This window comes from Pseudoglutamicibacter cumminsii (genome assembly GCF_003143995.1).
Taxonomy (GTDB): domain Bacteria; phylum Actinomycetota; class Actinomycetes; order Actinomycetales; family Micrococcaceae; genus Pseudoglutamicibacter; species Pseudoglutamicibacter cumminsii_B.
On record NZ_QFWG01000001.1, the window covers coordinates 115,344 to 173,014 of the forward strand.

Sequence of the window (57,671 nt, forward strand, 5' to 3'; positions counted from 1 at the left end):
TAACGACGAGTGTTTCTAGCTGGCAAGCGGACTCTAAGACCTACCCAGGCATGGGTAACGGCGAGAAAGCTGCTCGTGCAGGTGTCAGGGCGACGACCTCCACTGTAGGTGGCTGGGCAGGCGCCAAGACGGGCGCGGCTACAGGTGCCGCGCTGGGTTCATTCGTCGGACCAGTTGGTACCGCCGTCGGCGCAGTGGCAGGTGGCCTCATCGGCGGTGTCGTAGGTGGCAAAGCCGGCGGATGGGTGGGTGACAAAATCATCCAGGGGGCTGAGTATGTGGCCCACTGAGCTAGTGAGGCTGAGCGCGGCTCGTTAGCCTAAACCAACAAAGCTCGCGACAATGCGACGCCGATGAGAAGGACAACGAAACTCATGAGCAACCCAGAGTCTGGGGTCACGATCTCTGAACATCCTGACGCACAATTCAGGCTGTCCATTCCCGACAGTTGGGACGTGGACACGTCTGGAAGTGATAAAGGAATGTTCATTTACCAGGACACGACAGCATGGGGCGGACGCTTCCATCCCAATGTTGTAGTGATCCAGAGGTCGTACGACAACCGGCACGAGACCGAGGAAGACTACTACAAGGAAATCCTCGCAACCGATGCCGGTTTGGCAGAACAGCTAACCGAATACCGGAACATCCATCTCGGGTGGGACACCTTGGGGGACGAAGACACGCCAGCACTCCTGCGGGTCGCTTCATACCGCAATGACGAAGGTACGCCACTCATGCTGTACCAATGGCACGCTGTGCGCAGCGGCATCGAGATCAGCTTTGCAGTGACGTTCCCAACCGCGTTCTACCAAGAGTGGGCGCAACCGGCATGGCTCTGGTCGAAGGATTTCGAATGGACAGTGTAGATACGAGTCAAGAAGAACAGCAGCTAGCGATCGTGTTGCCTCGCCACCAGTTCAGTGAACTGGTCAGCGGGACTTTCGAAGGCGAAGGCCCCACGATCCATGATGTCGCCGATGAGCGTGTACTTGACGACGGAAAAGCGCCATCACAGTACACACTGTTTTGGCACGTCTACACGACCTATCGGAGCTTCGCGCTCATCGAAAGGCTGCGTCCAGACGGTACCGAGAACAGGGTTTACCTCTGGATCGGCCCCGAAGGCATCGTCGTTGCAGGTGACAACCAGACGGAAAGCACCGTAACGATGGTCGCTGCCGAGCTCGATAGCCGTTTCACCTTCCTGATTGACGGCATGGTTTTGGGCCGGCGCGATTTCCCTCGCGAATATGAGCCGGGCTACGGAGTCATCCAGCAGAAGGACATCATGAATGTCATGTCGCCGGATCTCTCCGCAGCAGACAGAGGAGCATCCGCGAGGAGACTCGCTGAATCGGTGAGCCATGTTCAACCAGAGATGGCTCAAGACCTTGTGGATGGACAGTTTGAGGCGATTTCCATCGTTGTGGAATGGCCAGCGGGTTCCCGGAACGAGACCCATAGCCTCGTCTACCTGGACACTCCGCACGGCTACCTTCTGTACAACACGGAACGTCACATGATGCGCAAAGAACATCAGCTTGAGCCTGCGCCGGGCTGGTATGTTCTCGCGCAGGCCGTGAGCCTGCTTCCGCCTGAAGAGCTCATCGCTTCGTGGCAGGAGCAAGGCTAGAGATTCAAGACTAGGGATCCAAGATTAGGGGACGGCGGTAACGGACTATGGGAGATACGCTTCTCTTCTCCGCAATAGTCATTGCCACGATCGTGTACTGGATCATCTACGTCAAGGATGTGCGTAAGCCGCAATCTGACACGTGGTATCAAGACGTGTGGAGCATCTCGAGTCTCTACGTGTTTCCCTATGGTTCTCTGATCATAGGTTCGGCCTCAGCCCTCGGACTGTTCGCCCAGATTAACATTCCAGAGACCATCGCGTTCTGGCTCTACGAGCTTCCGTTGCTGTTGGTCTTCATCACCGGCGGCATCGGGTTTCTCGGCGCTATGGGTATTCCGCTTCCTTACCCCTTTACCCCGAAATGGGTCGTGAAGAAACGTAAACAAGAGCGAGCGAAGTCCCGGGCACGACGTGCAGAACGTAAACAGAAACGAGAGGCTGCGAAACGAGAGGCTGTGAAACGTGAGGAACGTCGGGAGATGACCTCAAACATGAGTTGATATCCGCTCAGTATCGTGGGCGCTCAGGTGAAAACCTGGGCGCCCACAACGTTTAACTCGAAATGTCGTTGGGAGCCGGCTCCTGAACTGGCCGGGGAACCCTAGACCCGGGTTTCCGTCACCGTGAACGTCGCATCACGGCCCAGCTGCCGAGTCTGCCCGATGTTCTCGCGCAGAAACGCCCGGTACCGCAAGTGAGAATTCCACACAGCGATGATGCGGCCGCCTCGGCCCGCGATCTCACGAGCCGCAAACAACAACTTCTCGCCAATAGCACGTTCCACCACAGCACCCTGGTGGAACGGTGGATTCACCAAAACAAGACGAGGCGAGTACGGCTTATCAGGACGCCCCGCATCGGGAGGCCTCTCATCGTCCGCCGGCAATAAGTGCTCACCCGCGTCAGACGCGACCGCCCGCACCTGGCCAGCGACACCAGAGGAGTCCGCGCTCCTGAGGGTCGCCGCAACGGCGGCAGCGGAATCGTCCGTGGCCTCAACGTGAGCATCCGGCCAGCGACGCGCAGCCCACACTGCAATGGTCCCGTTACCGCAACCGAGGTCCACAACCTCCTGGCCGGGCTCGGGATCGATGTCGTGATCCGAGATCGCTTCGAGCATGAACGCCGTGCCAGGATCGAGGCGGTTCTGCCCAAACAGCCTGGCATCCCCGTGGAGCGTAACCTTGCTACCCGCAACCAGGACACTGCGCGGCTGAGGGGACAAGACCTTCCGAGCCGCATCGGCATCCATCTGACGAGCCTCAACCGAAACCTTCAAGACACGCGACTTCTTGCGCCCACGCTGCGGCTGAACCGGACCTAACCAATGCTCAAGAGGCTTGTTCATCGCCGGGGTCATGTGCTTGTCGCGGCCACCGGCCCACACCGTCGCGCCATCCGCCAAGAGCTCGCGCAACGCAACAGCCCAGTACTCAACCTCGGCAACAGATCGCGGCAACTGCCATAAAACCAACCGGAACCCGCCATCGGGGGTCGCGGCCGCCTCGGCCACCTCATCTAGTGACGTGAAGGCAGAGAAGCCATCAATGTTGAGGTCCGTGGCGTTGGCCTTCAGCGCAGTAAGCAAAGCGACCGAATCCTGAACCGTGACAACCCCACGCACCCCGGCCTCGATAAGGCCCAGGGTCAGCGCGCCATAGCGATCGCCCAGGACCAAGATGCGGTCCCCAGTCAGACCTTCGGCCTCTACCTGGGCCAGGGCGTGTTCCAAGAGAAGCTGATCGGTCGCATCCCACGCACGTAATTCGGGGGACTCGATGTCCGGCCACCGCCGCAACGAACCCCAACTCGCAGGAACCTGCTGTGCGCCGCTACCGGCTGCTGAGCCCTGAACACCGGTCGCTGTGCCTCGATTCCGTGTCATTGCGCCCACACCGCCCGTCCTTCGGCGATTTCGGCCTCGCCGGCGAAGGCCGTCTGCAACGCGGCCCGCGCACCGCCGATGCCGTCCTCCGAATCCGTGACAGCGATCGTGATGCAACATCCGGTGGCCGAATATGTCGTGTCCAACAACGTGTACCCCAGGCCGCGCATCACATGCTCGGCGCGCCCGGCCTGTGCCATATCCACCGTGACCAAGAGTTCTCGCTGACGGTGCCACGTCTCGAAACGCGCGCCATCCAGCGCCTGCGAAACCGAGTCCGAATACGCGCGAACCAAGCCGCCAGCACCCAACAGGATCCCACCAAACCAGCGCGTGACCACCGCGACGATGTCCGTGAGGTCGCGGCGCTCATCGGAGGTTTCACGCTGAGCTAGCGCAGTCAACATGGGGATGCCCGCGGTTCCGGCCGGTTCACCGTCATCGGAAGAGCGCTGCGTGCCCTGATCAGGGCCCAGAACAAACGCCGAGCAGTGGTGGCGGGCATCGTGGAACGCGCGGCGCTGCTCCTCGATCACAGCGCGGGCGTCGTCTTCGGTGCGCACGGGAGCCAGGACGGTGCGGAACACGGAACGTTGAATCTCGATCTCGTGCACGTGTTCAGCCGCCAAACGCGTAAAGCAGGAGGCCCGCACGTGCGGGTCAGCAAGCTCAATCGGGGAGGAAGTCATCGTTTCCAGTCTAGATGCCAACTACAGTGGATGAAGGACCCAGCGAGCGGGACCCAGCCAGCAGGACTGAGCACTCATGGAGGCAACGTGACGGATCAGCCGAGTAACAACCCGCGCATCGGGCTCACAGGCGGGATCGCGGCAGGAAAGTCGACCGTTGCGCGGCGGCTCGCTGAGGAGCACGGCGCACTCATCATCGATGCGGACGCGATCGTGCGCAAGCTACAAGAGCCGGGAGGTCGTGGGCTGGCGGCGATCGTCGCGGAGTTCGGTAACGACATGCTGACCGCGGACGGCACCCTGGATAGGGCGCGGCTCGGTGCCTTGGTCTTCAACGACGAGGGTGCCCGGGCGCGCCTGAATGCGATCATCCACCCGATGGTGCGGGAAGAAGCGCAGCGGATCGCTGACTCTGCAACGCCGGGGCAGCTGATCATCGAGGACATCCCGCTGCTGGTTGAAAGCGGGCAGGCGGGCCGCTTCGATCACGTGATGGTGGTCGAGGCTCCGCTTATGGAACGGGTGCGCCGCATGGTCGAAGACCGCGGGATGCACGAGGACGATGCCCACGCCCGCATCAAGGCGCAGGCGACGGATGAACAGCGGCGTGAAGTTGCAACGCATGTGCTGGTCAATCACGGCTCGGTGGATGAACTGCATCAAGCGGTCGATGCGGCGGTCGCCACGATTCTCGCGGTGCCGCGTGACGCTGATAGCGGCAGGGGTACCGACTAGGCTTAACGCATGTCGTTGGCGCAGAAAATTGATCGTGTCGTCCACCCGTTCGAGGTGGTTTCCGAATTCGAGCCCGCAGGGGATCAGCCGCAAGCGATCGCGGAGCTCAAGCAGCGTATCGAAGGCGGGGAGAAGGACGTCGTCCTACTCGGTGCTACCGGTACCGGTAAGTCAGCGACCGCCGCATGGCTCATCGAAGCGGTGCAACGACCAACCCTTGTCTTGGTGCAGAACAAGACGCTTGCCGCGCAGCTCGCAAACGAGCTACGGCACCTGCTACCGAATAATGCGGTCGAATACTTCGTCTCGTACTACGACTACTACCAGCCTGAAGCGTACGTGCCGCAGACCGATACGTTCATCGAGAAGGACTCCTCGATCAACGAGGAAGTCGAACGGCTGCGTCACTCCGCAACCAACGCGCTGCTGACCCGCCGCGACTGCGTCGTCGTATCCACCGTCTCCTGTATCTACGGCCTCGGTACGCCTGAGGAATACATCAAGCAGATGGTGACCCTCAAGGTCGGCCAGGAGCTGGACCGCGACCAGATGTTGCGCCAGTTCGTGCAGATGCAGTACACCCGCAACGACGTGGACTTCCACCGCGGAACGTTCCGCGTACGCGGAGATACGGTTGAGATCATCCCGATGTACGAAGAGCTCGCGGTGCGCGTCGAATTCTTTGGGGATGAGATCGAATCGATCCAGACCCTGAACCCGATCACGGGCGATGTGGTGCGCGACGAAAACGAAATGTACATCTTCCCGGCCTCTCACTATGTGGCCGGCGATGACCGCATGCACCAGGCGATCGGAACCATCGAGGACGAGCTGCGTGAGCGTCTGCAAGAGCTAGAGAGCCAAAACAAGCTTGTTGAAGCTCAGCGTTTGCGGATGCGCACGACCTACGACCTCGAAATGATGCAGCAGATGGGCTTCTGCAACGGCATCGAGAACTATTCACGCCACATCGACGGCCGTGAAGCCGGTTCCGCGCCGCACTGCTTGCTGGATTACTTCCCGGACGACTTCCTGCTCATCATCGACGAGTCCCACGTGACTGTCCCGCAGATCGGCGGAATGTACGAAGGTGACATGTCCCGCAAGCGGACCCTCGTTGAGCACGGCTTCCGCCTGCCTTCAGCAATGGATAACCGCCCCCTCAAGTGGGACGAGTTCCTCGAACGCATCGGCCAGACCGTCTACTTGTCCGCAACGCCAGGTAAGTATGAGCTGTCCCAGGCTGACGGCTACGTCGAACAGATCATTCGCCCAACCGGCTTGGTTGACCCGAAGATCACGGTCAAACCAACCAAGGGCCAGATCGATGACCTCCTGGGTGAGATTAACGAACGCGTTGCCCGCAATGAACGCGTACTCGTGACGACGCTGACCAAGCGGATGGCCGAAGACCTCACCGACTACCTCGCCGAAAACGGGGTCAAAGTCGAATATCTCCACTCAGACGTCGACACCCTACGCCGCGTCGAGCTACTCACCGAGCTACGCATGGGTACCTTCGATGTGCTCGTCGGCATCAACCTGCTCCGTGAGGGCCTCGACCTCCCCGAGGTTTCGCTCGTCGCGATCCTGGACGCAGACAAGGAAGGCTTCCTGCGCTCCACAACCTCGCTCATCCAGACCATCGGCCGTGCCGCACGTAACGTCAACGGCGAAGTACACATGTACGCCGACACCATGACCGACTCGATGAAACAAGCAATCGAAGAGACCGAACGCCGCCGCGAAATCCAGATAGCGCACAATGAGAAACACGGGATCACCCCGGCACCGCTCAAGAAGAAGATCGCGGACATCACCGAACAGCTCGCTCGCGAAGACGCTGACACCAACGAACTACTCAGCAACTTCGATTACGGCGCCGGCCACCGCGGCTACAACGCACTACAAGACGACAAGAAGACGGATGCGCGCGGCACCATCGCCGCACCAAGCGAAGACCTCGCAACGCTCATCGCGCAACTCTCCGAGCAGATGCACGCGGCAGCCGCCGACCTCCAGTTCGAACTTGCAGCACGCCTACGCGATGAAGTCGCCGACCTGAAAAAGGAATTGCGCGCCATGAAGTCGGCCGAATAAGCCTCCCGTAAAATTAAACGGAATATAGGATTCACCGGACCAACCGGTGATGTGGGAAGGACCAAGTGGTCAATTTATCTGCTCTGACCGCGCTCGCCGTGAGCGTGCCGACAGCGGGCGCATCGACGGCGAGTGTTACAACACCGATCCCTGTGTGGTTCGAAATCGGTTCGATGATCGTGCTGGTTGCGATCCTGCTGATCGACCTCATCGTGATCGGACGTCGCCCGCACGTGCCGTCGATGAAGGAAGCCGGCATCTGGGTTGGCATCTACGTTGCGCTCGCGCTCGTGTTCTTCGGGTGCATGTGGGCGTTCGCGGGGCAGGTTGACGCGCTCCAGTTCCTCGCGGGCTGGATCACCGAATATTCGCTCAGCGTCGATAACTTGTTCGTGTTTATCATCATCATGACGAGCTTCGCGGTTCCACGTGAACTGCAGCAGAAGGCTCTCATGATCGGTATCGTGATCGCGCTGATTGCACGCGGCCTGTTCATCCTTGCTGGTGCTGTGCTGATCGAACGCTTCGTCTGGGTCTTCTACATCTTCGGTGCGTTCCTGCTGTGGACTGCGATCAAGCAGGTCATGGACCATTCGGACGACGAAGAAGACCAGCCGGGCCTGGTCAAGCGTTTGACCTCCAAACTCAACTTCGCCGACCACTACGACGGCTCCAAGCTGCGCACCACGGTCAACGGTAAGCGGATGTGGACGCCGATGGCGGCCGTCATTCTCGCGCTCGGCGTCACTGACGTGATGTTCGCGTTGGATTCGATCCCTGCGATCTACGGCATCACGCAGTCGCCGTTCATCGTGTTCACGGCGAATGTTTTCGCGCTCATGGGTTTGCGTCAGCTGTACTTCCTGCTGGGTGGCTTGCTGGACCGCGTCATCTATCTGACGCACGGTATCGCTGCGATCCTCGCGTTCATCGGCATCAAGCTGATCCTGCACGCACTGCACGAGAACGAGCTGCCGTTCATCAACGGCGGCAAGCCTGTTCCGGTTCCGGAGATCACGACGGAGTTCTCGCTGATCTTCATTGTGCTCGCGTTGCTGATCGCGGTTGTGTGGTCGTTCGTTTCGCCGAAGGGGCGCGAGGTCGCGCACTGGGCGGCGGCTCGAGCTGCCGCTGAGAAGCGCATCGAGGCTCGCCGGAAGGCTGCCGAAGCAGCCGCGAAAGAGGCTGGTACCGCAGCCCAAACCGAGAAGAAGAAACTCGGCAAGCGTAAGCCAGGCGCACAGTAGACAGTGCCCGCTTGGATAGAGGCTACAAGGCCATACATAGCGACGGGGTGGTCATTCCAACTGGAATGACCACCCCGTCGCTGTTAGTGCTGCTGTGGTGCGTCTGATGCCGACCTATTGGGGCCGTGCAGCGCTTAGGCCTGTGCGGCCGCCTTCGCGGCAGCTGGAAGGGCCTCGAGGATGCGGTTCACGATCGCGTCGTCATGCTGGGCGGAAACGAACCAGGCCTCGTACGCCGATGGCGGTAAGTAGATTCCGGAGTCCAGCATCGAGTGGAAGAAGCGGCCGAACGCCTCGACGTTCTGTTGCTTAGCCTGTTCGTGGTTGGTGACTTCACCGTCGCGGAAGAAGACCGAGAACAAGGTGCCAGCGTTGTTGATTGCGTGAGGAACTCCGGCGGCCGTGAGTGCTTCGCGCACACCCGCCTGGATGGCTTCCGATGCGCGTGCAACAGCGGCGTGAACATCGGCATCGAGGGCGCGCAACGTGGTGAGGCCCGCCGCGGTAGCGAGCGGGTTACCCGAGAGCGTACCGGCCTGATAGACCGGGCCGTTCGGAGCCAGAAGATCCATGATCTCCTTGCGTCCACCGAATGCACCTACTGGCATACCGCCGCCAATGACCTTGCCGAACGTCATGAGGTCTGGAGCCCAGCCTTCGCCGTCCACGCCGTAGTAGCCGGTTGCGGAGGCGCGGAAACCAGTCAGAACCTCATCGGAGATCAACAGCGCGCCGGCCGCGTGGGCGGTCTCTGCAAGGAAACGGTTGAAGCCGATGCCGTCTTCAGTGCCCGGGGTCAGAACGCCGGTGTTGCACGGTGCGGCTTCCGTGATGATCGCGGCGATCTCCGAACCGCGGGCTGCGAACAGCTCGCGTACGGCCTCACGGTCGTTATACGGCAGCACGACCGTGTCTTTCGCGGTCCCCTCGGTTACGCCAGCCGAACCTGGAAGTGCGAAGGTCGCAAGCCCCGAGCCGGCCTCAGCCAGCAGGGAATCGACGTGGCCGTGATAGCAGCCAGCGAACTTCACGATCACATCGCGACCAGTGAAGCCGCGAGCCAAGCGGATCGCAGACATCGTAGCCTCGGTGCCCGAGTTGACCATGCGCATCTGCTCAAGCGGAGCGATCATCGAGGTCACGAGCTCAGCGAGCTCAACCTCGCCTTCGTGCGAGGCACCGAAAGACAGTGAATGATCGGCGGCCGACTTCACAGCATCGATCACGTCAGGGTGGGCGTGGCCCAGAATCATGGGACCCCACGAGCCCACCAGGTCCACGTACTCGTTGCCGTCCGCATCGGTCACGTGCGCACCCTTACCCGCAACGAGGTACGGGGGAGTGCCACCAACCGAGCCGAATGCTCGCACCGGCGAGTTCACGCCACCCGGAATAACCTTCTGGGCGCGCTCGAAAACTTCAGCACTGTGGGTCAGATTACGGTGTTGAGTGGTCACAGGAACTCCTTCGGTGCTCGGCCGGAAGCCAAAAGTTCAGCGGCCTCCAGTGCGTAATAGGTCAGCAGGGTGTCGGCACCTGCACGTTTGAACGACAACAAAGATTCCAACATGGTGCGTTCGCGGTCCAACCAGCCTTGAGCGGCGGCGGCCTCGATCATCGAGTACTCACCAGAAACCTGGTAGGCGCCCACCGGGATAGGGGAGGCCTCAGCTACCGCACGCAAAACATCAAGATACGGCAGGCCAGGCTTGACCATGACCATGTCCGCGCCTTCAGCGATGTCCTGCTCGAGCTCCCACAGCGATTCACGCAAGTTAGCAGGGTCCTGCTGGTACGTGCGGCGGTCGCCTTCGAGGGAAGAGTTCACGGCTTCGCGGAACGGTCCGTAGAAAGCCGAAGCGTACTTAGCGGTGTACGCGAAGATGCTCGTGTCCTGGTAGCCCTTCTCATCGAGAGCCTCACGGATCACACCGATCTGGCCGTCCATCATTCCGGAAGGCCCCAGCATGTGCGCGCCAGCCTCGGCCTGCGCAACCGCCATGTCCGCGTAGATCGCAAGCGTCGCATCGTTATCAACCGTGGCAGGGGAGTCGCCGTCCGTGGTGAGCACGCCGCAGTGGCCGTGATCGGTGAACTCGTCAAGGCACAGGTCGCTCATGACAACCGTGTCATCTCCGACCTCCTTGCGGACCTCGCGCAAAGCCACGTTGAGGATCCCGTTCGGATCCACGCCCGCGCTGCCTACCGCGTCTTTGGTTTCTGGAACACCGAAGAGCATGATGCCGCCGAGGCCAGCCTTCACGACGTCGTGAGCCGTGCGTTTGAGGGAATCCATCGAATGCTGGACCACGCCAGGCATCGAGGTGATCGGGCGCGGCTCAGTCGCGCCTTCACGGATGAAAACCGGGAGAACAAAATCGGCGGGACGAAGCGTGTTCTCGCGCACGAGAGCACGCACCGCCGCTGTTGTACGCAGACGGCGAGGGCGATGATGTGGGAACGCCATGAACAGATGCTCCTTCGATGATGGTTAAGACTAATTAGTGGTCAGGCTTGAGTGGTGTGTGTTGGTGAGACCGTGCGCAGTGCTGTGACGAGGTCGGCGGGGTAGGGGTGCTCGGCCTGCGCGGCGACGGCGTATCCACGCTCTTCGATGCGTTGCGCGGTGGGCTTTCCGATTGCGATGAGCTTGGTTGTTTCCGGCGGCCGATGCGCGAGTATCAGATCAGCGATGTGCGGGCTGGTGAGAAGAAGGGCATGGAACTCGCCTTCTTGGATGCGGGCCGGCAGCTCCGCAGGAAGCGGCGCTGGAACCGGTGCGTAGGCGTCGAAGCGGTCGACGTCCCAACCGAGGTTCGTGAGTCCATCCTTGACGGTAGGCCCGGCTTGCGCTGAAACCGGATACGCGATCGAACGCGGCCCCTCGACATAGTGGGGGAACGATGCGACGAGGGCTTCGCCTGAACCTTCAGCGACGTGGTCAACGGGAACGCCGGCATCTTCGAGTGCTGCGGCGGTGGTATGGCCCACCGCAACCACGGAAACGCTCGGATGCGGCGCGAACGCGCCGGCTGAACCGAGCGCTTGGACCGTGGTCTTCGACGTCACCACGAGATGTGCGTCGCCGCCGCGGCTCAGCCGCTCGTTGAAAGCCGAGATCGCATCGGAGCCGGCGAATGAGAAATCGATGAAGGGATAGGCACATGGCTCAAATCCGGCGTCTTCGAGCGCCGAAGACAACCGAGCCGCGCGGCCAGCAGGCCGCGGGACCAATACCTTCGGAGCTGTAACCCGGAGCCTGTCTGACACGCACCTATCCCATCATCGATTTATTCGCTATATCCGCACTGCATGGACTGCCGCGCGCGAGCTATACGTTGAGCACAGCAGTTATTCCTTCAAGACCGTGCCAGCACCGGCATCGAGCAGCTGCTGAGCCAGCACAGCGCCGAGCTCTACCGCGTCGCTCGCTGGGCCTTCAACATGGTCGACCCAAGTCTGCGAACCGTCGGTCGCGAACGCGCCGCCACGCAACGTGAGGACGCCGTCCTCAACCGTCGCGTACGCACCCACGGGAGCCGAGCAGCCGGCCTCGAGCGTGCGCAGAAGCGAACGTTCAGCCATGACCGCTGCGCGGGTGTCCGCGTGGTCAGCGGACGTCAAAGCCTCGCCGTACCACGTGCCCTCGACGTCTTCGGAACGGATCTCGATCGCCAACGCACCCTGCGCAGGAGCCGGGAGGAAGTGCTTCGGATCGAAACGCTCGCTGATGTGCTCCTCGAGACCCAAACGGTTCAGTCCAGCGGTCGCCAAAACGACGCCGTCGAGCTCACCGTCGGTGACCTTGGCCAAACGCGTGTCAACATTGCCGCGGATCGGCACAACCTGAAGGTCAGGACGCATAGCACGCAGCTGAGCCGCACGACGCGGGGAGCCAGTCCCCACGGATGCGCCGGCTGGAAGGTCAGCCAGCGTCATCCCGTCACGGCTGCACAGCGCATCCGTGACATCCTCGCGCTGCGGGATGCATGCCAGAGCAATGCCGTGCTCAGGGGTCGTCGGAAGGTCCTTGAGAGAGTGGACCACCGCATCGACCTCTTTGCCCAGCAAGGCCTCACGCACAGCGTTCACGAACACGCCTGTGCCACCGATCTGAGAAAGGTGGCGGCGGTCCGTATCGCCCTTCGTCGTGACGTGGACGAGCTCGAAACGGTCCTTACCGACCGTCAACTCGGCCGCCCACCCGGCCTGCGTCAGCGCGAGCTTCGAAGCACGCGTACCGATGCGCATCAGTTCACCCAAGAATCATTCACCAGCCTGTTGACGTTGGCTCTCACGCTGAGCCTTACGCTCAGCGATCATGACCGCGAGCTCGCTCTGCTCGCCAGCGTTAGCGACATCCGCATCCGAATCGACGGCGGACGTCGTCGGCTGGATCGCGCGCTGGTTCGGGCAGCAACCCGCGCCACACACATCGAACGTCGGGCCGAAGCTCGTGACGCACTTGCGTGGGAACGTCGGGTCAAGGCGCTCCTGAACCAGGTCAGCGAGCGCTGCGATGAACTCAGGGGACTCGCCGGCGGTAGGGATACGAACGAACGCGAGGCCCGCCTCTTCAGCGGATTCCTTCGCCTCGGTATCGAGATCCCACACGACCTCCATGTGGTCGGTCACGAAACCGATCGGAACCACCATGACCGCGGTGCGCTTACCAGGAAGCTCAGCGATCACATCGTTGACATCAGGCTCAAGCCACGGAATGAACTCCGGGCCCGAACGCGACTGGTACACCAACTGCCACGGGAGGTTGCCCACCGACTCCATGACGTACTCGGCGGCCGCGATGTGCTGCTTTTCGTACCAGCCGCCCGAGCCCTCTTCCCAGGTTGCACGCGGGCCTGAGGTTTCGGCCATCGTGTTCGGGATCGAGTGGGTCGTGAACAGGATCTCGATCTGCTCGTCCTTGTGGCCCTCTGCGCGGAACTTCTCGAGGGCTTCGCGGATGTGTGCGGCAACCGGATCCAGGAAACCAGGGTGGTTGAAGAACACGCGAGCCTTGCGGATATCCAGCTCATCTTCAAGGCCTGTCGCGTCCAACGCGATACCGAAGTCCTCGCGGTACTGACGGCACGACGAGTACGAAGAGTAAGCGGAGGTCACGATGCCCAAGGCCGTACGGTGGCCGTCAGCGTGGATCTGCTTGACGGTGTCGGCCATGTACGGTTCCCAGTTGCGGTTACCCCAGTAGATCGGCAGGTCGATGCCGCGACGAGCCAGCTCGGTTTCGAGGGCAGCGATCATCGCCTTGTTTTGGTCATTGATGGGCGACTTGCCGCCCATCGAACGGTAATGAACAGCAACCTCTTCGAGGCGCTCGTCTGGGATGCCGCGGCCGTGCACCACGTTCTTCAGGAACGGGATGACGTCGTCTTGGCCCTCAGGGCCGCCGAAGGAAGCGAAGAGGATCGCGTCGATCGGCTCGGCCTCGTCGATGTTGCATGGCATCGAGGTGTCGGAGAAATCAACCGTGGTCACAGGAGTACGCCCGCCATTTCCTTGATGTCATCGAACATGCGGCCGGTGTGGAACGGCAGCTCATCGCGCACGTGGAGGCGTGCGTCGCTGTAGCGCAGGGTGCGCATCATGTCGACGAGCTCGGTGAGCTCGTCAGCTTCGAAGGAGAGCAGCCACTCGTAGTCGCCCAAAGCGAACGCGGCCACGGTGTTGGCGTTGACGTTCGGGTACTGGCGGCCGAGCATGCCGTGTTCGCGCAGCATGCGGGAACGCTCTTCTTCTTCGAGGATGTACCACTCGTAGGAGCGGGTGAATGGGTAGACGGTGATCCACTTGCGTGGTTCGACGTCTGGATCCATGAACGACGGCATATGTGCGCGTGCGAACTCAGCGATCTGGTGGACGCCCATCGCCTGCCAGACGCGGTCAAGACCAGCGGCGGCCTCAGAGTTTTCGAACTCGCGGATGGCCTTCTGCATCTGCTCTGGGTCTTCGCCGGTCAGCCAGATCATGATGTCGTCTTCGGCGCGGAAGCCGGAGACGTTGTAGAGGCCGCGTACTTCAACGCCGCGAGCCTCGATCGACTTGATGGTGGCCTCGATGTCTGCGACGACGCGGTCAACGTCCAAGTTAGCGTCGCTCAAGCCAACGAGCTTCTGATAAACGTTGTAAGAACAGTACTTCACCTGCGTTGTTGCAATGTCAGTTTTGCTCATAGTTATCTCTCCATCACAGACGGGCCATGAGGCCGCGGATTGGTGTTTGTTTTAAGCCTATCGGTTGGTGGTGTTGGTTCAGGGTGTGTCGTTGGTTCAGGGTGTGCTGTTGGTGGGCGCCGGCGGGACGTGGGTTGTCTTAGCGAAGCGTGCGATCGCATCCAGTCCTGTTCCTGCTCGCCACGATCCGGTGAGTTCAAGCGTTGGGTCTTCACTCAGCGCGATGCTGAGTGCGGCGAGGGATTCCGCATGGCCTGGCAGCCGGCGACGTTGGGTTACGGGCCAGTCTTGGACGAGCCAGTCGCGCACCTCGATCTCCGTGGCGTCGACTCCCGTCATCGCTGCGAGGTCCTGGACAGCCTGCTCTGGGAACAGGGCCGGGTCAGGGAGCTCGCCGTCGGCTGACGAGTAGCTGAGCCGCACGAACGCGCGGTCAGTGACCTTGGCGGCCTCACGCTCGATGTGCTCCCACTTGGCTGAAAGATGTGTCATCGCCTTGGCCCGAACACCGCGGGTATCCGGCGGAACGAGCACACCGTTGCCACGCGGGTTTCTGGCCAGCTTGGGGCTCACGACGCTCATCGCGACAAGCCGCACGGGGGAGGCCGGAGCCTCAGGGATGTGTTCGGCCACCTCTGGCGCAGGCTCAGCCAGCAGGTTCCTGGCGGTGTCAGGATCGGTCGCAACAGCTAGGGCCGCGGCGTCGAAGCTACGACCACCGTCTGCAAGCACGGTCCATCCGCCGCGACCATCACGGCCGCTATCAACACGGCCGCTATCATCCCGGTGGATCGAGCGCACGCGCACGCCAGTTTCAAGAGTGCCGCCGCGTTGCTTCAACGCATCTACGAGACCATCGATCAGCGTCGACATCGTCGGAACGGTCGCTCCGACGGCCGCGCCGGCCGTCTTAGCTGACTGGTTCGCTGCCCGGCGCTTGTCCAGGACCGCGCGAGCACCTCGGCGGAGGCTTCCGTATTGCTTGACGCTGTCGATCAGCCCAGGCACGAGCGCCTCAAGTTCAAGCGTGCGCGGATCAGCCGAATGCACACCCGTGATGAGCGGAACCAGCAGGCGGTCGGCGACGCGTTTCCCCATGCGTTTCGACACGTAGTCGTACGTCGAGATGCCCGGCTCAGCGCCGTAGCTTCCAGGAAGCAGGGCGTCGACCCATGCGCGGAGCGCACCCCACCGGCCCACGGCCCGCTTGACGTCGTCGTTGAGCGGCTCGGTGGGGATTCCCCACAGCGAGGTCCCGGGGATCGGGAACGGACCGTGATTCGAGTGGATCCAGGATGCGTTGCCTTTCGGACTCGCAACCTGATCGCTCAGCCCGAGGGCCTCGATCCATTCCACCATCGCGCCGGTCCCGATCGCGTAGGATTCGGCGCCGCCGTTGAGGCGTACGCCATCCAGCATGATGTCGGACACGGCTCCGCCTGCATGATCGGCCGCCTCCAGGACGGTTACGGTGCGCCCGGCGTCTGCGGCGGCCAGCGCGTGCAGGAGCCCGGACGGGCCCCCACCGATCACGACGTAGTCACAGCTCATGGTTTTTGGACTTCTGGTCTTTAGGACTTCAGTGGTTGGTGTCAGAGTGCAGTGCGGTCAGAGTTCAGTGTGGTCAGAGTTCGTGGATGTAGGAAACCAGATCCGTCAGAAGCTGCGCCTCGGTCGTCGGTGGGACGCCGTGGCCGAGGTTGACGACGTGGCCCGGAGCCTTGCGGCCTTCATCCACGACGCGGCGGGCTTCAGCGAAGCGGACCTCTTCCGTAGAGAACAGGACGGCCGGGTCGATGTTGCCCTGGACTGCCGTGGTCGGCTTGAGCTGTGCGAGCGCGGAAGGGATGGTCATGCGGTGGTCAAGGCCCACCGCGGTCGCGTCGACCTCTTCGATCGCTTTGAGCATGTGCCCGGAACCAAGTGCGAAGTGCGTGCGTGGGGTTCCGAGGTCTGCTACGTGCTGCATCGCGATCTTGCTGAACGGCTGGGCGTGCTCGCGGTAGGTCGCTTCAGAGAGTGAACCGGCCCACGAATCAAACAACTGGACCGATGAAGCGCCGGCCTCAACCTGGGCGCGCATGAAGAGGCCCGATGCGTGGGCGACCCACTCAGCGAGCTTGGCCCACAAGCGTGGCTCGGCGGTCATGAGTGCGCGGGTCTTGAGGTGATCACGCGATGGGCGGCCTTCGATCATGTAGGAAGCAACCGTGAACGGTGCGCCGGCGAAACCGATGAGTGGGGTGGTGCCGAGCTCGTCGACCGTGAGGCGAACCGCTTCGCGGATGCATTCGAGGCCTTCTTGGTACACGTCATCGAGCGCGGACAGGGCGTCGATATCGGCTTCGGAAGCGATAGGCGAGTCAAGTACTGGGCCGACACCAGGCTCAATCTCTACACCGAGTCCGGCGATCTTGAGCGGCGTCATGATGTCGGAGAAGAAAATCCCGGCATCAACCTTGTGTCGGCGCACTGGCTGGCATGTGATTTCTGCCACCATGTCTGGGATGAGGCAAGACTCGAGCATGTCGGTGCCGGCGCGGACTTCTTTGTATTCAGGAAGCGAACGGCCAGCTTGGCGCATGAACCATACGCTAGGTGCGGCATCCGTGCTTTCGCCGCGTAAACGCTTGATGAGCGGGGCATCCGCGGTACCGCCTTCAGCGGTCGTGCGGTGCAAAGGGTGAGATGAAGGCAAAGTCACAGTTGTCATTGTGCCTTCATTATCTCATTCCCAACCTGGGAGGATTCTGAACGACACCTGGTGTTCATATGCCAGCCGCTTGCCGGTCATCGTTCGCGTCGCGGACTAGAATGGCAATCATGCTTATCGCCCTTCGCGCAACTCATGATCGCTTGGGGCTGGACGCCCTCGAACGTGTTACGCGAGGGGCTGACCAGCTCGACGCCATCATCGACCGTCTTAACCAGGCTCACTCGGAGCAACCGCTGTCCGGGTGGGTCTCGATGTCTACGTGTAACCGCCTTGAGATCTACCTCGATGCGGATCTCTTCCACGACGCTGTGGAGCTCGTCGCTCAGGCAGTATCGGAGGCTTCTGGGCTCGCTCAAAGCGAGGTTGAAGAGCTCTTGGTTGCTGACGCCGGGTCTTTGTCTGCGCAACACATGTTCACTGTCGCTGCTGGCTTGAACTCTCAGGTGGTTGGCGAGGGCGAGATCAACGGCCAGGTGCGTGCGAGCTTCTCCGAGGCGCTGGCCGAGGGCCGCACGACGTCGATGCTCAACGACTTGTTCCAGGGCGCGTTGCGTACCGCGAAGAACATTAGCCACCGCACGACGATCGGTGCCGCTGGCCGCTCGTCCGTTACGGTTGCGATCGATCAGGCTGAGCCGACGACAGGTTCGCTCACTGGGGCGCGCGTGATCGTGGTGGGTACGGGCGCGATGGCCCGCATCGCTGCCTCGGATCTGAACCGCCGTGGTGTAGCCCGCTTGGATGTTTTGTCAGGTTCTGGCCGCGCCAAGAACTTCGCGACGACCCACAACGCCCACCCGTTGGCCACTGACGAAATGCCTGCGGCTCTGGCGGCGTCATCGCTTGTTGTTGCGTGCTCGGGCCGCGGTACTGCGCAGATTTTGACGCAGGATGTTCGCGACGCGATGCAGCTCAGGGAGCTGTACAACGCTGAGCACGCATCGGCGAAGCTCGGTGAGCTCGTGATTCTTGACATGTCGCTGACTTCCGACCTGGAAGAAGGCGTGCGTTCGATTCCGGGCGTGCGTGTTCTGGGGCTCAAGGATATTTCGGCTGACGCTTCCGATCAAGAAGAGATCGAGCGTGCTCAAGACATGATCGACGCGGGCGTGGGCCGCTTCGAGCTGCGCCAGCAGATCCGCCGTCTGGACCCAGCTGTTTCGGCTCTTCGCCGTTCGGTGCGCTCTGAGATTGAGCGCGAGATCGAGGGCGTGCGCAACAATCACGACGAGGAAACCGTCAAGGTTGTTGAACGCGCTTTGGGGCGCGTCTATAAGCGCCTCTTGCATTCCCCGATGATGCGCGCCCAGGAGCTCGCAAAGGAAGGCGAGGGCCAGAAGTTCATGTCCGCGGTCCACACGCTGTTTGGTGTTGACCTCGAGCAGGGTGGACAGGTCCCTAACGACCCGGTTTCGATCGAAGCACGCCAGACGCTACGCGAGGTTTCGGAAGGGGACCATAACGGTCCAGCGCAAGCGATGCCGTTGTCTGAAATCCGTGAAGCGTTTGTGGATTACGAAGAGACCGCGAGCGTCATCGAGGAAGAGCTCAAGGAAAAGCGCTAGCGGCCGATGCGCTCCCGCAACGCCCCGAGGACCGTTGCTGGGTTGTCGGAGAGGCCATCGTGGTGATGATCGGCTGATTCCCACACGTTGATGCCGCGGATATTTGATGCGGTTTCGAGCGAGAGCTCGCGGACCACATAGATATCAGGCGTGTAGACGGCTGCCGCGACAGGCACTGAATTGTTGGCTAGCTGATCGTAGTCATAGAGCGGAGTCCACTCGTCGTATTCGTGTAGCGCGTGTGCAAGTTGTTCGAGGGGTTGCAATGCCGGGTCTTGCGCGAAATCCTCGGGCAGCGCGGCTTCACCGATGAGCTGCGGAATATCGGTATCCGGCAGGGTCTGCGGATGAGTTTCGTGTTGCGAACGCGACGCCGCCCACCGGGTTGCTGGCCCCGACGTGTAGATCGCTTCCTGGAACAGCCAATAGATCGGGTTGCGCGCGTGATCCACTTGCGAGCCCAGAAGCGAAAGCATGACAGGGGAGAGGGTCCGATCGGATCCGGTACCCTGCGTGAGCGCGTCTTCGAGCCCGAAACGCAACTGCTGCACGCGCGAGTTACCGCCCAAAAGCATCCCGAGGCGTTGAACCGTCAGCTCAGTCACGACGTGTCCGTTGGCCAATCGGTACGGTTGTCCCGCAGCCCGGGCGCAGCGTACCTCGGTGTACAGATCGCTCAACTGTTGCTTGGCGTGCGGCCACGCGGCGAACACCTCTGCCTGACGCTCCGCGGTACGTGCGTAGGTGTGGTCGTAGACCCGCTTGGGGTCGCCTTCAATGAGGCCAAGCCCGCCTGTAATCATCGAGCCGGCCAGCGCATCGGGCGCGAAGCTGAGATAGCTCATCGTGATGAAGCCGCCGTAGGACTGGCCGAGCGTGAACCACGAATCAACACCCATAGCCAGCCGGATGGCTTCGGCGTCCGCAACGATGTCGGTCGCGCGGAAGTGAGACAAGAACTTGATCTGCTGCGCGATCTTCTGGCTCTCCGGCTCGCCGGAGCCGATTGCAGACAAGGTCGCGGCGCTGATAGGCGAAGAGCCGCCGGTGCCTCGCTGGTCGAGCAACAGCACCCGGAAGTGTGGAAGGAGTTCGCCGAGCCAACCCGACGAAGGGTTCGCCGGCCGAAGGGCCTCGAAACCGGGGCCGCCCTGAAGATAGACGAGCCAAGGGCGCTTGTCGGCATCCTCATCGGTTGAGCGAACTTCGCGCGCCCGCACCGTCACGGTAGCGGCACCGGAATCAGCAGACGCCGGCTCCGTTGCCACGCCGTGCACGAGTGGCACTTCGTAAAGAACTGAGGATACGACAGAGCCCCGCCATGCATCCGCATCATCGCGGCGGAGTAGCTTGGCGGGGCGAACAGTCAAAGAAGTCAATTGAGTACTGACCTTAGATCTTCAAAAGAAGCGTCACTCAGAGTGACCGAGCCTTAGTTGAGCTTCTGAAGGACGATGCTGTCCTGACCATTGGTCAGCTCGACACCGTCAGCGGTCTCGGAAACGCGCAGTGCGCCGGAGGTCAGGAACTCGCTCATGTTGTCGGATGGCTCCTGATCAGCAGGTTCGCAGTCGCTCATGGTGCTATGCGATTCCGTCAGCGTCACATCGCTGCCGTTCGTAGCGACCTTGTAAACACCGCTGGAGCACTGGCCCATGCCCACGAGCATGCCAGCGCCGTCACCCTCAGGGGTCAGGACGAAGCTACCGAGCTTGGTCTTCCAAGTGTTGCCGTTCACGGTCAGAGACTTGACGCCCAGCTGAGTGGACTCAGAGAAACCAAGCACAGAAACACTGGAAGCCTTCGTCGAGGTACCATCCTGCGAGGAAGCCTCGGTGGTGGACTCAGCCTTGGTGTTTTCACCTTCAACAGAGCCGTCTTGCATGTGGAACTGGGAGGACTCTGGGGTAGGGGAATCGAGAGTCGTTGGGTGCTTAGGCGCACAACCTGCCAGGGAAGCAACTACCAACGATGCAGGCGCCAAGAGCGCAGCTGCGCGAACAATGCGAGTGGAAAGTCGTGACATGTAAACCATTCTATCGCTAATTTGTGTTTCAAATGCTCAACGGCGCTCGCCCGTGCCGTCGATGCGTCCGATCGCCGTGACGGTCAAGGCAAGCTCGCCTCTTTCATCGGTCTCATCCAAATCGACAACGGCGTCGAAACCCCAGTCGTGGTCGCCCTCCGGGTCAGCGAACGTCTGGCTGACTTTCCAGATCGGCCGGCCATCGGAATCCTTCGCCTCAACAATCTGCAACAGATCAGGGGAGCGGCCGCCAGGGCCGTCATCGATGTCCTCGTGTTCAGCGAAGTAATCGTCCATCAGATCAGCCCACGCGTCCGCATCGAAACCAGCATCGCCATCGAGCTCACCCAGTGCCACGTCCTTCTCTGCGCCAAACAGCTTGACGCGAGAGAACATCGCGTTGCGGACCATGACCCGCAGTGCACGCTTCTGCTGAGACAAACGCGGTGGCTCAGCCGGCTGCTGGACAGACTGATCCTCAGGGACCTCACCAGAGGCCAGGGCCTCCCACTCGCTCAGCAACGAGGAGTCGACTTGCTCGATCATCTGACCAAGCCACTCCGTGATGTCCTCAAGCTCCTCCGTCACCGCGGAATCAGGAACCGAACTACGCAAAGCCTTATACGCATCGGTGAGGTAGCGCAGCAGAATGCCCTCGGCGCGCGTGACCTGATAGTTGCGCACGTACTCGCCGAAGCTCTGGCCGGTCTCATACATTTCACGGACCACAGACTTAGGCGAAAGCTCGTAGCCCGCGAGCCAGCCGGCACCCTGGCGATAACGCTCGAAAGCCGCCTCGAGCTCTTCCCGTAGAGGCTGGGGGTGCGTGATCTCATCGAGGCGGTTCATGCGCTCGTGATACTCGAGGCCGTCCGCGCGCATCTGCGCCATAGCCTCGTTCTTAGCCTTCTTCACCTGCGCGCCGATTACCGGGCGCGGGTCCTCAAGCGTGGCCTCAAGAACAGAAACCACATCCACCGCATAATCAGGGGAGTCTTGGTCCAGCATCTCGAGCGCGGCGATTGCGAAGCTCGAGAGCGGCTGGTTGAGCCCGAAATCCTCCGGCAAATCAACCGTGAGATGCAGACGATTGCCATACTCGTCTGGCTCGCCGCGCTCCAGGACGTTGGTCGCCAAGAGCTCCTTGATGATGCCCAACGCCTTCTTGACGTGCTCACGGTTGCGGATCGGCGGCTCGTGATTCTGGGTCAGAATGTCGCGAGCGTGCGCGAACGCATCGCCATCGTAGGCGAGCAAGTTCAGGATCATCGCGTGCGAGACCTGGAAGGATGACGTCATGGTCTCCGGCTCAGCGGAAACCAGCCTCTCGAAGGTCTTCTCGCTCCACGAAACGAAACCTTCCGGCGGGGTCTGCTTCTTGACCTGCCGCAGCTTCTTCTGATCATCCCCGTGGCGCGCACGCGCCTTCTCCATGGCCTTAGCGTTAGCGATTTCGTGCTCGGGAGCCTGAACCACCACATCGCCCGCCGTGTCATAACCAGCCCGGCCCGCGCGTCCAGCAAGCTGATGGAATTCACGGGCGTTGACGTGACGGCTACGCTGACCATCGAACTTGGACAAAGCCGTCAAGATCACGGTACGGATCGGAACGTTGATGCCCACCCCGAGCGTGTCAGTGCCGCAAATGACCTTGAGCAAACCAGCCTGCGCCAGCTGCTCGACGAGTCGACGATACTTAGGGAGCATCCCCGCGTGGTGCACGCCAATACCAGCGCGAATCATCTTCGTGAGCGTCTGACCAAAGCCGGACGCGAAACGGAAACCACCCACGAACTCTGCGATGCGGTCCTTCTCCTCACGGCTAGCCACGTTGAGCGAGAGAAGGCCCTGGGCCTGCTCGATCGCCTCGCGCTGCGAAAAATGCACAACATAGACCGGGGCCCGGTGCGTTTCGACGAGTTCCTTGATCGTCTCGCCGATTGGCTCCATGCCGTATTGGTGGTGGAGCGGAATAGGCCGCTCAGAACCCGAGACCGTCACGGCATCGCGGCCTGTGCGCTGCTTGAGGTCCTCTTCAAAGAACGCTGTATCGCCCAAGGTTGCCGAGAGCAGCAGGAATTGCGACTGCGGCAAGCCCAGAAGCGGAACCTGCCATGCCCATCCGCGCTGCGGGTCAGCGTAGAAGTGGAACTCGTCGGCAATCACGACGCCACAGTCCGCGTGCTCGCCTTCACGCAACGCCATGTTCGCGAGGATCTCCGCGGTGCAGCAAATGATCGGCGCCTTCGGGTTCACACTCGCCTCACCCGTGAGCATGCCCACGTTCTCGGCACCGAAAACCTTGATCAGGTCAAAGAACTTCTCCGAAACCAGAGCCTTGATCGGTGCGGTATAAAACGAACGCTCACCCCGTGCCAGCGCCGCAAAGTGCGCCGCGATAGCAACCATCGACTTACCCGAACCCGTCGGGGTAGCAAGAATCACATGCTTGCCCTCGACAAGCTCCATCACGGCCTCATCCTGAGCCGGATACAGCGTCAGTCCACGGTCCGAAACCCACCGCACAAACGCATCGTAAATCGCTTCCGGAAGGTTCGTTTCCGTCGCGTTCGGAACAAGATCAGACAGATTCACGCTCATATTTACAGCCATCACCAGCTACGCATTACCAGCCGCGGGCGCGCCACTCGGGCAGGCTCGCGCGTTCGGCGCCCAACGTGGTGCCTTCGCCGTGGCCAGGCAAAACCACAGTGTCATCCGGGTAGCGGCCAAACAGCTTGGTCTCAACGTCATCGATCAGCGTCGCGAACCGTTCCGGGTCGTTCCACGTATTACCCACACCACCGGGGAACAGCGAATCACCCGTAAAGAGGTACTGAACGCCGCCGATAGTGGTCGCCAGCGCAATCGAACCCGGCGTGTGCCCCCGTAGCCAGATCACATCCAACGTGACACCACCAGCGGTCACCGTGCCACCATCGTCCACGGAATCAGTGAACGTGACGCCACGCATTTCTTCCACGGCAGGAATATCCAGCGGATGCCCGATGAGGCGGGTACCTTCCGCGAGCACGTCAGCTAGCGCTCCCGTATGGTCATGGTGTTGATGCGTGATCACGATGGTCGGTGCGGCCTCAGCGCCGACGGCGGCACGCAAAACGTCGGGCTCGGAAGGCGCATCGATCAGCAAGACGTCCTGTGGATCAGTTGTCGACTGCAAGATATAAGCGCGGTTATCCATATCGGACACCGCGACCATGCTGAGTCGAGTGAAATCATCCGAAGCAATGAGCTGTGCTTGTGAACCCTGATCTCGTAAATTCTGTGCTTGTGAATCTGCCGGGGATGCTGGTTCTGAAGATGCTGGAGCCATGCCTCGTAGTATACCCTGATACATATCTACTATTGTGTTGTGTTGAAGGCACTGATGACGCCGGAAAGTTGCTATGACAATCCTCGCTGAGTTTGCGATCTCTGATGAAGATATGCCCCCGTACCGCCAGGTGCGTCGTGCCATTGCCCAAGATATTCGAGAGGGCAAGATCGCTGTAGGAACCAAGCTCCCGACTGTGCGTGCCCTCGCGACACAACTCGACCTCGCAACCAACACTGTTGCCCGGGCATATAAAGAACTCGAAGAGCTTGGCCTCGTCGAAGGACGCGGGCGTGCGGGGACCATCGTGACCCCAGGCGCTGGCCGCGCATCAGCGAAACTCGCATCCAATGCATCATGGTTCGCACGCTCAGCAGATGGCGCGGGGCTCAGCCTTGAAGCCGCACTCGACCTCGTCCGCGCCGCCTGGCCTTCCAATAAGTAACCACACCAGCGCCCGCCAGCAATCACGAGCGCCCCGCTCACTAGCAAACACACACTCACTATCATTGGAGCTGTGACTTCTTCTGTGACCACACCGTCCACCACGCGCCCAGACCGTACCCGCATCGTCGTCCAGGGAGCCCGCGAACACAACCTCAAAAACGTCGACGTGACCTTGCCTCGCGACGCCATGATCGTGTTCACGGGGCTATCCGGATCCGGTAAGTCCTCCCTCGCGTTTGACACGATCTTCGCGGAAGGCCAGCGCCGCTACGTCGAGTCGCTCTCGGCCTATGCGCGCATGTTCCTGGGGCAGGTGGATAAGCCTGACGTCGACTTCATCGAAGGGCTATCCCCGGCGGTTTCGATCGACCAGAAGTCCACATCCAAGAACCCGCGTTCGACCGTCGGTACCGTGACGGAAATCCACGACTATCTGCGACTGCTGTTTGCGCGCGTCGGTGTTGCACACTGCCCTGAATGCGGCGAGAAGATCACCGCGCAGACCCCGCAGCAGATCGTGGATCAGCTGATGCGAGAAGGGGAGAAGACCCGGCTCGCCGTGATGGCGCCGATCGTGCGCGAACGCAAGGGTGAATTCCAGGACCTCTTCGCGCAGCTTTCACAAGACGCTACGCCCGTGCCCGTGTTGACGGCGAAACCATTCAGCTTTCCGATCCTCCGAAGCTCGCGAAGCAGTACAAGCACACGATCGAGGTCATCGTCGACCGCATCGCAATCAAAGACTCAGCGATGCAGCGCCTCACCGACTCGATCGAGACCGCGCTCAAGCTCGCGGACGGCCGCGTCATGATCGACTTCGTGGACCGCGACGCCGATGCAGCGGACCGTACTCGCACGTTCTCCGAAAAGCTCGCGTGCCCCAACGACCACCCGGTCCAGCTCGAAGAGATCGAGCCGCGCACCTTCTCCTTCAACAACCCGTTCGGTGCATGCCAACGCTGCGACGGCATCGGGCATCAGCTCGAAGTAGACCCCGACCTTGTGGTTCCAGATCCTTCCGCAACGCTTGCGGAGGGTGCTATCGCTCCGTGGGCCGTCGGTACCCAGGTTGCAAAATACTGGGTCCGCGTCATGGCCGGCCTGGGGGACGAGCTCGGCTTCGACGTCAACACGCCGTTCGAAAAGCTGCCTAAGAAGGCCCAGAAAGCGCTGTTGCACGGCAAGGACTATAAAGTCACCGTCGCCTACCGCAACCGTTTCGGGCGCGAACGCCGCTACACGCAGGGCTTCGAGGGCGTGCTCGGCTACATCAAACGCAAGCACGGCGAAACCGAATCAGATACCGCTCGCGAACGCTACGAAGAGTACATGCGTAACGTTTCATGCCCCGAGTGCAACGGCGCCCGCTTGAACCCGGCGGTGCTGGCTGTGCTCGTGGGCGGGAAATCGATCGCCGAGGTCTCCGAGATGGCGCTCGACGAAGCCTACGAGTTCGCGGCGAACCTCGAGCTCAACGAACGTGAAGCAAAGATCGCAACCGAGGTCCTCAAAGAGATCCGCGCGCGTCTGAAGTTCATGCTCGACGTCGGCCTTAACTACCTCAATCTCTCGCGTGCGTCGGCAACGCTTTCGGGCGGTGAGGCCCAGCGCATCCGTTTGGCAACCCAGATCGGTTCGGGGCTCGTTGGCGTCCTGTACGTGTTGGATGAGCCGTCCATCGGTCTGCACCAGCGTGACAACCGCCGCCTTATCGAGACCTTGACGCGCCTGCGCGATCTCGGCAACACCCTCATCGTGGTTGAACACGACGAAGAGACGATCGAGGAAGCCGACTGGATTGTCGATGTGGGGCCCGGTGCCGGCGAGCACGGCGGGCAGATCGTGCACTCGGGCTCGCTTGCTGAGCTCAAGAAGAACAAGGAATCCGTCACGGGCGCTTACCTCGCGGGCCGCCGCAGCATCGCTGTGCCGGAACAGCGCCGCAAGCGCGATACGAAGCGCCAGCTCAAGATTGTGGGCGCGCGTGAAAACAACCTCAAGAACGTGACCGTCAACGTTCCACTCGGGATGCTCACGGCCGTCACGGGTGTGTCCGGTTCGGGTAAGTCCACTCTCATCAATGACATCCTGTACCGGGTTCTGGCGACCAAGCTCAACAAGGCGAAGCTCGTTCCGGGCCGCCACACCCGCGTCGAAGGACTTGAACACCTTGACAAGGTGATCCATGTGGATCAGAGCCCGATCGGCCGCACCCCGCGCTCCAACCCTGCGACCTACACGGGCGTGTTCGACCACGTCCGCAAGCTGTTCGCGGAAACTCCGGAAGCGAAGATGCGCGGCTACCTGCCGGGGCGGTTCTCGTTCAACGTCAAGGGTGGCCGGTGTGAGGCGTGCAAGGGCGACGGAACCATCAAGATCGAGATGAACTTCCTGCCGGACGTCTATGTTCCGTGCGAGGTGTGCCACGGCGCGCGCTATAACCGCGAGACGTTGCAGGTCAAGTACAAGGGCAAGTCGATTTCCGATGTCCTTGACATGCCTATCGAAGAAGCCGCTGAGTTCTTCGCTGCGTTCAGGCCGATCGCTCGTCACCTCGACACGCTGGTCGATGTGGGCCTCGGCTATGTGCGGCTCGGTCAGCCGGCAACGACGCTGTCTGGCGGTGAAGCGCAACGTGTCAAGCTCGCTTCGGAACTGCAGAAGCGTTCGAATGGCCGCAGTATCTATGTTCTGGATGAGCCGACCACGGGTCTGCACTTCGAGGACATCAGCAAGCTTTTGCGTGTGATTCAGGGGCTCGTGGACAAGGGCAACTCGGTTGTTGTGATTGAGCACAACCTTGACGTCATCAAATCTGCTGACTGGATCATTGACCTTGGTCCGGAAGGCGGTTCCGGTGGCGGCACGATCGTTGCGGAAGGAACCCCGGAAGATGTTGCGAAGGTTCAGGAATCGCATACCGGTTTCTTCTTGAACGAGATCCTCAACTGACACCCGGCACACACGTACATGCCCTAAACGGCATGTAGGTGTGTGCCGTAAAGCTCAGTTCGTGAGATAAAACTGGGCGATATTCGTGGCACAATTGCAAGCGGAAAACTTCCAGAACATGCAAGCGAAGTATGCCAATTGCGGCATGCAGGTAAGGTGACGATTCCGAGATGGCAAGCATCGATTTCTTTAAGCCCGTCGTAGCGCGGGCTATCAAGCTTGTCTTCAGGCCGACCATCACCGGCCTCGAGAACGTGCCCAAAGAAGGCCCGTTCATCGTTGCCTCAAACCATTTGTCGTTCTTCGACTCGGTCATCATCCAGGCCCTGATGCCGCGCAAGGTGGCGTTCTTCGCGAAAGCGGAGTACTTCACGACCCCGGGTTTCAAGGGCCGGCTCATGAAGGCGTTCTTCACATCCGTCGGGTCAATCCCCGTACAGCGCGGCCAGCAAGCGGCTTCCGTTGCCGCGCTTGACAAACTCGTGGAGATCCTCGAAGCCGGCTCCGGCGTCGGAATCTATCCTGAAGGCACGCGCTCGCGTGACGGCCGCCTCTACCGCGGCCGCACCGGCGTCGGCTGGCTTGCGCTAGCAACCGGAGCCCCGGTTGTGCCTGTGGGACTCATCGGCACTGACAAGCTCCAGCCAGCGGATTCTAACCGCATCCGCCGCCACAAATTCCAGCTACACGTGGGGCAGCCACTCGCGTTTGAACATCCGGGTCCTAAACATCCGTTGCCGCTACGTCGTAAAGTAACTGATCAAGTGGTCGACGCGATCGCGGAGATCACCGGTCAGGAACGTGTAGGGGAGTACAACAAGGCCCCAACAGTCGAGTAGAGAACCAGGTGAGGTGAGTCAGGTGGCCGATCCGGCATCGTACCGCCCCGAGTCATCTCAGATACCTACAAGCCCAGGCGTCTACCGTTTCAGGGACCCCGCGGGCCGCATCATTTACGTCGGCAAGGCTAAGAACCTCCGGAACCGGCTCAACTCGTACTTCGTGGCGCCCGAGCAACTTTCGCCGAAGACGTACACGATGGTGCACACGGCCTCATCTGTTGAGTGGACCGTGGTGTCCTCAGAGCAAGAGTCTCTGCAGCTTGAATACACGTGGATCAAACAGTTCAATCCGCGTTTCAACATCATGTTCAGGGACGATAAGTCCTACCCATACCTCGCTGTCACGGTGTCGGAAAAGTTCCCGCGTGCCCAAGTGATGCGAGGGGACCGCCGCAAAGGAACCAAATACTTTGGGCCGTTCTCCCCGGCGAAAGCTGTGCGTGAAACTCTTGACCTGCTGTTGAGGGTGTTCCCGGTCCGGACGTGCTCGGCCGGCGTTTTCAAGCGGGCCGAACGATCAGGCCGGCCGTGCTTGCTCGGTTACATCGACAAATGCTCGGCCCCGTGCGTCGGGCGGGTGAGCGAAGAAGAGCACCGCGAGCTCGTCGACGGCCTGGTTCGCTTCATGGCTGGAGACGGCAAGCCAGCGATTCGATCCCTCGAAACCAAAATGAGGCAAGCGGTGGCTGAGCTCGATTACGAATCCGCTGCCCGCCATCGTGATGACATTCAGGCGCTGCAGAAAGTCTTTGAACGCAACGCCGTGGTGCTCGATGAGTCGACGCACGCCGACATCTTCGGTATCGAACAAGACGATCTTGAAGCCGCAGTGCAAGTTTTTCACGTCCGGCACGGTCGAATTACGGGTCAGCGTGGTTGGGTCATGGAGAAGGTCGAAGACCTCGAGACGCCACAGCTTGTTGAGCAGCTCCTCGAGCAGGTTTACGGCGCATACGACGACGCCGACCGCATCCCACGTGAAGTGTTGGTTCCGGAGCTACCGACGCGTCTTGACGCCCTGACCGGCTGGCTGTCTGAGTTGCGCGGCGCTAAGGTTTCGCTGCGTGTGGCTCAGCGTGGAACCAAGCGTGAGCTTGCAGAGACCGTGCACGAGAACGCGGTTCAGGCGCTCAAGCTCCATAAGATCAAGCGCGCGGGTGACATCACGGTGCGATCCGCCGGCCTACAACAGCTTCAGGAAGCCCTCGGGCTCAGCGAACCACCGTTGCGCATCGAAGGCTATGACAACTCGCACTCATCGGGAACCAACGTCGTCGGCTCGATGGTCGTGTTCGAGGACGGCCTGCCCAAGAAATCCGATTACCGCCGCTTCATGGTCAAAGGCGATGCGGCCCGTGACGACACGGCCTCGATGTATGACGTGATTTCCCGCCGTTTCCAGCGTTACCTCGAAGACCTCGCTGAAGCTGAAACTCAAACTTCCGGTGAGATCAGCGCTGAGGAAGCCACGAAGGCGCCGGCCGCCAAGTTCGCTTACCCGCCGTCGTTGATTGTGGTCGACGGTGGGCCTCCGCAAGTCGCGGCTGCTCAGCAAGCGCTCATGGACTTAGGTATCACGGACATCGCTGTGGTCGGGTTGGCGAAGCGGCTCGAAGAGGTCTGGGTTCCGGGGGATGACTTCCCGGTGATTTTGCCGCGGCAGTCCGAGGGGCTTTTCTTGCTTCAGCGGGTGCGTGATGAATCCCACCGCTTCGCGATTACGTTCCACCGGGAACGCCGCGGGAAGTCGATGCTTGAGTCGATTCTGGACACGGTCGACGGGCTGGGGCCTGCCAAGCAGAAAGCCTTGCGCGCGGAGTTCTCGTCGCTCAAGAAAATGCGTGCGGCCACTGTCGAAGAGCTGCAGGGCACTAAGGGGATTGGCCCGGCACTCGCCCAAAAGATCTACGATGCGCTCCACAGTGAGGACGGCGAAGCCCGCTAAGCGTGTTGGTTGGGTAGCCTTAGGCTATGCAGATTGAGCAGCCAGCTGAGGTTACCCAGAAGAACACGATTGTTGTCATGACCGGCATGTCCGGAGCGGGCCGTACGACGGCAGGCCACGCCTTGGAAGACATGGGGTGGTACGTCGTCGATAACTTGCCGCCCCAGATGTTGCAGACGCTCGTGGATGTCATGTCCCGGTCGCGCAGCCAGGAGTTCCGGATCGCGGTTGGCGTTAACGTTCGTTCTGAGCAGGTCCTGGATGACCTCACAAGCACGCTCGCTCAAATGGATACTGACGGCATCGAGTACCAGCTGCTGTTCATTGATTGTGACGATGCGACGCTGGTGCGTCGCTTTGAACAAGGACGCCGCCCGCATCCGCTGCAGGGTAGTGGCCGCATCGTCGACGGGATCGAGGCCGAGCGCGCGCTGACTGCGGGCCTGCGCGAGCGCGCTGATTTCACGCTCGACACCACGACTATGAATGTGCATGATCTGAGCCGCTCGGTCCATCACTTGTTCAACGAGCAAGGCCCTGTCGTGTTGACGCTCAACGTGATCAGCTTCGGCTTCAAATACGGTGTCCCGATGGATGCGAACTTCATGGCGGATGTGCGTTTTGTGCCTAACCCGCATTGGGTTCCTGAACTGCGCCCGCTGACTGGCCAGGACAGCGAGGTCTCGGAGTATGTCCTCGGCGCGGAAGGCACCGCAACCTTCGTCGATCACTACGTTGCGGCACTCGAATCGGTTTTCGATGGCTACCGCCGTGAACGCAAGCACTATGCGACCATTGCGATCGGCTGCACCGGCGGAAAACACCGCTCCGTGGCGATCGCTACCGAGGTTGCTCGCCGCCTAGATGAGCATCCGCATCTTAAGGTTGTGCTTTCGCACCGTGACTTGGGGAGGGAGTAAGCGTGGATATCCCTACCCATGTGATCCCTCTCGTCGCTCCTCGGCTGAGCCCGAGCCAACAACGTTCGCGCTGGAAAATCACTGCGCTGGGCGGCGGGCACGGTTTGCACGCGTCTTTGCGGGCGCTACGGTTACTTGATGCGGACCTTGCCGCGGTCGTGACGGTTGCCGACGACGGCGGTTCTTCCGGCCGCATCCGTGACGAATTCGGTGTGCTTCCTCCAGGAGATCTGCGGATGGCGCTTTCCGCTCTGTGCGATGACAGCGAATGGGGCCGTACATGGGCGCGCGTGATGCAGCACCGTTTCACTACGTTGCCTGATTCTCCACAAACCATGGAGGGCCACGTCCTCGGTAACTTCCTCATCGTGACTCTGTGGGAAATGCTAGGCGATGCGGTTGAAGGCCTTGAGTGGGCCGGCCAGTTGCTGGGTGCCCGCGGCCGAGTTCTGCCGATGTCGACTGACCCGTTGCGGATTAAGGGCACTGTGGTGACGGAGCGGAACGGCCAGCTAACTAGCGAGGTACATGAAGGCCAGGTTGCCTTGGCTAAGGCCGCGCACCAGGGTTCTGTGACTGAGATCTGCTTGCTACCTGAGGAAGCGACCGGCACCCCACAGGCTCTCGATGCGATTCGCGAAGCCGATTGGAACGTTCTGGGCCCAGGTTCCTGGTACACATCAGTCCTGCCTCACCTGCTTCTTGAAGACAGCCGCAAGGCGCTCAGCGAATCGAAGGCTCGCACCCTCGTGACGATGAACTTGACGTCTTCGGCGCAGGAGGCATCGGGGTTGAAGTCTGCCGACCATCTGAAAATTCTGGCCCGTTACGCGCCTGAGCTACACATCGACGCGGTGCTGGCTGACCCATCGACGATCGATGACCGCACGTATTTCTGCCAAGTGGCTGAAAACATGGGGACTCAGGTGTTCTTCGATCGTGTGGAATCACGGGTGCGAGAGTCGGTTCATGACCCGTTGCGGCTCGCTGCAGCGTATAAGGATGTTTTCTCTCACTTCGAGTCCAATGGCGCGCCCCGTTAGACTTAAGATCTTTGTAAGGTTCCGTGTAAGCCGAAAGGGATGTCAACACTCATGGCATTGACGAATGCTGTTCGAGATGAATTGGTTGCTGTGGAGGTGACCGTGACGTCCCAGCGTCGTGCTGAGGTAGCGACGATGCTCCGCCTCGCGGGCGGTTTGCACCTTGTTGGTGGGCGGATCGCTGTTCAGGCTGAGGTCAGTGGCGAGGCGATTGCCCGCCGTATTCAGAAGACGTTGGCTGAGGTTTTCAACGTTCGATGCGCTATGCGGCTGGTCAGCGGCGGCGGGCTTCGGAACTCGGAACGTGTAGAGATGCAGGTTTTGGGTGATGGCGCTTCGCTCGCGCGGCAGACTGGCTTGGTCGATGGGATGGGCCGGCCGGTACGTGGCCTTCCGCCGTCGATCGTCAACGGTTCCGTGGCTGATGCGGCGGCCGTATGGCGTGGCGCGTTCCTGGCCGCGGGTTCCCTCACAGAGCCAGGGCGTTCGTCCGCGCTAGAGATCGTGTGCCCTGGCCCGGAGGTTGCGTTGGCTCTAGTTGGCGCTGCCCGCAGGCTTGGTATTACAGCCAAGGCGCGCGAGGTGCGTGGCCAGGATCGCGTGGTTCTGCGTGATGGCGAGGCGATCGGCCAGCTACTGCAGAAGATCGGCGTTGTTGAGACGGTCAAGGTGTGGGAAGAGCGCCGTGCCCGCAAGGAAGTTCGGGCAAACGCGAACCGTTTGGCTAACTTCGATGACGCCAACCTTCGTCGTTCCGCGCAGGCCGCGGTTGCCGCGGGTGCACGCGTTCAGCGTGCGCTGGAGATCCTGGGCGACGACGTTCCTGAACACCTGCGTGATGCCGGTACGTTGCGCATCGAACACAAGGAAGCGAGCCTCGATGAGTTGGGCCGCCTGGCTGATCCGCCGCTCACGAAGGACGCGATCGCTGGTCGTATTCGCCGGTTGCTCATGATGGCGGACCGCGTTGCCGACGAACGCGGGATCCCGAACACGACGACTGCAGTTCCGGCGGATATTCTCGACGATTAGGGAATAACAGCGCAGTGGCCCTGGTTACACCCTGATGAGGGCATCCTTCGGGATAGCTCCCAATAGTTTGTGGACTCTCGTGCTCGCTCGGCTCACACCGACAGGTCGGAACCGACGGGTGCATGGGTTCGCATCATAAATACCTAATGACCGGCAACGGAGATTCCGGCTGGTCGAACGCATGGAGGTTACCTTGACTCAGTACACGCTTCCGGATCTGGACTACGACTACGGTGCACTCGAGCCGCACATTTCTGGCAAGATCATGGAGCTTCACCACTCCAAGCACCACGCAACCTACGTAAAGGGCGCTGACACCGCGCTCGAGCAGTTGGCAGAGGCACGCGATAAGGGCGACCTGTCCAACGTCAACAAGCTGACCAAGGACCTCGCGTTCAACCTCGGTGGCCACACCAACCACTCGATCTTCTGGAAGAACCTCTCTCCAGAGGGCGGCGGCGAGCCAACCGGTGAGCTCGCAGAAGCCATCAACCAGAACTTCGGTTCTTTCGAGAACTTCAAGAAGCACTTCAACGCAGCTGCACTGGGCATCCAGGGCTCCGGCTGGGCTCTTCTGACCTACGAAGGCATCGGCGGCAAGCTCCTCATCGAGCAGCTCCACGATCAGCAGGGCGATGTCCCAGTAGCAACCCAGCCACTTCTGATGCTGGACATGTGGGAGCACGCTTTCTACCTCGACTACCTCAACGTCAAGGCTGACTACGTTGACGCTTTCTGGAACATCGTCAACTGGGACAATGTTTCGGAGCGCTACGCAGCAGCTAAGGAAGGCGCGGCTAAGCTGGTTCTCCCAACCGCATAAGCACGTGTTTTAGCGCAACGCACGGTTCGCCGCTCTCGTCCGTTTCTCACGGATGAGAGCGGCGAACATCGTTAACGCCAGAGTTATCCCGTAGGCTTAGATGTATGCCTGCCTTTACTCTTGAGGATTTGATGACCAAGGGCGTCAAGGGCCGTACGGTTCTGGTGCGCTCCGATTTGAACGTTCCACTCGATGATGAACGAAACGTGACTGACGCTGGCCGCGTCAAAGCGTCGATCCCTGTGATTTCACGCTTGGCTAACGCTGGTGCGCGCGTGATCGTGATGGCGCATTTAGGCCGCCCGAAGGGTGAGCCTGATCCGGCTCTTTCGATCCGCCCGGCAGCTGAAAAGCTTGCTGAGCTGAGCGGCTTGAACGTCAAGGTCGCCGACGATGTGGTGGGCGAGTCCGCTCAGTCTTTGGCGCAGGAGCTTGCCGATGGTGAGGTCCTCGTGATCGAGAACGTTCGCTTTGAAGCTGGTGAGACCTCCAAGGATGACGCCGAACGTGAGGAACTCGCGAAGCGCTACGCCGCGTTGGCTGGCGAGGACGGCGCCTACGTGGACGATGCGTTTGGCGCGGTTCACCGTAAGCACGCCTCTGTTTTTGACATCGCTCGTGTTTTGCCGGCGTATCAGGGTGACCTCGTTCGTGACGAGCTTGAGGTTCTGAAGCGCCTCACGGTTGAGCCGAAGCGCCCATTCGTTGTTGTCTTGGGTGGCGCGAAGGTTTCTGACAAGCTCGCCGTGATCGAGCGTTTGCTGACCGTTGCAGACCAGATTCTGGTCGGTGGCGGCATGGTCTTCACGTTCTTGAAGGCTAAAGGCTACGAGATCGGTAGCTCGCTGGTTGAAGAGGATCAGCTTGAGACCGTCAAGGGTTACCTCGAGCGTTCCGGCACCGAAGGTCACGCCGAGATCATCTTGCCAACCGACATCGTGATGGCTGATTCTTTCGCCGCTGATGCCGCGCATGAGACTCGTCCAGTCGATGACCTGACGGGCGGCACGATCGGTGAAGCAGGAATGGGTCTGGATATCGGCCAGGAGTCCGCCGGCTTGTTTGGCGAGAAGATCGTCACTGCAGCTACGGTTTTCTGGAACGGCCCGATGGGTGTTTTTGAATTCCAATCGTTCGCGAGCGGCACCCGCGCAGTTGCGAGCGCTCTCGAGCGCTCTGAGGCGTTCACTGTCGTCGGCGGTGGCGATTCCGCGGCCGCTGTGCGAAGCCTCGGACACAACGATGACGATTTCGGCCACATCTCGACCGGTGGCGGTGCCTCGCTGGAATACCTTGAAGGTAAGGAACTCCCAGGCCTGACCGTCTTGGAGGAGAACAACTAGATGGCACACATCACCAACGGTGAGTTTGCGCGCCGTCCTCTGATCGCTGGCAACTGGAAGATGAACATGGATCATCGCCAGGGCATCACGTTGCTCCAGAAGACCGTGTGGACGCTGCAGGACGCGAACCACAACTTCGATCGCGTCGAGGTTGCTGTATTCCCTCCGTTCACTGATCTTCGAAGCGTCCAGACGTTGGTGGCAGGCGATGATTTGCCTGTCGTCTACGGCGCTCAGGACGTTTCCGAGCATGATTCCGGTGCGTACACGGGCGAGATCTCGGGTCAGTTCCTGGACGCACTCGGTTGCTCCTACACCCTCGTCGGGCATTCGGAACGCCGCACGCTCCATGAGGAGACCGATGAGGTTGTGACGGCTAAAACGGCAGCCGCTCTGCGCCATGACATGACCCCGGTTGTGTGCGTGGGTGAGCCTCTCGAGGTGCGTCAGGCTCAAGAGCATGTTGAGCACACGTTGGCCCAGGTCAAGGCTGTGATCGATACGCTCGATGCACACACTGTTTCGCAGCTTGTCATTGCGTATGAACCTGTGTGGGCTATCGGGACTGGCGAGGTCGCTGGCCCTGAAGATGCGCAAGAGATGGCTCACGCTATCCGCGAATGCGTCAAGCAGGTTCACGGTGAGGATGCGGCGAACGGCGTTCGTATCCTGTACGGTGGGTCAGTGAAAGCAACCAACGTGGCTGAGATCATGCAGGAAACCGATGTTGACGGTGTTCTTGTGGGTGGCGCAAGCCTTGATGCGGTGGAGTTTGCTAATATTGCTAGGTTCGAACAGCACTACGCGTAGATACGCGTGCGTGACGAACTTGGTTTGAGACAGAATTTTTAACGGACGTAGAAGCTCGAGGAGATCATGTCGGGTTTGATCAACGCCTCGCAGGTCACCCTGCAGGTCCTTGTATTGATTACCAGCATCTTGCTCATTATGACGGTGCTGTTCCATAAGGGCCGTGGTGGCGGTATTTCGGATCTGTTCGGTGGCGGTATGGCGTCGTCGATGCAGTCGTCCGGTAGCGCAGAGCGGACGTTGAACAAGATCACGGTGACGATCTCGGTCATTTGGGCCGTGTGCATCGTCCTGTTGGCTCTCTTGATGCGACTCAATGTTGAGGCATAGCGCGGTAGGTTAGCGCGGAAGCCTAGCGCTTTTCCTGATTCTTAAAACATTGGGGGCGGACCACACGGTCCGCCCCCAAACGTTTAACCCAACGCGCAGTTACGCCGCTGCTTGTATGGCTTTGAGCTTGTCCACGATGTAGGGGAGTCCTACCGCGGGATCATCCACTTTGATCATCACGACGGGGCGGCCGCGTTCCGCGAGAACGCGTGCGTCACCAGTGGCCTGGGCGGCTAGTTGCTCTCCGCCTGTGTGGTTGAGGCCCGGGACTGTGATGTCGTTGACTGAGCGTGCCAGAACGTGGATGAAGATGCCTTCCGCAGGACCACCTTTGTGAGCCTGGCCGGTTGAGTGTAGGAACCGTGGGCCCCATCCGAATGCGGTTGGGCGGTGGAAGATATCGGTGATCGTCTGCTGCAGGGGAGCCGCGACATCACGGTGGGAGTTCCTGTCCGTGAATACGTTGATCGCAACGTAGCTACGTTCTGTCGCGACCTCGCGGAGCGCTTCAATGGCGGATTCGAGTCCTGTGATCTTGGAGTGATCGATCCATGATCCGTAAGCGGCAACGGAGACCGGCCCGTCGGTTGCGCCGCGTTCGTTGTGTGTGCTGTTGGGTTCTCCCGCGAGCAAGTTTTGCGCGGCCTGTTTGGAGGCTTCCACGTCGGGTTGGTCGAATGGGTTGACGCCGATGATTCGGCACGCCACGGCAACCGCGTATTCCCACACGATGAACTGTGCGGCTAAGCTGCCTGAAACTGTGACGCTTGGGCCAGCTTCTTCAGGGAGAGTGGTGTTCGCTCCATGCAGATAGACGTGCAGTACATCGTCAGTGCGCTCGATCGAATCCTCGTTGGCTGATGAACCGATCTGCACGGTCGGGACGAGGCCGAGGCCCTGTTTTCCAGTGGATTCTGCCACGAGCTGTTCAATCCACGCGCTGAAGCCCGGCAGGCATGCGGTGTCGTCGTGGATCACAAGCTTGTTGCGTTGAGGATGCTGACCAGCCAACGCGGCGCCCAGGATGAGCGCCGGGTTCTCAGGATTGTCGAGGATAAATTCAGCCTGCGCATCCATGGCTTCCGTGAGGACACGGTCAACGTCAACTCCCGCAAGTCCGGTTGGTACAAGACCGAAAGCCGCGAGCGCAGAGAAACGCCCTCCGACCGTCGGGTCGGCTGTGAACATCAAGAGGCGATGTTTGTTCGCCAACTGCTCAAGCGGCGAACCCGGGTCGGTAATGACCACAACATGCTCGGAGAGTTTGAGTCCTGCCTGCTCGATAGCGTCACTAAAGACACGGAATGCGACGTCCATTTCGAGTGTGCTTCCGGACTTGGAAGCGACAATCATGAGCGTCGTCTCAAGGTCCGTGAGCGTATCTGCGAGCATCCCAGGGTCGGTCGAGTCAATGACCGCAAGCTCCACACCGGCCGCGCGAGCCGCAACCTCGGAAGCCAGGGTTGAACCACCTGTTCCGGCCAAGATGATTCGCTTGATGCCACGTTCTTTCAGCGTGCCACGGAGCTCAGCAATAGGTTCGAGAAGCGGACGAGAGGAAGGGAATGGGTTAGCCCACCCGAGCCTCTGTACCGCTTCAAGGGCGGCCTTCTTACCCCACAGGGAAGCATCCTTGGCAGCCAGGCGGGAAGCAACTCGATCCTTGACGAGCTGAGGGAGCAGAGCTTCCACAGAGTCTTGGATCTCATGGCTTGTACGTACGGAAAGCATTGTCATATTTAGCGGGCCGAAGCAGACGCGAGTTCTGCCTCGAGCTGCGTCAAGAGATCCTTCCAAGCATCCACGAACTTCTGCACGCCTTCGCTCTCGAGCTTGGCGATCACTTCGTTATAGTTGATCCCGAGCTCGCTGAGCTGGTCGAGGATCGTGTCCTGCTCACGGTATGTTCCGTTCACGGTGTCCTGTGCGTCACCGCCGTGGTCGGCTACCGCGTTGAGGGTTGCCTCAGGCAACGTGGTCACGGTCTGCGGAGCAACAAGTTCGTCGACGTACAGGGTGTCAGGGTAGGCCGGGTTCTTGACGCCGGTCGACGCCCACAAAGGACGCTGCGGATGAGCGCCCTGAGCCGCAAGAGTCTTCCAACGCTGTGTCAATGAGACCTCGCGGAAGATCTCGTAAGCAAGCCGTGCGTTCGCAAGAGCTGCCTTGCCGCGTAGCGCGAGAGCCTCAGGTGTGCCGATCGCCTCGAGCCGCGTATCGACTTCGGTATCGAGTCGGGAAACGAAGAACGAAGCGACCGAGTGAATACCGCTCAAGTCCAAGCCGGTGTCGCGTGCCTTCTCGAGGCCGCGCAAGAAAGCTGAAAGAACCTCACGGTAGCGTTGCAAACCAAAGATCAGGGTCACGTTGACGCTGATGCCGCGAGCAAGGCATTCGGTGATCGCTGGGAGTCCCTCGTCAGTCGCTGGGATTTTGATCATGACGTTCGGGCGATCCAGCGACTCCCACAGCTCAACGGCCTGATCGATCGTCGCCTGTGTGTCGAATGCGTGGCGTGGGTCCACCTCGATAGAAACGCGGCCGTCGACGCCGTTGCTTGCGTCATACACAGGACGCAACAGGTCAGCGGCTTGGGCAACGTCCTTCGACGTGATCGCAACCACCGCATCGTCAACGGAAGCCTTCTTGGCGGCCTGCTCAGCGATGTCTTCCGCGTAGCTTTCCGAGTCAGACAGGGCGGAGGCGAAGATCGCAGGGTTCGTGGTCACGCCAGTGACGTTCACATCACGCACCAAAGACTCGAGCGAACCGCTCGTGAGACGGCTACGTGACAAGTCATCGAGCCAGATGGAAACACCTGCATCGGCGAGAGCCTGAGTATGAACGTTAGACATGAACGAGAACTCCTGAAACAAGACCTAGCAAACGTGAATGGGTGATGCGTGGGCGTCCGGTCGGCACACAGCGTGTCGGTGAACCTCGGCGCTGCTCGTGAAACTGGGCGCCCACGCACTCGAGAATTAGCGGGACGCAACCTCAGTGGCGGCTTCAACAACCGCATCGGCAGTGATACCGAACTTCTGGTACAGCGTGTCACCATCAGCGGAAGCACCGAAGTGATCCAAGCCAACGATGCGGCCGTTGCTGCCAACCCATTCGTGCCAGCTCATCGGGTGAGCAGCCTCCACCGCAACGCGTGCGGTGACCTCGGATGGCAGGACCGATTCGCGGTATTCGGCGTCCTGTGCGCGGAACCACTCGATGCACGGCATCGAAACAACGCGTGCAGCGATGCCACGCTCGGAGAGGGTCTTCTGAGCTTCAACCGCAAGGGCAACCTCGGAGCCGGTGCCGATCAGGATCACATCAGGGATGACCTCTTCGCCGTCGCGGGTTGCTTCACGCAGGATGTATGCGCCGCGCTCAGCGAGCTCAGCGGCAGCGAAGCCGTCCGTTTCGCGTGGCAGGGTTTCAACGCCCTGACGCGTCAGGATGATCGAAGACGGGTGATCGGTGGTTTCGAGCATCTTCTTCCACGCGACCGCAACCTCGTTGGCGTCCGCAGGGCGGATCACGTCAAGGTTCGGGATAGCGCGAAGCGAAGCGAGCTGCTCAACCGGCTGGTGGGTTGGGCCGTCTTCACCCAGGCCGATCGAATCGTGCGTCCACACGTAGATCGACGGGATGCCCATCAGAGCGGACAAGCGAACTGCAGGGCGCATGTAGTCGGAGAAGATCAGGAACGTACCGGAGTATGCGCGGGTCGGAGACGACGTCACGATGCCGTTGACGATCGCGCCCGCGGCGTGCTCGCGAATACCGAAGTGCAGGTTGCGGCCGCCTGGGCAAGCCTCGTACGTGCCTGTGGCCCACGAAGACGGGTTGAAAGACTTAGCGCCGTTGATGAACGTGTTGTTCGAACCCGCGAGGTCAGCCGAGCCACCCCACAGCTCCGGAAGCACAGGAGCTAAAGCGTTGATGACCTTGCCCGAGGCCGCACGGGTGGCGATCTTCTCGCCGGCCTCGAAGCGCGGCAGAACATCCGTCCAGCCCTCAGGGAGCTCGCCCTTCTCAAGGCGTTCATACAGAGCCACAGTCTCAGCCTCGGCGCGAGAACGCCACGCATCCATCGCGGCATCCCAGTCCTTGCGCAGCTGCTCGCCGCGTTCCTGAGCCTTACGCGTGTAGGCCAGCACCGCATCGTCAACAACAAAGCTCTGCTCAGGGTCAAAGCCCACTGCCTTCTTCAAGCCAGCGACCTCATCGCCACCCAGCTTGGCGCCGTGAATGCCACCCGTGTTCTGCTTGGTCGGCGAAGGCCAACCGATCACGGTGCGCAAAGCGATCAACGACGGACGGTCAGTCTCAGCCTTAGCGGCCTCTATCGCGTCGTTGAGGGCCTTCATATCCTCAACGTAATCGCCCGTACGCAACCAATCGACGCGCTGAGTGTGCCAGCCGTACGAACGGTAACGAGCCTCAACATCCTCGGTGAAAGCAACGTTGGTGTCGTCCTCAATCGAGATCTTGTTGTCATCCCAAATAACCACGAGCTGGCCCAGTTGCTGGTGTCCAGCAAGCGAAGAGGCCTCGGAAGTCACGCCTTCCTGCAAGTCGCCATCGGAAGCGATCACGTAGATGCGGTGATCGAACGGCGACTCACCCGCAGGAGCGTCCTTATCGAACAAGCGGCGCATCCGGCGTTGAGCGTAAGCAAAGCCCACCGCGGAAGCCAAGCCCTGGCCGAGCGGGCCCGTCGTGAACTCAACGCCGGCCGTGTGGCCGTACTCCGGGTGACCTGGAGTCAGTGCATCCCACGTGCGCAGAGCCTTCATGTCATCGAGGCTCAGGCCATAGCCGGTCATGAACAGCTGAGTGTAAAGAGTCAGCGACGTGTGTCCAGGGGAGAGGATGAAACGGTCACGCCCGGCCCACTTAGGGTCCTGAGGGTTGTGACGGATGTGTCGCTGAAACAGCAGGTGAGCAACTGGAGCAAGCGAGATAGCGGTACCCGGGTGACCGTTGCCCACTTTCTCAACCGCATCAGCGGCCAAAACTCGAGCGGTATCTACCGCTGCAGCATCTTCTTGCGTCCATGTGAAAGTCTGGCTCGCCGAGGGCATTAATGGTCCTTTCGAACTGCTCGCTGACATCGTGTCGCTGATTACTGGGCACGCAGGTTCAGCCTGACGGCGTGGCAATTCGGAGCCGGAAACCCGCGCGATGACCCGATGTGTCTAAGCCTACCCGTACATGTCCAGTAATCGAGCGCATAGGGCGGTAGAATAAGAAGAAGTATGCAGGATTTGTGTCATCCTGTGCCCCGCATCACTGCGCCCCCGTGCTTGGCGCGACCCAACGTCATGAGGTAACAGTCAATGTCCACCTTGAGCCATCTGGAAACGTCTACTCCTGCCGTGCCGCGTCATCAGCGTCAGCCCGGCGAGGCTCGTGGCGCCTTCCTGTCGCGCAAGGCTAAGGCTTACCTGGCTCTCACCAAGCCGCGCGTGATCGAGCTTTTGCTCGTGACCACGCTACCGACCATGATTTTCGCGCAGCGCGGCTGGCCGGACGTGATCGCGATGCTGGCGACCAACATCGGCGGCGCGATGGCGGCAGGCAGCGCGGGCGTTTTCAACTGCTATTTCGACCGGGACATGGACAAGGTCATGAACCGGACGAAGAACCGTCCGTTGGTGACCGGCGAGATCACGCCGAATGCCGCGCTCGTATTCGGGTGGATTCTGGGGGTCTTGTCGATCGCAGTTTTGTGGGCCGGAACTAACCTCCTGACCGCGGCGCTGGGTCTTGCTGCGATCCTCTTCTACGTTGTCCTGTACACGCTGATCCTGAAGCGCAAGACTACGCAGAACATCGTGTGGGGCGGTATCGCAGGCTGCATGCCTGTTCTGATCGCGTGGGCCGCTGTGAAGAACACGATCGAGTGGCCAGCCATCGTCTTGTTCCTCATCATCTTCTTGTGGACGCCGCCGCACTACTGGCCGCTGTCCATGAAGTATTCGGAGGACTACGAACGCGCCGACGTTCCAATGCTCGGGGCTGTTGCGCAGGGCCGCACGGTTTCCGCCCAGGTTGTTGTGTACGCGTGGGCCACGGTCGCATGCTCGCTGCTGTTGATCCCGATGGGCGACGCCGGCATCGTGTACACGGTGGTTGCGCTGGCCTCTGGCGGATGGTTCATCTGGGAGTCCCACATTCTGCACCGTGAAGCAGCACAGGATCACAGCGCGAAGAGCCTCAACCGGAAGGCGATGCGCGTGTTCCACCTTTCGATCATGTACCTCACGCTTCTATTCATTGGCCTGGCGATCGACCCGTTCGTCGGCTCGCCGCTTCTGGGCTAGAACGTATTTACTTACAGAACGTATTTACTTACAAACAGAGCCGCGCTTCACTCGCTGAGTGAAGCGCGGCTCTCTCGTTTGGTTGGGTTTCGCTTGGCTTGTGTTGCCGTGCGTCTGGTGCTGGCTAGTTGACGGTGCGGTCCCACACGTTGGTCACGGCGCTGATCAGTAGTGCGGAGCCGAGCATGTGCGCCAGAACCAGGCCGATGGGCAGGCCTGAGAAGTGCTGCCAGTAGCCGATGCCTGCCTGGATGAGGATCACACCGATCGCCATGAGATAGGCGTTCTTGAGGCTCGCGATGTTGCGGCGCATCACAATGACAAGGCCAACGATGATCAGCAACGTCATCGCGTAGACGGGGATGGTGTGCATCCGAGTCACGACGAGGGCGTTGAACGTGTGTCTTGGCGCGCTTTCGTCACCTGCGTGCGGGCCGGTACCGGTCACGGTAGTTCCCATCACGATAACCCAAGCGGCTATAGCCCACGCAGTCGCTGCGATCACGCGCAGTGGACCAAACACTGGCTGCGGAGTGAACGGCACGTTTTCCTTGAGGGCCACGGAGCTTTCGATGTCTGGGTTGCGGTAGGCGCGGCCGGTGCGGTTGACGAGCAGAACCGCGAGAGCCACGCACGCGGCTGATGCGAGGAAGTGCAGCGAGACGACCCAGGGGTTGAGCTTGGTGAGCACGGTGATGCCGCCGATTACGGCCTGAGCCGGGATGATGCCAAGAAGCGCCCAGGACAGCACGAAGATATTCGTGTGTGCCTTGCGGGAACGCCACGCGGCAACGATCATCGAGACTGCGATCGCGGCGAGCACGAAGGTCAGGGTGCGGTTACCGAACTCGATGAGACCGTGGATACCCATTTCGGGGGTAGGGGTCATGGTTTCGGGCGTGCACCTGGGCCACTCGGAGCAACCGAGGCCGGACTTAGTCAACCGGACGGCACCACCGGTCACGATGATCCCGATCTGCGAGATCAGGGAAGCGATCGCTAGTCCGTGAGCGGTTTTCGTCACCGGCTGGTAGCCGCTGGCTTGTGCGCCAGTTGGCTGAGTTGGCGACGAGGTGGTCGCTGTCATGACGGTTCCTTTCCGGGGCTTGGTGGGAAGTTCAGTTGTGGGCTCGAATGGGGCAGGCCCATCATCGAGATGTGCAATGCCGCATCGTCAATTCTCCCATTTAAAGTTGCGGATTGCGGCCGCGACGAGGATCACGGCCCATACGGCGAGCACGATCGTGGCTTGGATGTTGATGTGGCCGTGTGCGAGGGCGTCGCGCATCCCTTCGCCGAGCGCTGCGGAAGGCAAGAGCTGTACGAGGCCAGCGAGCGCATCGTGCAGTCGGGTCAGGGGCATGAGGACGCCACCGATCGCAGCGATCAGAACGAGGCCGATGTTAGTGATGGCTAGCGTTGCTTGTGCTCGCACGGTTCCGGCGATCAGCAGGCCCAGCGCGGTGAATGTGATGACGCCAAGAACCCCGATGAGAACAGCCCATCCGAAGGTTGCTTTTGGTTGCCATCCGAGGAACACCGCGACGATGCTGAGTACGGCCACATGCAACAAAGCGACAAGCGCGACGGCCGTGATCTTGCCGAGGATGAGCCCTGACTTGCCGAGGGGAGTCGTAGCCAAAGCTCGCAACACGCCGTACTGGCGGTCGAAGCCGGTTTGGATCGCTTGCCCAGTGAAGCCCACGCTCACGAGTGCGAGTGCAAGAACGCCCGGGGTTGCCGCGTTGATGCGGGTGTCCGCGATGCCGTCGAGCACCGATGTTGTGGTCAAGGCCCCAAGCGCGAGCAGCGGCAGGATGAGGGAGACCAGAAGCTGCTCCGCGTTGGTCACGATGATCCGGGTTTCATAGCCGGCATGGCGCAGGACCCGGGTGAGCGCGGGGGCCGGAAGGCTTGCAGTTGTGCTCATGTCAGGCCTCGCCTTCAGTGGTTTGTGATGCGACCTCAAGGAAAACGTCTTCGAGCTACGCCGACCAAGGTGCATGCTCGTGGGCATGAGGTTGGCCTTTTCGAGTGCGGAAGCTAGTTCGCGTAGCTGTTGGGGAGTCGTCACATCGTCGATGGTCCACGTACCTGGTCGTGTGCCTGTTGCGGTGAGGTGCACGCCGCCTTGGTCGAGGAAGCGTGCGAGGTCAACGGCCTCGGGGAGGGTGAGCGTGAGGCTCGCCGTTGCATCGGCGTCCAAGAGATCAGAGACACTCGACTGCTTTACGACACGTCCCCGGTCCATGATGAGGATGTAATCGGAGAGTCGTTCGGCCTCTTCGAGCAAGTGGGTCGTGAGGATAACCGCCGCGCCATCGCTCGTGAGTTCTTTGATGATGTCGAAGACAAGCAGACGCGATTGCGGGTCAAGCCCCGCGCTAGGCTCATCGAGGAAGAGTACTTCGGGCCTTCCGAGCATCGCCATCGCGAGTGAAACGCGCTGTTTCTCGCCACCGGAGAGGCGCCGGATGGAGCGGCGCGCGAGGTGCGCGATGTTGAGCTGTTCCATGAGTTCGGGCAAGGGACGTGGATTCTGGAACAGGCCGGCAACGTGCTTGAGCAGACGTAGCGGGGTTTGTGCTGGCGGTAGTCCACCGTCTTGCAACATCACGCCTACGCGGGAGCGCAATGTGGCCGGCGCGCCCCACGGGTTCTGGCCCAGCAGAGAAATCTTTCCGGCGTCGGGCTTTTGTAGGCCTTGGCAGCAGGCAAGGGTCGTTGATTTGCCGGCGCCGTTCGTTCCGAGCAGGGTAGTCACCTGCCCGCGAGCGGCGGTGAAGGACACACCTTGAACCGCCTTGATGGGGCGGGTTTTCGAACCGAAAGTTTTCGTAAGCCCCGAAACCTCGAGGGCGATGTCCGCCGTCCGTGTTTCGGGCGCGGAAACTTGGGGTGAATTGTTTTGGGCCACGTTGATATCGTATCGAGCCATTCGTGCGCTTCACTCACTCGGGTCAGTGGTTTGACTGGTTACGATGGTGGACAAGTGAGTTTTTCCAGTTGAGCTGTATCGCTCCTGGAGAAAACGACTCGAGAGGAACACAACTCGAGGAGATGATCACCCGAGGAAAGGCGGCATCCGTTCATGTCTGGCGAGTCCTTCGATGATGGTGTTGATCGCGCCCAGCGAGAAAGTGCCGCTGAATATGAGCCGCAGCTGGGCCCGGAACTGGGGCCGGAAGAATCAACGCGTGATCGTGTACTGCACAGCGTGATGGTGAACGGCCCGATCACAGCGGCCAAGCTAGGTAAGGAGCTCGGGCACACTGCTGCCGCGATCCGCCGTCACCTTGACAAGCTTGAAGAAGAAGGCCTCATTGAAGTCAAGGACATGGGCCGTAAGCCTTCGCGCGCTGGCCGGCCCGCGCGTCATTATGTGGTGAATCCCCAGGGGCAGTCTCAGTGGGGTTCCCGCAATGCGGATGTTGCGGTCAAGGCTATTGAACGTTTGTACGCGTTGGGTGGGGAGCGTGCGGTTGAGGATTTTGCTCGTGAACTCGCCGCAGAGCAGGAAGCCCGCTACACGGCGATGCTTGAGGGCTCCGAGAAGGGGGCGGAGCGTATTGAGGCGCTGGCTCGGGCTCTCGCGGCCGACGGCTATATGGGCTTTACTCGCGATGTTTCGATTACTGCGGGCCGGACATCGATGAGCGCTAAGCAGATCTGTCAGGCCCACTGTCCGTTAGTTGATATCGCCGCGGCTGTTCCCGCGATCTGCGATGCGGAAACGGAGATGTTCCAGCGGGTTCTGGGCGTGGATGTGCGCAGATTGTCAACGATGGCGTCGGGTGGCCATGTGTGCACGACGCACGTGCCACTTGATCGTGGAGCTCCGGCTCTCAAGGAGAAAGGCAAGGGGGCGCGTGAGAAGGTCACACGCATCGCCGGGCCGCGTCGTCCGCAGGTTGGCAAGTAGAACCGGTGAGTCCTTTGTGCCGGCTGCGAACTGAGGTTCGGCTTAGTTGACGCCAATATCGAATAACGCAACAGTTAAGTACTGTAATTCTGTCGTGAGGGTTGCGGCCTGGAATAAAGCAGACAATGTCACCGTTACACGGCAGTAGAGAACTCATGTGAGTCAACATCCCATGCGAACACACATGTGGCCGTGGGGTAAACATCAGTGACCCGACGCTGGCGAGTGCCAGCAGAGAAGAGGACGCGATGACGGATCAACAGGCGCCTAGCGCAAAGGATCCAGGTGTAATCGCCGAAATCCTCGAGGCGAACCCGGAACTCGAGGGTATTGGTAACTACGAATACGGTTGGGCTGACTCTGACGCCGCCGGACAGGACGCGGAACGTGGTCTCGACGAGGACCGCGTGCGTTCGATCTCGGCGAAGAAGGACGAACCCGAATGGATGCTGAACAGGCGTCTGCGCGCACTGAAGTACTTTGAACGCAAGCCAATGCCAACCTGGGGTCCAGACCTCTCTGGCATCGACTTCGACAACATCAAGTACTTCGTCCGCGCTTCGGAAGGACAGGCGCAGACCTGGGAAGACCTTCCGGAAGACATCCGCAACACGTACGAAAAGCTCGGCATCCCTGAAGCGGAACGCAACCGCCTCGTCGCGGGTGTTGCCGCACAGTACGAGTCCGAGGTTGTGTACCACCAGATCCGCGAGGATCTCGAGGAGCAGGGTGTCATCTTCCTTGACACCGATACCGCGCTGAAGGAGCACCCGGAGTTCTTCGAAGAGTACTTCGGCACCGTCATCCCAGCGGGTGACAACAAGTTCGCGGCGCTCAACACCGCAGTATGGTCCGGTGGCTCGTTCGTGTATGTCCCGAAGGGCGTCCACGTCGAGATCCCTCTTCAGGCCTACTTCCGCATCAACACGGAAAACATGGGCCAGTTCGAGCGCACCTTGATCATCGCTGACGAGGATTCCTACGTTCACTACATCGAAGGCTGCACGGCTCCGATCTACAAGTCGGACTCCCTGCACTCCGCTGTGGTTGAGATCATCGCGAAGAAGGGCGCACGCGTTCGTTACACGACCGTCCAGAACTGGTCGAACAACGTGTACAACCTCGTGACCAAGCGCGCTGTATGCGAAGAAGGCGCCGTCATGGAGTGGGTCGATGGCAACATCGGTTCCAAGGTCACCATGAAGTACCCGGCCGTGTACCTGACCGGCGAGCACGCACGCGGCGAGACTCTGTCCATCGCGTTCGCAGGCGCTGGCCAGCACCAGGACACCGGCTCCAAGATGGTTCACATCGCACCGAACACGTCGTCCTCGATCGTCGCTAAGTCGATTGCACGTAACGGTGGCCGTTCCGGTTACCGCGGCCTGGTTCAGGTTCGCGAAGGTGCGCACGGTGTCAAGAACAACACCGAATGTGATGCGTTGCTGGTCGACACGATCTCGCGTTCGGATACCTACCCGTACATCGACATCCGCGAGGACGATGTGCAGATGGGGCACGAAGCAACCGTGTCCAAGGTTTCCGAAGACCAGCTGTTCTACCTCATGGCACGCGGTATCCCAGAAGACGAGGCCATGGCGCTCATCGTTCGCGGCTTCGTCGAGCCGATCTCGCGTGAGCTCCCGATGGAGTACGCGCTTGAACTCAACCGTCTAATCGAACTTCAGATGGAAGGATCTGTTGGCTGATATGTCTGAGACGACTTCCACACAGCGTCCGCAGGGCGCACCACTGATCGCGGGCTTCACGGAGGAAGGCGAAGACCTTTCACCGATGAACGCTGATCAGGCTCAGGGCGGCAGCCCTATCGGCGGCGACGCCGTGAAGAGCCACTCGCACGGCGGGGCACATGCTGGCCAGGTTAGCGCTAACGACACCTCGCGAGCTGGCCGCGCCACGAGCTTCAATGTTGAGGACTTCCCGCAGCTGACCGGCCGCGAAGAGGACTTCCGCTTCACGCCACTGCGCCGTCTCAAGGGCCTCCACAAGGATGAGCTCACCGGCTCAGCGCCAAGCCTGAGCCAAGAGGTACTCGCAGGCACAGGCGAGGTCCGCATCGAACAGGTTGCGCAGGACCACGCGGCTGTTTCCTTCATGGAACCAGAAGACCGCCTCTCGGCTAACGCATACTCAGCTGCCAAGCAGGTCGAGCTCGTGACCGTTCCAGCGGAAACCGACGGCCTCGTGACCAAGCTGACCCTGCACGGTGAACACAGCGATCCAGCCGGCCAGCACATCACCGTAGTGGCAGAGCCAGGCGCCAAAGCAACCGTGGTGTTCGACCACGTCGGCTCGGCTGTTCTGACCCAGCACGTCGAATACGACATCAAGGACGGCGCTGAGCTGACCATCGTCTCCCTACAGAACTGGGAAGACGACGCCGTTCACGCCGCGAACATGCAGGCACGCATCGGCGCTGAAGCGAAGCTCAAGCACGTTGTTGTGACCTTCGGTGGCGACCTCGTCCGCCTGACCCCGTCGGTACGTTTCGACGGTGAACGCGGCGAAGCCTACGTGTACGGCCTGTACTTCACCGACGCCGGCCAGCACCAGGAACACCGCCTGTTCATCAACCACGCATCCGCGAACTGCACCTCCGACGCCCTCTACAAGGGCGCGTTGCAGGGCGACGGAGCACACTCCGTCTGGGTTGGCGACGTCCTCATCCCGGTTGCTGGTGAAGGCACCACGACCTACGAAGCCAACCGAAACCTCGTGCTTTCGGAAGGCGCACGCGCAGACTCGGTACCGAACCTCGAGATCGAGACCGGTGTCATCGAAGGCGCAGGCCACGCAGCTACGACGGGTCGCTTCGACGACGAGCACCTGTTCTACCTCATGGCCCGCGGCATCGACGAGAAGACGGCACGCCGCCTGGTGGTCCGTGGCTTCCTGAACGAAATCATCCAGAAGATCGATGTTCCAGAGATTGAGGATTCCCTCAACGCGACCATCGAGGCCGAGCTGGCCGTCAACGATAACTGACCTTCACTTCTCACAAGGAGAAACGACTTTTCATGACTACTCTTGAAATCAAAGACCTGAAGGTCGGCATCGAGACCGATCAGGGTTTCAAGGAAATCCTCAAGGGCGTAAACCTGACCATCAAGCCAGGCGAAACTCACGCGATCATGGGCCCGAACGGCTCTGGTAAGTCCACGCTCGCAGCGACCATCGCTGGCCACCCTTCCTACATCGTGACCGGCGGCTCCATCACCCTCGACGGCGAAGACGTCCTGGAGATGGAGGTTGACGAGCGCGCTAAGGCTGGCCTGTTCCTCGCGATGCAGTACCCAGTTGAGGTACCGGGCGTCACGATGACGAACTTCCTGCGCACCGCAAAGACCGCGCTCGACGGCGAGGCACCTCAGCTGCGCACGTGGGCTAAGGACGTCAAGGGTGCTTTCGAAGCGCTCAAGATGGACCCAGAGTTCGCAAACCGCAACATCAACGAAGGCTTCTCTGGCGGTGAGAAGAAGCGCGCTGAAATCATTCAGATGGAGCTCTTCAAGCCGAAGTACGCGATCCTCGACGAGACCGACTCGGGCCTCGACGTTGACGCGTTGCGCATCGTCTCTGAAGGCGTGAACCGCGTTCAGGAGAACAACAACATGGGCGTCATGCTGATTACGCACTACACCCGCATCCTGAACTACATCAAGCCTGACTTTGTGCATGTGTTCGTTGACGGCCATATGGTTGACGAGGGTGGCCCAGAGCTCGCAGAGAAGCTTGAAGAAGAGGGGTACGATAAGTACCTCGCCAAGGCGTGATCCTGTATGGCTGAGACGGAAAGCAACCTGACTCCTGTCGAGGACATCACCGAGGCGTTGCACGAGGTCATTGACCCCGAGCTTGGAGTCAACGTCGTTGACCTGGGCTTGCTTTACGGCATGGCCTACGACGACGAAGGCGCCCTCGTGATCGACATGACGTTGACCACGGCAGCCTGCCCACTGTCCGACGTGATTGAGGACCAAATTCAGTCCGCGATCGGCACGATGGTTGACGAATACCGCGTCAACTGGGTCTGGATGCCACCGTGGGGTCCTGAACGGATCACCGAAGACGGCCGCGACCAGATGCGTGCGCTCGGATTCAACATCTAGGCGATCCGCCAGCTAAGGGTTTGCACTGATGTGCTCCCGTGTGGGGTTGAGTACTTACACGTACTCAACCCCACACTGCGTTAAGGGGCTGCTACGGACGGGCGCACGGGTAGAATGGGAAAGTTCGTTTTCCGCCTTTGCGAGGGGTTTTCTTGATTTCCGTGGACAATGTTGAGCTGCGCGTTGGCGCGCGTCTGCTCATGGACGAGGTCTCGTTCAGGGTTGATCGCGGCGACAAGATCGGCCTGGTGGGCCGCAACGGTGCAGGCAAGACGACGTTGACGAAGGTTCTGGCAGGCCAGGCTCTGCCGAGCGATGGCACGATCGAACGTCGCGGTGAGATCGGGTATCTTCCGCAGGACACGCATCTTCCCGACATGGAGCAGCTCGCGCGCGACCGCATCCTCTCGGCGCGTGGGCTCGATAACGTCATCACGCAGTTGCGGGAGTCGCAGTCGCAGATGGCTAGCGATGACCCGGCTGTGGCTCAGAAGGCGATGCGCCGTTACGACCGCCTCGAAGCTCAGTTCCTTGCGGCGGGCGGCTACGCAGCCGAATCGGAAGCCGCGACGATCTGTAACAACCTCGACCTTCCAGAACGAGTTTTGGCGCAACCGATTGGAACCCTTTCGGGTGGTCAGCGCCGTCGCGTCGAGCTTGCACGCATCTTGTACTCACAAGCCGACACGTTGCTGTTGGATGAGCCGACTAACCACCTGGATGCTGACTCGATCGTATGGCTCCGTGAATTCCTTCAGGCCTACGAAGGCGGCTTCGTGATCATTTCCCACGACACCGACCTTCTGGAGGCTGTCGTGAATAAGGTGTTCCACCTGGACGCGAACCGGGCCACGATCGACCAGTACAACCTCGGGTGGAAGAAGTACCTCGAGCAACGCGAAACCGATGAGCGTGCCCGCCGGCGTGAAGCCGCTAACGTTCAAAAGAAAGCGTCAGCACTTTTGGCTCAGGCCGACAAGATGCGCGCGAAAGCGACCAAGGCTGTTGCTGCGCAATCCATGATCAAACGTGCCGAGCGCATGCTGCGGGGGATCGAGCCTGAGCGGCAAGCGGACAAGGTTGCGGCCCTGCGATTCCCCGACCCTGCACCGTGCGGCAAGGTTCCGATCTCTGCCGAGGGTTTGAGCCGCTCCTACGGTTCGCTCGAGATCTTCACGGGCTTGGACCTTGCGGTGGATCGTGGTTCCCGTGTGGTGGTGCTGGGACTCAACGGTGCCGGTAAGACGACGCTGCTGCGACTCCTGGCAGGTGTTGACGAACCGAACTCGGGGCAGGTCGTGTATGGGCATGGTTGCAAGATTGGCTATTTCGCGCAGGAACACGACACGATCGACGGTGACAAGACCGTTCTTGAGAACATGCGCCGCACCGCGCCGAGCCACCTCGGGGATGCCCAGGTGCGTTCGATCCTGGGTTCGTTCTTGTTCTCCGCAGACGACGTGGACAAGCCAGCCCGCGTGCTCTCAGGTGGCGAAAAGACGCGACTCGCTTTGGCGATGATTGTGGCCTCACATGCAAACGTTCTGATTTTGGATGAGCCGACCAACAACCTTGACCCGGCCTCGCGCGAGCAGATTCTTGGTGCCTTGGCCACGTACGAAGGCGCGGTCATTCTGGTGTCTCACGACGAGGGGGCGGTCGCGGCCCTCAATCCGGAACGCGTCCTGCTCTTGCCGGACGGCACCGAGGATCTTTTCAACGACGACTACCTCGAGCTCGTATCGCTGGCTTAGCGGCGGCCAAGCCTCGGTTTGGACTTGCTCGAGATCTAGGTCTTATCCGACATCCACGTGTGGTCTTCACGCTGGGGCTCGGCCAGAGGCGTCTCATCCTCGTAACCCTGCGCATCGAGGTACGCGTCTTCGACGTCCTCATCGTGAGCCGAGCCATCGCGGCGTGGACGGCGACGCTTCTGCTGAGTCACCCGGCGCGCCTGGAACATCGGCTCTGAACCGCCTGCGCCATCGCCGTCTGCACCATCGGCAATACGGGCCTGCGCTTCTTTACGTTCGGCGTTGATCTTGGCTTGCTGCCGCGCCGCGTAACCGAAACCGATGAAGAACAACAGACCGAAAGCCATCCACTGCAACGCATAAGACCAGTGCATGCCTTCGTCTTCGGAAGGTTCCTGAAGAAGCGCGGGCGTCTCAGCCTGCGGGTCCTCGGAAGCCAACCATCCGTACGCACCAGGCGCTATATCCACGCCAGTCATCTTGGCGGCACCCACCAGATCCACGGACGAGATCTGGCCTTCGGGCGCGTCACGTCCAATGTCCGGCTCTCCGCGGACCAAGCGGACCACGATGGTGGCCTCGCCTTCCGGGGGAGCGGGGATGTTTTCGGGGCGCTGATCCGGGCCGTCTCCGTTGGGTAGCCAGCCGCGGTCGACGGCAATGATGAAGCCCTCGTTGGTTTCGAAGGGAACGAGCTGCTCCATGCCCACCCGGCCGTTACCGGAACGCATACGCACCAACAGTTGCTTGTCTGAAACGTAGCGACCGGTCAGCTTAACCGGGGTGTACTGCTTGTCTTCGGGAAGGGAATCAAGCCACGGGCTGTCCGGTTTCAGTTCTACCGGGGTAGCGTTCCAGTTCTGTTCGATGAGCCGGTTCGTTTGGGCGACCTCGGCTCGCCGGTCCCACTGCCACCAGCTCAAGCCCGCGCAGATCGCGGCGAAGAACATGACCATCAGAAGCCAGCCGATCCAACGCGTGGAGGCTAAGAACTTGTACATCTAGGACTCCTCACTGTGTTCTGCTGGCTGGTCTGCGCGCGGATCTGCTGGCGTGTTGAGCTGGTCGACGGGGACGACGTTTTTGAGGAACATTCGGGCGCTGAGGAACTTGCTGAGGTATTCGAGATGCTCGTCGCACGCGAGCCACTGCTTGCGGCGCTCGGGGGAGTGAACCTTAGGGTTGTTCCATTCCAGAACGTGAGTCGCGTCGGCCTTGCAGCCCTTGCGTGAACACTTCAACGGAGCGTCCGAACGGCCCGCGCCTGAGGCATCGTTGGCCTGGCCGTTTGAAAGCATTCCGAGCACATCCATCGTTAGGCCCGCCCCTCGCTGGCGCTGGATTCGCTTCCGCTGGAGTCAGCATTGCCAGATTGCGCGCGTTGATGCTGTTCGCTGTGAATCTGGATGACTTGCTCAGATGCGTTGTCATCGCCTGCGGCGCGAGTGCTGGCGTCGACGTAGCTAGTCGGCAACTCTGTGGGCGCTTGTTTATCGGCCCAGGTTGGGTCAACGGTGCTTGAGGGCTGGATTGCGTTGGCGCTCACGACGGCGAACCACGGGATGATGGTCGCGAAGACCAGAAGTCCGAGACCGAGCCATATGTTCACGTAGTAGGCGAGGATGCCGCCGAGCGGGAAGCAGATCACGCGCAACGTCATTTTGAGCGCGTACATGCGGTGGCGATGGCGTGCCTCAAGCGACGCTGCCTCTTGCGCGTCGGTGATCGAGTACTCCGCTGGGGCGGTCGCTTCTTTTTTAGCCATCTTTTCTATTATGGACTCCCACTCGTTCGATGCGGCTTCACGCGTGTTGTCGACTCGCGGTAGGTTGCGTCACACTCGGTAGACTGGGCATGTACATCAATTTGGCTTAAGCACGCTGCCCACTGGCGGCGTGCCCTGGATTGCTCGAGGAGATACATGAGCGCGAGCGCCGCGACCGCGAAAACCACTGAAACGCCTGCACGCACTGTTTTGGTGACCGGTGGTAATAGGGGAATCGGTTTGGCGATTGCCGAGCAGTTCCTTGAGGCTGGCTACCAGGTTGCGGTGACGACGCGGTCGACGCCGGCTCCGGTGGACGGAATCCTTTCGGTTAAGGCCGATGTGACTGATAGCGCGAGCGTTGATGCCGCGATGGCGGAGGTTGAGGAGAAGCTCGGCCCGATCACTGTGGTGGTCGCTAACGCTGGTATTACTCGTGACACGCTGTTGATGCGCATGAGCGAGTCAGACTTCACCGATGTGGTTGATACGAACCTCACTGGCGCGTTCCGTGTTGTTCAGCGAGCAACCAAGGGCATGGTTAAGGCTCGGTTCGGCCGTGTGATCCTTATTTCTTCGGTTGTTGGTTTGCTGGGTGGCGCGGGCCAGGTCAACTATTCCGCGTCGAAGGCGGGGCTCGTGGGTATCGCTCGGTCTGTGACCCGCGAATTGGGTAGCCGTGGCATCACCGCGAACGTGATTGCTCCGGGATTCATTGAGACGGACATGACGGATGCCCTCGATGAGGATCTGAAGAAGCAGTACAAGCAGCAGATCCCTGCTGGCCGTTTCGCGTCCCCTGAAGAGGTTGCGAAGGTTGCTATGTGGCTGGCTTCCGAGGATGCCGGTTACGTCTCGGGTGCCGTGATCCCTGTCGACGGCGGTCTGGGCATGGGCCACTAGGCTCACGTTGTTGTTGATCTTGATTGTAGATGTTTTGAGTGAAAGTAGGTTTGCATGTCCAAGCTTGAAGGCAAGGTAGCGATTGTCACTGGTTCTAGCCGTGGGATCGGCGCCGATACCGCAAAGCTCCTTGCGGCTGAAGGCGCTGCTGTAGTGGTGAACTACCGCGATAAGGCTCCTCGCGCGAACAAAGTTGTTAAGGCGATTGAGGAAGCCGGCGGCAGCGCAGTCGCCGTCAAGGCTGACTTGACTGTCGCGGAGGACCGCGAGGCTCTGGTCAAGGCTGCGGTAGACAACTTCGGCCACCTCGACATCCTTGTCCTCAACGCATCGGGCGGCATGGAGACCGACCGCGGGGAAGACTACGCGATGCGTCTGAACCGTGACGCTCAGGTCGGCATGCTGGATGCTGCGTTCCCTGCGATCCGTCCGGGCGGCCGCGTCGTGTTCGTAACGAGCAACCAGGCGCACTTCATCGAGACCCATCCGACGCTGCCTGCCTACGAAATGGTTGCGAAGTCGAAGCGTGCCGGCGAGACGGCCTTGCGCGAGCGGGAACACGAATTCGCCGAAGCTGACATCACGTTCGTCGTGGTTTCGGGTGACATGATCGAAGGCACGATCACAGCAACGTTGCTGGACCGCGTCGAGCCGGGAGCGATCGAGGCTCGCCGCGAGGAAGCGGGTCGCTTGTACTCGGTTGCTGAGTTCGCGCAAGAGGTCGCCCGCATGGCGATGGACGACGTCGAACACATGCACACCGAATACGTGGGCGGCGCTAAGGGCTTCCTCGACGAAGGATTCACTCTGTAACGCTTTCGCGTAAGGACTGATAAGCGGAGGGGACCACATCGTATGATGTGGTCCCCTCCGCTTATCTGTGCTTATTCGATCAGCAGTGCTAGCCGCGGCTAGCCTTTGCAGGTGACTTTCGGCCAGCCGTCGTAGCGGGTGGTTTGGGAGTCTTTGAGCACTTCGCCGGTTTCGACGTTGGTTCGGGTTCGGCTCACATCCACGGTGAACCCTTTCTTACCGCCGGATTCTGGGATGCAGTGAGGGTCATTGGATGTGATGGTCGGGCCGTCCGTGTAGTTGTAGAAGTCGCTGGTTGAGGTCTTGACGTCCCATGTCTTGTGGCCATACACGGCGGTGTGAACCTTGTTATCGGCGAGCCATATCGCGACCACGACCGGTGCCTTGGTGTTGTTCTTCCACTTGACGTTGATCGAGCCTTCCCAGTACGTGGACTCGCGGCCGGCTGGGTAGCGGTCGAACCAGCGGTTGTGTGGCCTCCATGCCTCGATGTCCATGCCCGCAAGGTAGCCCGCGTTGTAGGCCATGGTTGCGATCTGGGAAAGCCCGCCGCCGACGGCCTTGGTCGACACGCTGTTGACCACTACGCCCGATGAGTAATAGCCGTTGGCTTCGGTCACTGGACCGAATTTTTGGGCGAGGTCGAAGGACTCGCCTGGTTCGATCACGCTTCCGTTGATGCGCTTCGAACCGGCTACGAGGTTCTTGGTACGTGTCGGATCGTATGGATAAGGGGTCGCGAATTCGGCGACTTTTGTGACCTTCCACTTCTTCGCGTCCGCCGTTGTCACGGTCGGCTCTTGCGTCGTGAGGGTCACGGTCGCGGTGCGGTCAGACGTGGACTTGGCGGCTTCACGGACCTTCTCGCCGAGCTCTTTGGCGTCCAGCCCTTTTCCGGTTTTGCTTGGAACGATCTCGGCTTTCGCGTTTGCTCCACTACCGACGAGCTTGAGGCTTGCGTTCTGGGCCGTCGAGTGAAGCTTGGAGTTCGATGACTCGACCGCGGACTTAAGCGCGTCATCGTCGGTTTTCAGCTGTGGGGTCGAGTCCTTGACTTCGACGACGGTGGCCTTACTGAGGTCTTTGACGCTCAGTTCCGCGGTTTCATCGCCGGCTTTGACCGTGACTGGGCCGGAAAGGTATGGCTCTACGGTCGTATCGATGAACTCGTTCCACTTGTCGGTGCTGACCTGTGGGTCAACGACCTTTGCATCAACAGAGACTGACCGCTTGGCCGCGAACGCGTTCTTGGTGATGCTGGTGCGCGCGAGCTCTTCGCTCACTTTGTGGCCGTTTTCCGGTTCGGTGAATTCCGGGCCGTTTTCGGTCAGGTTGACTTTGCCTTCGACCGGATCGGTTGTGAGGGCTTCGGCGACTTCTGTCGCCTTCTTCTTCAGTGGCTTTTCATCGATTGTTTGTTTGATCGAGACTTCTTGGGAACCGC

The 57,671-nt window shown here is 60.6% G+C and carries 50 protein-coding genes and 1 pseudogene (2 of these 51 cut by a window edge); 28 read left to right on the forward strand and 23 right to left on the reverse strand.

Annotated features, from left to right (window positions below):
- The 4 genes from CAY35_RS00570 to CAY35_RS00585 form a co-directional block, all read left to right on the forward strand.
- Positions 1-290, forward strand: partial view of a hypothetical protein gene (locus CAY35_RS00570; RefSeq protein WP_146191885.1) — the end only. 991 nt of this gene lie to the left of the window's left edge; 290 of the gene's 1,281 nt are visible here — the last part of the coding sequence; its start codon lies off the left edge, out of view; its stop codon occupies positions 288-290.
- A gap of 249 nt (positions 291-539) precedes the next feature.
- A complete protein-coding gene (locus CAY35_RS00575; protein WP_146191886.1) occupies positions 540-869 on the forward strand; it encodes a hypothetical protein in 330 nt (109 codons plus the stop codon).
- Positions 857-1,636, forward strand: a complete 780-nt coding sequence (locus CAY35_RS00580; protein WP_109302879.1) for a hypothetical protein — start codon at positions 857-859, stop codon at positions 1,634-1,636. Before CAY35_RS00575 ends, CAY35_RS00580 begins: the two co-directional genes overlap by 13 nt.
- A 47-nt stretch (positions 1,637-1,683) precedes the next feature.
- On the forward strand, positions 1,684-2,139 hold the full coding sequence (locus CAY35_RS00585) for a hypothetical protein (protein WP_109302880.1): 456 nt from the start codon (positions 1,684-1,686) through the stop codon (positions 2,137-2,139).
- Between the two features lie 101 nt (positions 2,140-2,240).
- Here the strand turns inward: CAY35_RS00585 and CAY35_RS00590 are convergent, their stop codons facing one another.
- Positions 2,241-3,524, reverse strand: a complete 1,284-nt coding sequence (locus tag CAY35_RS00590) for a class I SAM-dependent methyltransferase (protein WP_258265582.1) — start codon at positions 3,522-3,524, stop codon at positions 2,241-2,243.
- Complete coding sequence (locus CAY35_RS00595; protein WP_109302882.1) at positions 3,521-4,213, reverse strand: IMPACT family protein; 693 nt, start codon at positions 4,211-4,213, stop codon at positions 3,521-3,523. The genes CAY35_RS00590 and CAY35_RS00595 overlap by 4 nt, the downstream gene beginning before the upstream one ends.
- An 87-nt stretch (positions 4,214-4,300) precedes the next feature.
- On the opposite strand from CAY35_RS00595, the gene coaE reads away from it, so the two are divergent.
- The 3 genes from coaE (at position 4,301) to CAY35_RS00610 (ending at position 8,295) form a co-directional block, all read left to right on the forward strand.
- Positions 4,301-4,948: a dephospho-CoA kinase gene (gene coaE / locus CAY35_RS00600; RefSeq protein WP_258265558.1), complete on the forward strand. Its 648-nt coding sequence runs from the start codon at positions 4,301-4,303 to the stop codon at positions 4,946-4,948.
- A 9-nt stretch (positions 4,949-4,957) separates the two neighbouring features.
- Complete coding sequence (gene uvrB / locus CAY35_RS00605; RefSeq protein ID WP_109302884.1) at positions 4,958-7,048, forward strand: excinuclease ABC subunit UvrB; 2,091 nt, start codon at positions 4,958-4,960, stop codon at positions 7,046-7,048.
- Between the two features lie 173 nt (positions 7,049-7,221).
- Positions 7,222-8,295, forward strand: a complete 1,074-nt coding sequence (locus CAY35_RS00610) for a TerC family protein (protein ID WP_109303055.1) — start codon at positions 7,222-7,224, stop codon at positions 8,293-8,295.
- A 134-nt stretch (positions 8,296-8,429) separates the two neighbouring features.
- Here CAY35_RS00610 and hemL read toward each other — a convergent pair whose 3' ends face one another.
- The 8 genes from hemL to hemE all read right to left on the reverse strand — a co-directional run bounded on the left by hemL (position 8,430) and on the right by hemE (position 17,199).
- The gene (gene hemL / locus CAY35_RS00615; RefSeq protein ID WP_109303056.1) at positions 8,430-9,731 is read right to left on the reverse strand and encodes a glutamate-1-semialdehyde 2,1-aminomutase; all 1,302 of its coding nucleotides are present in this window, start codon (positions 9,729-9,731) and stop codon (positions 8,430-8,432) included.
- A 17-nt stretch (positions 9,732-9,748) separates the two neighbouring features.
- Positions 9,749-10,762 carry a porphobilinogen synthase gene (hemB, locus tag CAY35_RS00620; RefSeq protein WP_109302885.1) on the reverse strand — a complete coding sequence of 338 codons (1,014 nt, stop codon included), beginning with the start codon at positions 10,760-10,762 and terminating at the stop codon, positions 9,749-9,751.
- Positions 10,763-10,803: 41 nt separating this feature from the next.
- Complete coding sequence (locus CAY35_RS00625) at positions 10,804-11,565, reverse strand: uroporphyrinogen-III synthase (protein ID WP_109302886.1); 762 nt, start codon at positions 11,563-11,565, stop codon at positions 10,804-10,806.
- 81 nt (positions 11,566-11,646) lie between these two features.
- On the reverse strand, positions 11,647-12,546 hold the full coding sequence (gene hemC, locus CAY35_RS00630) for a hydroxymethylbilane synthase (RefSeq protein ID WP_109303057.1): 900 nt from the start codon (positions 12,544-12,546) through the stop codon (positions 11,647-11,649).
- A 15-nt stretch (positions 12,547-12,561) separates the two neighbouring features.
- The gene (locus tag CAY35_RS00635) at positions 12,562-13,761 is read right to left on the reverse strand and encodes a ferrochelatase (protein WP_109303058.1); all 1,200 of its coding nucleotides are present in this window, start codon (positions 13,759-13,761) and stop codon (positions 12,562-12,564) included.
- A 26-nt stretch (positions 13,762-13,787) separates the two neighbouring features.
- On the reverse strand, positions 13,788-14,486 hold the full coding sequence (hemQ, locus tag CAY35_RS00640) for a hydrogen peroxide-dependent heme synthase (RefSeq protein WP_109302887.1): 699 nt from the start codon (positions 14,484-14,486) through the stop codon (positions 13,788-13,790).
- A 96-nt stretch (positions 14,487-14,582) separates the two neighbouring features.
- Positions 14,583-16,037: a protoporphyrinogen/coproporphyrinogen oxidase gene (locus CAY35_RS00645; protein WP_109302888.1), complete on the reverse strand. Its 1,455-nt coding sequence runs from the start codon at positions 16,035-16,037 to the stop codon at positions 14,583-14,585.
- A gap of 73 nt (positions 16,038-16,110) precedes the next feature.
- Entirely contained in the window at positions 16,111-17,199 is a 1,089-nt protein-coding gene (hemE, locus tag CAY35_RS00650; RefSeq protein WP_109302889.1) for a uroporphyrinogen decarboxylase, read from the reverse strand.
- A gap of 110 nt (positions 17,200-17,309) precedes the next feature.
- Here hemE and CAY35_RS00655 point away from each other — a divergent pair, with 110 nt between their 5' ends.
- Positions 17,310-18,767, forward strand: a complete 1,458-nt coding sequence (locus CAY35_RS00655) for a glutamyl-tRNA reductase (RefSeq protein ID WP_181377428.1) — start codon at positions 17,310-17,312, stop codon at positions 18,765-18,767.
- Here the strand turns inward: CAY35_RS00655 and CAY35_RS00660 are convergent.
- Genes CAY35_RS00660 through CAY35_RS00675 form a run of 4 tightly spaced genes read right to left on the reverse strand, consistent with a single transcriptional unit; the run spans position 18,764 to position 24,127 of the window.
- Positions 18,764-20,146: an alpha/beta fold hydrolase gene (locus tag CAY35_RS00660; protein ID WP_109302891.1), complete on the reverse strand. Its 1,383-nt coding sequence runs from the start codon at positions 20,144-20,146 to the stop codon at positions 18,764-18,766. The two genes, CAY35_RS00655 and CAY35_RS00660, sit on opposite strands and share 4 nt — an antisense overlap.
- Before the next feature lie 53 nt (positions 20,147-20,199).
- On the reverse strand, positions 20,200-20,793 hold the full coding sequence (locus CAY35_RS00665; RefSeq protein ID WP_109302892.1) for a hypothetical protein: 594 nt from the start codon (positions 20,791-20,793) through the stop codon (positions 20,200-20,202).
- 36 nt (positions 20,794-20,829) lie between these two features.
- On the reverse strand, positions 20,830-23,394 hold the full coding sequence (locus CAY35_RS00670; RefSeq protein WP_109302893.1) for a DEAD/DEAH box helicase: 2,565 nt from the start codon (positions 23,392-23,394) through the stop codon (positions 20,830-20,832).
- Positions 23,395-23,419: 25 nt separating this feature from the next.
- A complete protein-coding gene (locus CAY35_RS00675; RefSeq protein ID WP_109302894.1) occupies positions 23,420-24,127 on the reverse strand; it encodes an MBL fold metallo-hydrolase in 708 nt (235 codons plus the stop codon).
- Between the two features lie 73 nt (positions 24,128-24,200).
- Here CAY35_RS00675 and CAY35_RS00680 point away from each other — a divergent pair, with 73 nt between their 5' ends.
- From CAY35_RS00680 to secG, 11 genes and pseudogenes are all read left to right on the forward strand, one after another.
- Entirely contained in the window at positions 24,201-24,572 is a 372-nt protein-coding gene (locus tag CAY35_RS00680; protein WP_219930425.1) for a GntR family transcriptional regulator, read from the forward strand.
- Positions 24,573-24,644: 72 nt separating this feature from the next.
- Positions 24,645-27,526, forward strand: a pseudogene (gene uvrA, locus CAY35_RS00685) (excinuclease ABC subunit UvrA).
- 170 nt (positions 27,527-27,696) lie between these two features.
- Entirely contained in the window at positions 27,697-28,365 is a 669-nt protein-coding gene (locus CAY35_RS00690) for a lysophospholipid acyltransferase family protein (protein ID WP_109302895.1), read from the forward strand.
- A gap of 22 nt (positions 28,366-28,387) precedes the next feature.
- Complete coding sequence (gene uvrC / locus CAY35_RS00695; protein WP_109302896.1) at positions 28,388-30,313, forward strand: excinuclease ABC subunit UvrC; 1,926 nt, start codon at positions 28,388-28,390, stop codon at positions 30,311-30,313.
- Between the two features lie 26 nt (positions 30,314-30,339).
- The gene (gene rapZ, locus CAY35_RS00700; protein ID WP_109302897.1) at positions 30,340-31,233 is read left to right on the forward strand and encodes an RNase adapter RapZ; all 894 of its coding nucleotides are present in this window, start codon (positions 30,340-30,342) and stop codon (positions 31,231-31,233) included.
- 2 nt (positions 31,234-31,235) lie between these two features.
- Positions 31,236-32,276: a gluconeogenesis factor YvcK family protein gene (locus CAY35_RS00705; protein ID WP_109302898.1), complete on the forward strand. Its 1,041-nt coding sequence runs from the start codon at positions 31,236-31,238 to the stop codon at positions 32,274-32,276.
- A 51-nt stretch (positions 32,277-32,327) separates the two neighbouring features.
- Positions 32,328-33,308: a DNA-binding protein WhiA gene (gene whiA / locus CAY35_RS00710; protein WP_101630089.1), complete on the forward strand. Its 981-nt coding sequence runs from the start codon at positions 32,328-32,330 to the stop codon at positions 33,306-33,308.
- 193 nt (positions 33,309-33,501) lie between these two features.
- The gene (locus CAY35_RS00715; protein WP_109303060.1) at positions 33,502-34,131 is read left to right on the forward strand and encodes a superoxide dismutase; all 630 of its coding nucleotides are present in this window, start codon (positions 33,502-33,504) and stop codon (positions 34,129-34,131) included.
- 104 nt (positions 34,132-34,235) lie between these two features.
- Positions 34,236-35,474: a phosphoglycerate kinase gene (locus CAY35_RS00720; protein WP_109302899.1), complete on the forward strand. Its 1,239-nt coding sequence runs from the start codon at positions 34,236-34,238 to the stop codon at positions 35,472-35,474.
- The gene (gene tpiA / locus CAY35_RS00725) at positions 35,475-36,284 is read left to right on the forward strand and encodes a triose-phosphate isomerase (protein WP_109302900.1); all 810 of its coding nucleotides are present in this window, start codon (positions 35,475-35,477) and stop codon (positions 36,282-36,284) included.
- A 66-nt stretch (positions 36,285-36,350) separates the two neighbouring features.
- Positions 36,351-36,614 carry a preprotein translocase subunit SecG gene (secG, locus tag CAY35_RS00730; RefSeq protein WP_239541559.1) on the forward strand — a complete coding sequence of 88 codons (264 nt, stop codon included), beginning with the start codon at positions 36,351-36,353 and terminating at the stop codon, positions 36,612-36,614.
- Positions 36,615-36,713: 99 nt separating this feature from the next.
- Here the strand turns inward: secG and CAY35_RS00735 are convergent, their stop codons facing one another.
- The 3 genes from CAY35_RS00735 to tkt form a co-directional block, all read right to left on the reverse strand.
- Positions 36,714-38,345: a glucose-6-phosphate isomerase gene (locus tag CAY35_RS00735; protein WP_181377429.1), complete on the reverse strand. Its 1,632-nt coding sequence runs from the start codon at positions 38,343-38,345 to the stop codon at positions 36,714-36,716.
- 8 nt (positions 38,346-38,353) lie between these two features.
- Positions 38,354-39,469 carry a transaldolase gene (gene tal, locus CAY35_RS00740; RefSeq protein WP_109302902.1) on the reverse strand — a complete coding sequence of 372 codons (1,116 nt, stop codon included), beginning with the start codon at positions 39,467-39,469 and terminating at the stop codon, positions 38,354-38,356.
- A 126-nt stretch (positions 39,470-39,595) separates the two neighbouring features.
- Entirely contained in the window at positions 39,596-41,698 is a 2,103-nt protein-coding gene (tkt, locus tag CAY35_RS00745; RefSeq protein WP_109302903.1) for a transketolase, read from the reverse strand.
- Positions 41,699-41,953: 255 nt separating this feature from the next.
- Here tkt and CAY35_RS00750 point away from each other — a divergent pair, with 255 nt between their 5' ends.
- Positions 41,954-42,940 (forward strand): heme o synthase, encoded by a 987-nt coding sequence (locus tag CAY35_RS00750; RefSeq protein ID WP_109302904.1) that lies wholly within the window; start codon positions 41,954-41,956, stop codon positions 42,938-42,940.
- A gap of 124 nt (positions 42,941-43,064) precedes the next feature.
- Here CAY35_RS00750 and CAY35_RS00755 read toward each other — a convergent pair whose 3' ends face one another.
- Positions 43,065-44,027, reverse strand: coding sequence for a COX15/CtaA family protein (locus CAY35_RS00755; protein WP_109302905.1), 963 nt, complete (start codon positions 44,025-44,027; stop codon positions 43,065-43,067).
- Between the two features lie 87 nt (positions 44,028-44,114).
- A complete protein-coding gene (locus CAY35_RS09910; protein WP_309136508.1) occupies positions 44,115-45,857 on the reverse strand; it encodes an ABC transporter ATP-binding protein/permease in 1,743 nt (580 codons plus the stop codon).
- 174 nt (positions 45,858-46,031) lie between these two features.
- Between CAY35_RS09910 and CAY35_RS00770 the strand changes: the two genes are divergently transcribed.
- From CAY35_RS00770 to CAY35_RS00795, 6 genes are all read left to right on the forward strand, one after another.
- Positions 46,032-46,862: a helix-turn-helix transcriptional regulator gene (locus CAY35_RS00770; RefSeq protein WP_109302906.1), complete on the forward strand. Its 831-nt coding sequence runs from the start codon at positions 46,032-46,034 to the stop codon at positions 46,860-46,862.
- Positions 46,863-47,110: 248 nt separating this feature from the next.
- A complete protein-coding gene (gene sufB, locus CAY35_RS00775) occupies positions 47,111-48,571 on the forward strand; it encodes a Fe-S cluster assembly protein SufB (protein WP_101630099.1) in 1,461 nt (486 codons plus the stop codon).
- A gap of 1 nt (position 48,572) precedes the next feature.
- Positions 48,573-49,868, forward strand: coding sequence for a Fe-S cluster assembly protein SufD (gene sufD, locus CAY35_RS00780; RefSeq protein WP_109302907.1), 1,296 nt, complete (start codon positions 48,573-48,575; stop codon positions 49,866-49,868).
- A 32-nt stretch (positions 49,869-49,900) separates the two neighbouring features.
- Positions 49,901-50,656 carry a Fe-S cluster assembly ATPase SufC gene (gene sufC, locus CAY35_RS00785; RefSeq protein WP_109302908.1) on the forward strand — a complete coding sequence of 252 codons (756 nt, stop codon included), beginning with the start codon at positions 49,901-49,903 and terminating at the stop codon, positions 50,654-50,656.
- 6 nt (positions 50,657-50,662) lie between these two features.
- Positions 50,663-50,992: a metal-sulfur cluster assembly factor gene (locus CAY35_RS00790; protein WP_109302909.1), complete on the forward strand. Its 330-nt coding sequence runs from the start codon at positions 50,663-50,665 to the stop codon at positions 50,990-50,992.
- Between the two features lie 152 nt (positions 50,993-51,144).
- Positions 51,145-52,746 carry an ABC-F family ATP-binding cassette domain-containing protein gene (locus CAY35_RS00795; protein WP_109303062.1) on the forward strand — a complete coding sequence of 534 codons (1,602 nt, stop codon included), beginning with the start codon at positions 51,145-51,147 and terminating at the stop codon, positions 52,744-52,746.
- A gap of 35 nt (positions 52,747-52,781) precedes the next feature.
- On the opposite strand, the gene CAY35_RS00800 is transcribed toward CAY35_RS00795, so the two are convergent.
- The 3 genes from CAY35_RS00800 to CAY35_RS00810 are packed head-to-tail and all read right to left on the reverse strand — an operon-like array spanning position 52,782 to position 54,511.
- Positions 52,782-53,747 carry an SURF1 family cytochrome oxidase biogenesis protein gene (locus CAY35_RS00800; RefSeq protein WP_109302910.1) on the reverse strand — a complete coding sequence of 322 codons (966 nt, stop codon included), beginning with the start codon at positions 53,745-53,747 and terminating at the stop codon, positions 52,782-52,784.
- Positions 53,748-54,044, reverse strand: a complete 297-nt coding sequence (locus CAY35_RS00805) for a hypothetical protein (RefSeq protein ID WP_181377430.1) — start codon at positions 54,042-54,044, stop codon at positions 53,748-53,750. It lies immediately after the preceding gene.
- 17 nt (positions 54,045-54,061) lie between these two features.
- Positions 54,062-54,511 carry a DUF3099 domain-containing protein gene (locus tag CAY35_RS00810; protein WP_109302911.1) on the reverse strand — a complete coding sequence of 150 codons (450 nt, stop codon included), beginning with the start codon at positions 54,509-54,511 and terminating at the stop codon, positions 54,062-54,064.
- Between the two features lie 156 nt (positions 54,512-54,667).
- Between CAY35_RS00810 and CAY35_RS00815 the strand changes: the two genes are divergently transcribed.
- Complete coding sequence (locus tag CAY35_RS00815; protein WP_109302912.1) at positions 54,668-55,414, forward strand: beta-ketoacyl-ACP reductase; 747 nt, start codon at positions 54,668-54,670, stop codon at positions 55,412-55,414.
- A gap of 54 nt (positions 55,415-55,468) precedes the next feature.
- Positions 55,469-56,227 (forward strand): SDR family oxidoreductase, encoded by a 759-nt coding sequence (locus CAY35_RS00820; RefSeq protein ID WP_109302913.1) that lies wholly within the window; start codon positions 55,469-55,471, stop codon positions 56,225-56,227.
- Between the two features lie 98 nt (positions 56,228-56,325).
- Here the strand turns inward: CAY35_RS00820 and CAY35_RS00825 are convergent, their stop codons facing one another.
- Positions 56,326-57,671 carry the 3' portion of a VanW family protein gene (locus CAY35_RS00825; protein ID WP_109302914.1) on the reverse strand. 433 nt of this gene lie beyond the right edge of the window, so 1,346 of the gene's 1,779 nt are visible here — the last part of the coding sequence; the start codon falls outside the window, past its right edge; its stop codon occupies positions 56,326-56,328.

Bases quoted from the DNA above. Each gene is read 5' to 3' on its own strand.
- CAY35_RS00580 (WP_109302879.1), top strand. From the start codon at position 857: ATGGACAGTGTAGATACGAGTCAAGAAGAACAGCAGCTAGCGATCGTG.
- CAY35_RS00585 (WP_109302880.1), top strand. From the start codon at position 1,684: ATGGGAGATACGCTTCTCTTCTCCGCAATAGTCATTGCCACGATCGTG.
- CAY35_RS00590 (WP_258265582.1), bottom strand. From the start codon at position 3,524: ATGACACGGAATCGAGGCACAGCGACCGGTGTTCAGGGCTCAGCAGCC.
- CAY35_RS00595 (WP_109302882.1), bottom strand. From the start codon at position 4,213: ATGACTTCCTCCCCGATTGAGCTTGCTGACCCGCACGTGCGGGCCTCC.
- uvrB (WP_109302884.1), top strand. From the start codon at position 4,958: ATGTCGTTGGCGCAGAAAATTGATCGTGTCGTCCACCCGTTCGAGGTG.
- CAY35_RS00610 (WP_109303055.1), top strand. From the start codon at position 7,222: ATGATCGTGCTGGTTGCGATCCTGCTGATCGACCTCATCGTGATCGGA.
- hemB (WP_109302885.1), bottom strand. From the start codon at position 10,762: ATGGCGTTCCCACATCATCGCCCTCGCCGTCTGCGTACAACAGCGGCG.
- hemC (WP_109303057.1), bottom strand. From the start codon at position 12,546: ATGCGCATCGGTACGCGTGCTTCGAAGCTCGCGCTGACGCAGGCCGGG.
- CAY35_RS00635 (WP_109303058.1), bottom strand. From the start codon at position 13,761: ATGCCATGCAACATCGACGAGGCCGAGCCGATCGACGCGATCCTCTTC.
- hemQ (WP_109302887.1), bottom strand. From the start codon at position 14,486: ATGAGCAAAACTGACATTGCAACAACGCAGGTGAAGTACTGTTCTTAC.
- CAY35_RS00645 (WP_109302888.1), bottom strand. From the start codon at position 16,037: ATGAGCTGTGACTACGTCGTGATCGGTGGGGGCCCGTCCGGGCTCCTG.
- hemE (WP_109302889.1), bottom strand. From the start codon at position 17,199: ATGACAACTGTGACTTTGCCTTCATCTCACCCTTTGCACCGCACGACC.
- CAY35_RS00655 (WP_181377428.1), top strand. From the start codon at position 17,310: ATGCTTATCGCCCTTCGCGCAACTCATGATCGCTTGGGGCTGGACGCC.
- CAY35_RS00665 (WP_109302892.1), bottom strand. From the start codon at position 20,793: ATGTCACGACTTTCCACTCGCATTGTTCGCGCAGCTGCGCTCTTGGCG.
- CAY35_RS00670 (WP_109302893.1), bottom strand. From the start codon at position 23,394: ATGAGCGTGAATCTGTCTGATCTTGTTCCGAACGCGACGGAAACGAAC.
- CAY35_RS00675 (WP_109302894.1), bottom strand. From the start codon at position 24,127: ATGGCTCCAGCATCTTCAGAACCAGCATCCCCGGCAGATTCACAAGCA.
- CAY35_RS00680 (WP_219930425.1), top strand. From the start codon at position 24,201: ATGACAATCCTCGCTGAGTTTGCGATCTCTGATGAAGATATGCCCCCG.
- CAY35_RS00690 (WP_109302895.1), top strand. From the start codon at position 27,697: ATGGCAAGCATCGATTTCTTTAAGCCCGTCGTAGCGCGGGCTATCAAG.
- rapZ (WP_109302897.1), top strand. From the start codon at position 30,340: ATGCAGATTGAGCAGCCAGCTGAGGTTACCCAGAAGAACACGATTGTT.
- whiA (WP_101630089.1), top strand. From the start codon at position 32,328: ATGGCATTGACGAATGCTGTTCGAGATGAATTGGTTGCTGTGGAGGTG.
- CAY35_RS00720 (WP_109302899.1), top strand. From the start codon at position 34,236: ATGCCTGCCTTTACTCTTGAGGATTTGATGACCAAGGGCGTCAAGGGC.
- tpiA (WP_109302900.1), top strand. From the start codon at position 35,475: ATGGCACACATCACCAACGGTGAGTTTGCGCGCCGTCCTCTGATCGCT.
- secG (WP_239541559.1), top strand. From the start codon at position 36,351: ATGTCGGGTTTGATCAACGCCTCGCAGGTCACCCTGCAGGTCCTTGTA.
- CAY35_RS00735 (WP_181377429.1), bottom strand. From the start codon at position 38,345: ATGCTTTCCGTACGTACAAGCCATGAGATCCAAGACTCTGTGGAAGCT.
- tal (WP_109302902.1), bottom strand. From the start codon at position 39,469: ATGTCTAACGTTCATACTCAGGCTCTCGCCGATGCAGGTGTTTCCATC.
- tkt (WP_109302903.1), bottom strand. From the start codon at position 41,698: ATGCCCTCGGCGAGCCAGACTTTCACATGGACGCAAGAAGATGCTGCA.
- CAY35_RS00750 (WP_109302904.1), top strand. From the start codon at position 41,954: ATGTCCACCTTGAGCCATCTGGAAACGTCTACTCCTGCCGTGCCGCGT.
- CAY35_RS00755 (WP_109302905.1), bottom strand. From the start codon at position 44,027: ATGACAGCGACCACCTCGTCGCCAACTCAGCCAACTGGCGCACAAGCC.
- CAY35_RS00770 (WP_109302906.1), top strand. From the start codon at position 46,032: ATGTCTGGCGAGTCCTTCGATGATGGTGTTGATCGCGCCCAGCGAGAA.
- sufB (WP_101630099.1), top strand. From the start codon at position 47,111: ATGACGGATCAACAGGCGCCTAGCGCAAAGGATCCAGGTGTAATCGCC.
- sufD (WP_109302907.1), top strand. From the start codon at position 48,573: ATGTCTGAGACGACTTCCACACAGCGTCCGCAGGGCGCACCACTGATC.
- sufC (WP_109302908.1), top strand. From the start codon at position 49,901: ATGACTACTCTTGAAATCAAAGACCTGAAGGTCGGCATCGAGACCGAT.
- CAY35_RS00790 (WP_109302909.1), top strand. From the start codon at position 50,663: ATGGCTGAGACGGAAAGCAACCTGACTCCTGTCGAGGACATCACCGAG.
- CAY35_RS00800 (WP_109302910.1), bottom strand. From the start codon at position 53,747: ATGTACAAGTTCTTAGCCTCCACGCGTTGGATCGGCTGGCTTCTGATG.
- CAY35_RS00805 (WP_181377430.1), bottom strand. From the start codon at position 54,044: ATGCTTTCAAACGGCCAGGCCAACGATGCCTCAGGCGCGGGCCGTTCG.
- CAY35_RS00810 (WP_109302911.1), bottom strand. From the start codon at position 54,511: ATGGCTAAAAAAGAAGCGACCGCCCCAGCGGAGTACTCGATCACCGAC.
- CAY35_RS00815 (WP_109302912.1), top strand. From the start codon at position 54,668: ATGAGCGCGAGCGCCGCGACCGCGAAAACCACTGAAACGCCTGCACGC.
- CAY35_RS00820 (WP_109302913.1), top strand. From the start codon at position 55,469: ATGTCCAAGCTTGAAGGCAAGGTAGCGATTGTCACTGGTTCTAGCCGT.